Source organism: Faecalibacterium prausnitzii (assembly GCF_003324185.1).
Lineage (GTDB): Bacteria > Bacillota > Clostridia > Oscillospirales > Ruminococcaceae > Faecalibacterium > Faecalibacterium prausnitzii.
This window is the reverse complement of the sequence record NZ_PXUP01000007.1, coordinates 56,866-113,114: the sequence shown is the minus strand read 5'-3', so window position 1 is coordinate 113,114 and position 56,249 is coordinate 56,866. Positions and strand designations below refer to the sequence as shown.

Genomic DNA, 56,249 nt, shown 5'->3' with positions numbered 1-56,249 from the left:
AAAGGAGAAAAAACTCCAGCAAGCCATGTTGGGCATCAAGAACAAGTACGGCAAAAACGCCGTGCTGAAAGCCAGCAGCTACGAGGAAGGTGCCACCATGCGCCAGCGCAATGCGCAGATCGGTGGTCACAGCGCAGGAGGTTCGGATGGAAAACTACAAAAATAGCAAGATCGGACAAGAGACCGCCCAAAAGTACAGGGACATCATAGAGATGGAACGCCCCCAGACCGAAGAATCCCTTCGCAAGCACCCCCGCATGACTTTACAGAACCGGGCAAAGATTTTCTCTCCCTTTGCAGCCTTGCGTGGTTATGATGAGCAACTTGCCGCAGAAAAGCAGCGCACCGAGCGTGTGCCCAAGCGCATTTTGACCGAGGAAGAAATGTCGGCTCTGTCCGATCGGCTGATGCAGGTCACCAAGGGCATGACCATCACAGTGCGGTACTTCAAGGAGGACACTGCCCACCCGGAGGTTCCGGCGGTGGGCAACTACATCACGCTGACCGGAAAAGCAGACCGCATCGACCCGGTGTTCCGCACCTTGCAGGTGGGCGACACCGTGGTGCCCTTTGAAGATCTGGTGGAACTCAGCGGGGAGGGCATCATGGAGATCGACCAATATCTCGGCATCTCAGAGGAATGAAAAAACGCTGGGAGAAATCTCCCAGCGCAAGCAGCCCTAATCACGGTACCGACGTGTGCCAATCCAAAGCGGACCCAGCACCCACAACCAAGGCAGTGAAAACGTTCTCGTCACTTTTAATACCGTAAGCACCAGCGTTAAAGCAAACAAGAGGGTCATTGTAATTATTTCGGAACGGTCAGGTTTCTTCTCCATACGCAGATTACCTCGAAAATCCAGTCACACCTGAGAAATAGTATAAAAATCAAGATGCTTCATCCGGTACGGTAGGTGCTGCGGTAATATCGCGGTAGAAAGTGGCCCATGCAGCTTCCTCATAGGGGCGCACGAAAAAGAAGCCAATGCTCAATGGAATGGTCAGCAGAAGAATCATAGAAATCGCCATAGCCTCTGAACCGGTGAAATATCTGAGAATCAGAAAATACCCAGCACACAGTGGCAACGAACAGAGCAGCTCCCAGCCAATGAAGCTGAGATCCAGACAGAACAGCCGCCCTTTGTTGCCGTCCATGATCCGCCGGGATTCTGTGATTGCTTCATTTGCAGTCAACGAAGGATGCTCTGCCATGATGTAAGGTGTCATCGCATAGCTGTATGTTTTCACGATTCCCGGAATCACCAACAGCAGCGACCAGAGGACGATGTACAGCCCCTGCAGGAATTTCATACAGAAGCCATCCCACAGACGGTCTTTCTGAGAGAACAAATTCGAGAAGGCCGCATCCTTTCCATCTACAAGATTCAGGTTAAAACGAGCATATCCCAGTCGAACTGCACCGCCTAGGATCAGTTGAAGGATCGCCCACAGACCAATGCCGGCAAGCAGAACAGCAAGCAGCAGACCGCCGTTGGGCTGGGCAAACAGTTCAAAATGGATGTCCTTTGCCTGATTGGAATCGGAAACGATACTGTTGGAACTGCTCACAATGGTAGCACCGAGCGCACTGGCGGCAATACCTGTCAGAACAGCAGTTCTCCATTTTCCGCGCAGGGCATCGAGAGCGAGCATACGATAGTCGGCAGATACTTTCATAAAAGAAACCTCCTGTCTGAAAACGGCAAGAATGTGTGAAGATGATGCTACTTTAATTCAGATACGTTTGAAACGCTGAAAAAATTGCAACATGAATAAAAAGAGGCTGTTGCACCGGCTTTTATCCGTGTGCAACAGCCCCTTCTTTATTTCAGCAGCTTGTCCAGTTCGTCATAAATGGACTCAACCTTCGTGCCGACAATGACCTGACAGGCGTTTTTTCCCGGACGGATGATGCCTGTTGCGCCTGCCGCTTTTACAGCCTGCTCATTGACCTGACGGTAGTCCTTGACCTCAAAGCGCAGGCGGGTAGTGCAGTAGCTGGCAGATACTACGTTGTCTTTGCCGCCAAGGGCTTTCAGAATGTCCTGTGCAACCAGTGCGTATTTGTTTGCTTCGGCAGGGTCTACTTTTTTCTCAGCCGCTTTGTTTTTCCCGGAGTGGGGAACAGACAAAAAGGCAACTGCACACACGACCACAACACAAAGGATGACAAGCAATGTTGTTGAATTCATAAAAACGCTCCTTTTACTATCTGATAAGACGCAGCGCGTCCTCATCTGCAAACACTGTCGAATGCTCTTTGTTTACCCTAACACAATATCTCTGTTCTGTCTAGTCCCTTTTCAACTTTACACGGACATTCTTTCTTTCCTTGTGGATCGCCACAAATTGCCACTCCGTCGTAAGTCTCGGATAATGCGTAAGGGAGGAATATGCCGCACGGTTTCTGTTTTCGGCCATATAGTCCCGCAAGGTCACCTTTGAAAACCGAGGGTCGCGTGGTTCTGCTTCCTCAGTGCGTGTGCAAGCCAAACCATCGCACGGTTCTAATTCAATCGGTGCATCTGTCAACCGCGTGTCCATAAGGCAATATTGCTGGTCCTTCTTCTCTGGGTGAAAGCGATAATGAAGGATCACATAATTGGCGGGATACTTGACCGCCCCCGGTTTCTTGAAAGGATGCTCGATCACACCATTTTCAAGCACTGTGACCGTGATCATTTCCGCTTTCTTGGTAAGCGGATTCTGGAACACGATAAGCTGGCCTGCTTCTTCGATTTTCAAAGTCGGCCCCGGCACGGGTTCATCCGGTGCTTCCAGCATCAGGGTCAGTTCCTGATTGTAAAATGACAGAAACTCACTTTTGAAACACATCCGAAAAATGACCCATCCGGTGTTCAGATCAAGTCCGTAGTGCTCCATCAGCTTTTTGGCCTGATAATCTTCCTTTGAGAGAACAGGTGATATTTTGAGCGGATTCCAGATGAAACGTTTGGAGTCCCATTCGTCAATACAGTAATTTTCTGCTAAAAGATGCCCCGTTGGATAAAAACGGAAGGGGTCATGCCGATCCATCAGCAGTCGCTCTAACGGCGAATGATACTCTGCATTCTTGTCCTTTTCGTAGATGGTCAGTCGGTTCTTCAAATGATAAAATGGCAACTTACGCACCACATCTACTACCAATCCGCCCGGAAACGGATAAACTGCCGGAATCAGCCATTCTTCATTTTTCCAACTGAACGAAACGGCCATTTTGACCGCATCGTTACGTTCGATTGATTCCCACACCATAGCAGGAGCAATCATCTGCTGGTAGTTTGTGAAGTGCTCCATAAACCTCTGTCCTCATCTGTTTTTTAACGAAAAAGACGGCTCCGAATAACCGAAGCCGTCTTTTATCAACTGTGGAAATGGAAACTCACTGGACGAATTTCAGTTTTCCAACCATGCGTAATCAAATTCCGTAAAGTCGTGGATGTAATGTGCTGCGCCAAGCTGGATCAAATCTGACCCATCTGCTTTTTCACCGATGGCAACGATCTGACCTACGCCATTTCGTTTTGCCAGAGTGATGGCAGCCACACTATCCTCGATAACCATACATTCCGCGAACGGAACGTTCAGTCGTCTGGCAGCTTCCAAGTGCATTTCGCCTTTATTCGCATAGGTTCCATCGTCGTAGACAACATCTTCTTTCTTCAACCATTTCCCAATAGGGAAGCTGTCGAAGTAAAAGTCAACGTTTGCCTTGATAGAAGCACTTGCCAGAATAAAAGGGATGCCGCGCTCATGCAAGCCTTGCATCAACTTCTCAGCACCTGCTACGAGGTGTAAACTGTCAGGATTTCTCCTGCACATCCTGCGATACAATTCCTCTTTCCGCTCCGAACATTGCTTTCGCTCATCGGCATTGAGCCACGGTGCCATGTTCTGAATGATCGACTCATTACACGGTCCGCAAATCAACTTAGGGTCAAGGGGATTCGGATCTTCAGGATGCAATTCATGATAGATCTCTGACCACGCCTCCATGTGAAAGCGGGTATCAAAGAACATCGTCCCATTAAAATCAAGAAGTACAGCGTGCATTGTAGCTCCCGCTTTGAATTAAGCGAAGATACCAAAGAATGCGCCGACCAGACCGATCACCAGCAGCAGAGCGATGCAGGTAACGGGCTTCCAGTTCTTCTTCTTCATCAGGAAGAACAGGCCGAGGGTCAGAGCCAGAGGAATCAGCTTGGGCAGAACGCCATCCAGAATGCTCTGGATAACGATGGGGCTGTCGCCGTTCTCGATGACGGTAGCAACGGTGGTGCCGCCGTAGTTGGAGGTCAGAGCACCAACGATGAAGACGCCCAGCATGGAAGCGGCACGAGTGAACTCCTTAGCGTTTGCAGTCAGGATGTCGATAGCCTTAGTACCCAGATTGTAAGACCAGTACATCAGGAAGAAGCGGCAAGCAAACTGCACAATGTTGAAGATCAGCAGGAACATGATAGGACCAGCAAGCGATCCGTTTATTGCCATGTTCGATGTGATACCTGCGGTGATAGGAACCAGAGTGAACCAGAAGATTGCGTCGCCGATACCGCCCAGAGGACCCATAGCAGCAACACGCACGGCACGAATGGTTTCGATGTCAGCCTTCTGCTGCTCCAGAGAGAGGATGATGCCCATAACGAAGGTAACGAGGAAGGGGTGAGTATTGAAGAACTCAAGGTTATGCTCCATGGAGAGCTTCAGATCTTCCTTGTTATCGCTGTGGATCTTTTCCAGACCGGGCAGGATGCAGTACAGCCAGCCGGCAGCCTGCATACGCTCGTAGTTGAAAGATGCCTGCAGGTTCAGGGAACGGAACACCATCTTATTCAGCGTAGCCTTATCCAAAGGCTTCGCGGGAGTCAGATTGTTGTAATGAGTTGCATTAGATGCCATCTTCGTCGTCGCCTCCATTCGCAGCAAAACCAGAACCAGCAGCCTGCTTGATAGCAACGCGAGTCTGGTAGTCGTACAGAGCAATTGCAATGCCCACAAATGCGATCAGCAGCAGAGCAGAGCCGGACAGTTCGGGGATGTAGCCGATGATGGTTGCCAGAGCAAAACCAGCAAAGTAGATGCCCCAGAACTCGTTGGACAGCATGATACGCAGCAGGGTTGCGAAACCGACGAAACGCATCATACCACCGGCAGCGCCCAGACCAGCCATGACCCAAGCGTACTTCTCAGCCAAGTTGCTCAGGGTAGTACCCATTGCAGAGCCGCCCAGCATACCGAGGGTGCAGACGATGGCGAACAGCAGGCCCAGAAGAGCCATTGCCAGATAGTTCAGACGGACAATGCCCTTAGTGTCGCCCTTTGCTGCCAGCTGGTCAGCCTTGGACATCATGGGGGACATGAGGGTGAACAGGAAGGTAACCATGTACTGGCCGATCAGAGCGAAGGGAACTGCCAGACCGACAGCAGCGGTGGTATCCAGATGAGAAGAGATTGCGAACACGGTAGCCATGACGCCGCCGATAACTGCGTTAGGAGGCTGTGCGCCGCCAACAGGCATGTTACCGATGGTCATCAGCTGGTAAGTACCGCCAACGATCAGACCGGTGGGAAGATCGCCCAAGATCGCACCGATGACAGCACCGGAAACGATAGGCTGGTACAGGGATTCCAAGAAATCAAACTGGTCGATGGCCACGATAAAGACCCACACAAAGACCAGAATGATCTGAAGTGCACTAAAGCCCATAATAAGTACTCCTTTTCAAGTATTTAGGAGAGCAGCCGTCTGTTTACTTGAACAGCTTGTCGGTGCTTTCCGCATGTTCGGTAGGAACACGACGAATCTCCAGTTCCACACCGAGTTCCTGCAGCCGCTTGAAAGCAGCCACATCGGAATCGTCAACTGCAACGGAACCTGCCACCTGACGCTTACCGTCAGCCATGTGCATATTGCCGATGTTGACTTTCTTGATGGGAACGCCACCCTCCACCAGCTTCACGACATCCTGCGGATTCTCGCAGACGATGAAAATCAGCTGCTTTGCGCTTGCCTTGTGGATGGTGTCGATGGTCTTCTGGATGGTCCAGTAGCGCATAGCTGCGTATGAAGGAGCAGCCATGTTCATCAGGCCCTGACGCAGGCTGTTGCCAGCCACCTCGTCATTTGCGACCAGAATCAGGTTTGCGCCGATTGCGCCGCACCACTGCGTAGCAACCTGTCCGTGAACCAGACGATTGTCGATTCGAGTTAGAACAATGTTCGGCATTTTTTATTCCTCCTTGAAATTTTTTGTCTGAGTTTCCAATTCAGAGCATCTACATTATAGGATAAATTTTAACAAATGTCTTTATATTTTTTAACAAACTGTTTCTAAAAATCGGTTGTTTTCGTGGCTTCTCATTACAATCTTCCAAAACTCGTCGGAAAAAGCTGGTAATATTCAACAAAAAATGTTATACTCAATACAAGTTTGAGAGAAGGAGGATTCTGGATATGCAACGCGAAACTTCCAACGACAGCTTTCTGGAGTACGGTCAAACCTACCACGAACCCATCAGGCTCACGCACCCTGACCTGATCCACCAGCATCTGACCGCCATCACCCGCCGCTATGTATCACAGTTCTATTGTTTTAACTGTGATACCTATATAGAGGTGCAAGACGGCATCGGTGTTTTGCTGGTCTCCCATACGGCAGATGCCGCCGATGTACAAGAGTTTGCCATGAACCGGCTGATTCACATCAAGCCCAATGTCTATTTTGCGGCGGTTTCTACTACACAGAAGCTGGAATTTGAACTGTATGCCGAAAGCAACTATTCTCTCCATGTTACCGATTTCCCTTCCCAGTATGAGTTCCTTGCGGTTCTGCCCCGTATTGAAATGCAGAAGATCCTGGGGTATTATTATAGAATCCGCACCCCGAATTACTGCTTTAAGGGTGAGCAGCATAACTTTTTTGAGTTGACGTATGTAGACGAGGGCGAACTCGAAACTAAGGTGGACGGAACACTGTACCAGCTGAAAGACAAGGAACTGATGATCTACGGTCCCGGTCAGTTCCACACCCAGTATACGGATGACAGCCACAGCGCCTCGTATATGACGGTGCTGTTCGATATGCGCAATCTGACCCCTGTGGAACAGGAGGTCTGGTACGATGCTCTGATCAACCGGGTGTTCCACTATGACCAGAAGATCAACTCCTTAATAAAAGCGTTCGTCCGGGAAAGCACAACCGGCATTCCTTATATGAACAGTCTGATGCTCTGTCTGTTGACTGAGATCATCATCCGGCTGCTGCAGGGAACCTATGCTTCCCCTATGAACCAGTCCAGCAATTCCGTGCACAAGAGTGCAATGGATGAACTGTTTGACCGGATCATCGCCTATATTGATGAAAACATCTACCTTCCTCTGACGATCCCGGAAATCTGCGAACACTTTTCGCTGTCGCGGACGGCGTTGCAGCTGATGTTCAAGAATTCCATCGACCAGTCCCCGAAAAAGTACATCAATGATAAAAAGTTGGAGAGAAGCTGTCAGATGCTGCTGGAAAACCGCTATACCATCAGTGAGATTTCCCTGCGGCTGGGCTACACCTCCATCCATTATTTTTCCAAGTCCTTTAATATGAAGTATCATATGTCGCCCAGTGAGTTTGTAAAGCAGAATCTTCAAAATAAGAAGTGAAAGGAATCCTCTATGAATATTGGAATGGTCGGAACAGGCTCCATTGCCCATACGATGGCAAAGGAGTTTGCACGTCTCACGACAATGCCCGTTGTTGCCGTGTGTTCCCGCAATGCAGACACGGGAGTTGCAATGGCCCATGAGTTTCATATTCCCATTCCCAAGGTCTATACCGAATACGATAAAATGCTTGCGGACTCGGAAGTGGAACTGGTGTATATCGCCACTCCCAACAGCCTGCACTTTGAGCAGGCCAAGGCTGCGCTGCTGGCCGGAAAGCACGTTCTCTGCGAAAAGCCCATCGTCCCCACCTTGGCACAGCTGGATGAACTGCTCGGCCTTGCGGAAGAGCGCCATTTGCACCTGCTGGAGGCTATTACGACCATCGACCATCCGAACTATGGTATGGCAAAGCTGTTTGCAAAGGAGATTGGTGACATCAAGACGGTATCCTGCACCTTCTGCCAGTATTCCAGCCGGTATGATGCCTTTATGAATGGGCAGACTCCCCCTGTGTTCGACCCCGCATACTGCGGCGGAGCCTTGATGGACCTCAATATTTATAACATCTATTTTGTGGTAGGGCTTTTTGGCGACCCGAAAGCCGTCCACTATTACCCGAACCGCCACGCCAACGGCATCGACACCAGCGGCATCCTGATTCTGGAATACCCGAATTTTGTCTGTCAGTGTACGGCTGCAAAAGATAGCTCTGCGCACAACAGTGCCCAGATCATTGGCACCGAGGGCAGCATCCTGATTGAGCCGGGCAGCAACAACTGCCAGAAACTTGTTGTCACCCGGAAGGGAAAAGAACCCTACATCAGTGAAATCTCCGATACGCCTTGGTGGTTTGAAGTTCTTGGCATCTCCAACTTCCTGATTGTTCCGCAGGATGCCGTCAAAGAGCGGCGCATTCGTGCAATGAGATCGGCGGTAGCCGTACTGGAAGCCGCCCGGAAAGATGCCCACCTCGACTTCTAACCGTAAAATACAAATCTTTCACCGTTTTTTACTCTTGATAAATTAGTAACGACTATCTATAATAATGGTGGATGTTTGTATATCCTATCTGCCGTTACGAACAATCGGCTCTTGCAAGGCAGAGTAAATGATAAGAAGGTAAATGTTTCAGGAGGGTAATTATGGCTTTAGTCACTACCAAAGAACTGATGCTTGATGCTCAGAAGAACCATTACGCAATCGGCGCATTCAATGCAGAGAACATGGAGATGGTTCAGGCCATCATCGCTGCTGCAGAGGAACTGCGTGCCCCCGTTATCGTCCAGACCACTCCGGGTACTCTGAAGTATGCTTCTCCGGCCATGTTCCATGCTATGGTCGCAGCTGCCGCTTCCGAGGCTACTGTTCCTGTTGTGATGCACCTTGACCACGGCAGCAGCTACGAGCTGGCTATGAAAGCATTCCGTGCAGGCTACACCTCTGTGATGATCGATGGTTCTCACCATGTTTTCGAGGAAAACATCGAGATCACCAAGGAAGTTGTTCGTGCCTGCCATGCAGCCGGCATCCCTGTGGAAGCTGAGCTGGGCAAGGTCGGCGGCAAGGAAGATGATCTGGACGGCGGCAATGGCAATGGCTACACTGTTCCTTCCGAAGCTGCTGAGTTCGTAGAGCGCACCGGTGTGGATTCTCTGGCTGTTGCTATCGGCACCGCACACGGCGTTTACAAGGGAACCCCGAAGCTGGACATCGACCGCCTGAGCGAGATCCGCAAGGTCGTTTCTGTTCCTCTGGTGCTGCATGGCACCTCCGGTGTCCCGGATGATGCCGTCCGTGAGTGCGTTGCCCGCGGTATGTGCAAGGTGAACTATGCCACCGATCTCCGCATCGCATTCAGCAAGGGTCTGAAAGAATATCTTGCAGGCGATCCCGAAGCATTTGACCCGAAGAAGTACAGCGCAGTTGGTCGTGAGCAGGTCAAGGAGTACGTCATGAGCAAGATCCTTGTTTGTGGCAGCAACGGCAAGGCATAATTTAGTATTCATCCGTCTTAACCCATATAAGACATTCTTCCTTAAGGATTGGAGCCGGTGCTCTTCGGAGCATCGGCTCTAATTCTTTTTTCACTTAAAGACAGAACCCCCGCAGCGGTATGGCAAACCGCTGTGGGGGTTCTATCATGGAAAGAAGAGGTCTTGGATGACTTGTTAAGAATGTAAAAAGACAGGCAGGAGGCCGCGCAGCACTCACTGCCTGTCTTTTTACGCATGGGATAGAGGGTCTCTTGGCAAATGAAGATATTTATGGAAGTCTTGTGTGCGAATGAAGGGAAGGCACACAAGATCAACGCTATTAAAATACCAAAGCAATTATTTTACGATGCTCTGGACGGCATAACGGGAAATAGTAATAACGATCTTCGGTGCAACTTCCACACGGAGAGTATCTTCATCCTCCATGCTTACGATCTTGCCGTAGATGCCACCGGCAAACATAATGCGGGAGCCGACCTTCATGTCCGTATGGACTTCGCCAAGCTCCTTGCGCTTATTGCGCATATTCTTGGCAGAGATCGCATACAGGATGAGACCGATCACGCCCATAATGACTGCCAGCGTAATGCAGGTCCAAATAATTACTTCCCAATTGATCATTGTTTAGATTCCGTCGCTTTCATCAGATTCGGCTTCTTCGGCAGGAGCCTGTAACTCAAAGATTACCATACAATCCTTGCCGGTGTCAACCAGTTCTTCTGCAAGAGCGCGGGGATCATCTTCCATATCCAGCATCGTAACCGCAGTAACGATCATCGGCAGATTCGTGCCGGAAATGACCTCGATCTTCTGATCGGGCCGTGCGTACTTGCACTCAACTGCCGTCTTGAAAGGAGAGCCACCCGGCAGATCGGACAGAACCACGACACCATCGCAGGTGCGGAACTCATCGAATGCGGCGTTGAACTTCTGCGCCAGCTGCTCCGGGGTCATACCCTCTTCAAAGTTGATGTAGCGGACATACTCGTTCTCGCCAGCGATCATCTGAGCGGAAGTGTGGATGCCATCAGCAAAATGGCCGTGGCCGGTAACTACCAAACCGATCATGTTCGTTGCCCTCCTGATTTTTTAATTACTTCAGCGTGTACGGATACAGGGTGACACCCTTGACAACACGGTTCACCTCACCAGTGGGGCAGGGGTTGTCCGGGGTAATGCCCAGAGACAGAGACTTCATCAGAGCGATGGTCTGAGCAAACAGGATGAAGTCCAGACCCAGCAGAACGTTCTCCATGTCCTGACCGATCTTGATCTGGATGGGGTAATCTGCCAGCTCCTCAATGCCTTCGCAATCGTGGTTGTAAACAACGACGATCTTGTTGCCCTTGCGCTGATGTGCCATCTCCTTGACCAGATCCAGCTCATAGCGGCGGCGGTACTCATCGTCGCTCAGATAAGCGATGGTCAGGGTGTTATCGTCAATGATGGACTTGGGACCGTGACGGAAGCCCAGCTCGGAATCGTACATGGTAGCGACCTTGCCGGCAGTCAGCTCCAGAGTCTTCAGTGCAGACTCCTGTGCAACGCCCTTCAGGCCGATGTTGCCCAGATAAACGATACGGTTGTAATCGAACTCGTCCACGATCTTCTGGACTTCACCGAACTGGTCATCGAGGAAGTGCTGACCTGCAACGGCCAGCTTCTCGACCTCGGCAGTGATCTCATCCAGCTTGTCCAGATTCAGTGCCAGATAGGTTGCCAGATACATATTGCTGTAGCTGGAGGTCATGGCGAAGGACTGGTCATGGGTCTCCGGGGTCAGGTTGATAGCGAAGCAGTTCTTGCGGCTTGCAGCCATCTTGGACAGAGTACCCTCGTGGTTGCAGGTCACGAACAGGTGGTACAGGTTCTGGCAGACGACCTCTGCTGCCTCCACGTTGCCCAGAGACTCAGGAGAGTTGCCGGAACGACCAAAGTTCACCAGCAGGGTGGGCTTGGTGCGGGACAGGAAATTCTCCGGGGAGGGAACGATATCGGTGGAAGCGTAGGACTTGACCTTGTAGTTGTACTTGGGGTTCAGAGCCTGGAACAGGGAGTTGCCAACGAACTCGCTGGTGCCTGCGCCGACCAGAACGATGTCGAAGTCATCCTGCTTGACGACCTGATCGATAAAAGCCTGCAGCTCATCCTTGCAGGCAGCCAGCTGTGCACAGGTCTTGCGCCAAGTTGCAGGCTGCTGATAGATCTCATGTGCAGTAAAAGTGGAAGAAGTTTCCTTCATCTTCTCATCAGTCAAATTAAAAATGCTCATGGTTTTCTACCTCCTAATCGGTTGGTATTTATCCGAATCATAGACAGGGCTTACCAAAGCGCACTATCCCTTCCTTCCTGTTATATCACACCCCCCTAGCAGAAAACAAGGGGGTAACTGAAAGCCATAACTTTTTGTTTGAAAAAGACAAACCGAGCCCCTGTTTGCTCTGCCGACCGGGCTGTTTTTGGCTAAGTTTGCCGAAACAAGTAACAAGTCGATTGAAAATTGTAAATATTTTTCCGAAAGTATGCGGTATAATGGCACAAGGGTAATTCACTCGGAAGGAGGACAATTCAGATGATAATTCAAAGTAAAAAAGTATGGATCGCTGATCAGTTTGTGCCTGCTGCCATCGAGGTCAAAGAGGGTAAGATCGTCGGCATTTTCCCCTATGGGACAAAGGATGTAGATGACGATTACGGTGACAAGCGTATCGTCCCCGGCTTTATGGACATCCACTGCCACGGTGCCTATGAGTTTGACACCAACGATGCAAACGAGGAAGGTCTGCGTTACTGGGCAGAGCATATCGTTTCGGAGGGCGTGACCAGCTTTCTGGCTACCACCATCACCCAGAGCGTTGAGGTCCTGACCAATGCCGTTGCCAACGTTGCCCGTGTCATGGAGGGCGGCTACGACGGTGCCGAGATCCTTGGCATCCACTTCGAGGGTCCTTATCTGGACATGAAGTACAAGGGCGCACAGCCGGAGCAGTTCATTGCAAAGCCCAGCGTAGAGCAGTTCAAGCACTATCAGGAAGCCGCACACGGCCATATCCGCTATGTTACGCTGGCTACCGAACAGGACGATAACTTTGAACTGACCCGCTACCTGACTTCGCAGGGTATCGTTGTCAGCATCGGTCACAGTGCTGCCACCTACGAGCAGGCAGTCATGGCTTACGCCAATGGCGCACGCTCCATGACCCATGTCTATAATGGTATGACACCCTTCAACCACCGCGCAAACGGTCTGGTGGGTGCAGCATACCGCATCCGCACCATGTACGGTGAGATCATCTGCGACGGCTGCCATTCCACCCCGGCTGCTCTGAACAACTACTTTATGAGCAAGGGTCCCGACTATTCTATCATGATCTCCGATGCGCTGATGGCAAAGGGCACCCCCGTGGGCAGCAAGTACATCTTCGGCGGCAACGAAATCGTGATCTATCCGGACGGCAGCGCACACCTGACCTCTACCGGTGGTCTGGCTGGCTCTACCCTGAACATCAACAAGGGCTTGAAGATCCTTGTCGAGGATGCAATGGTACCGTTCAACTATGCGCTGAACGCCTGCACCATCAACCCTGCGCGCTGCCTGCATCTGGATGACCGCAAGGGTTCCATTCAGGTGGGCAAGGATGCCGACATTGTGGTGCTGGAGGACAACTACGATGTGCTCCAGACCTATTGCAAGGGTCAGGCAAAGCTGTAAGATCTTGATTCAATAAAAAGGAGAATAGAAATGAAACATCCCCTTCAGGAAATGATGGATAAGCGCCGTGAGGGTATTCGCTGCGGCATCCCCTCTTATTGCAGTGCCAACGAACTGGTAATCGAGATCGCCCTGCGCCGTGCAAAGGAGCGCAACATTCCTGTTCTGATCGAGGCAACTGCCAATCAGGTCAACCAGTTTGGCGGTTACACCGGCATGAAGCCCGCTGATTTCTACCAGATGGTCCTGAAAATGGCAAGCGACATCGGTCTGCCCGAAAACATGATGATTCTGGCAGGCGACCACCTCGGACCTCTGACTTGGCAGAAGCTGCCGGAGTCCAAAGCAATGGAAAACTCCGTGGAACTGGTTTACCAGTATGCACGCGCCGGCTTTACCAAGATCCATCTGGATACCAGCATGAAGGTTGCAGACGACCCGGAAGGTCTGCTCCAGACCGAGGTCATCGCTCGCCGTGGCGCAAAGCTGTACAAGGCTGCTATGAAGGGCTACGAGGAACTGAAAGCTGAGAAGCCCGATGCAATGCGCCCGGTGTTCGTTATCGGCAGTGAAGTGCCCATCCCCGGTGGTGCAACCGAGGCAGAGGATACGCTGGCTGTCACTAAGCCCGAAGCATTCCGTGATACCGTTTCCACCTATCAGCGCGTCTGGACTGAGGAAGGCGTTGGCGAGGGCATGAAGGACGTTATCGCAGTCGTTGTCCAGCCCGGTGTGGAATTTGGCGATGAGCAGGTGTTCGACTACAACCCTGCCGCAGCCGTTGACCTGTGCGCCGCTCTGAAGGAGTTCCCCGACATCTGCTTCGAGGGTCACTCTACCGACTACCAGACCGCAACCGACCTGTACAACATGGTCACTGATGGTATTGCTATCCTGAAGGTCGGTCCTGCTCTGACCTTTGGTCTGCGCGAGGCTCTGTTCTCTCTGAGCATGATGGAGAAGGAACTGGTACCGGAAGAAAAGCGCGCCAACTTTATCGAAACGCTGGATCAGGTCATGCTGGCTTCCCCTGCAAACTGGGAAAAGCACTACCACGGTGACGAAAAGCATCTGGCACAGTGCCGCAAATACAGCTACTCTGACCGTGCCCGCTACTACATCGGTCAGCCGGAAGTCGTTGCAGCCATGAACAAGCTGTTCGACAACCTGCGCGAGTACCCCATCCCCATGAATATGCTGCACCAGTATATGCCCATCAGCTATGCCAAGATCCGTGAAGGTCAGCTGAAGCTCGACCCGCGTGAGCTGGCTATGGACGGCATTGTGCAGTTCATGCTGGACTACGAGAGCGCCGTCTGATCTGCCCTTTTTACACGCTAAAGAAGAAGGAAATGAAGGAGAACCCATGAAACAGTTTACTTATACCATCAAGGACGAACTTGGCGTCCACGCCCGCCCCGCCGGTCTGCTGGTCAAGCTGGCGAAGAAGTATGCCAGCAAGGTCACCATTGAAAAGGATGGCAAGACCTGTGATATGCGCAAGCTGATGGCAGTCATGGGACTTGGCATCAAGCAGGGCGAAACCATCACCGTCACGGTTGAGGGTGAGGATGAGACCGTCGCCGCAGAAGAAATTGCTGCATTCCTGAACGAGAACGTTTGATTGGCTCATCTGATTTGACATCCACGGTAGCAGATTCCTCCTGCTAAAACTGCCCGGAACGATAGGAGAAGGTCGTTCCGGGCAGTTTTTATAGTATTCAGAACATTTTGATGACCCACAGGATCAGGATAATGGCGATTGACACAGCAAGCGTGATCAGGAAGCTGTGGTCTTTCTTTCCGTTTTCCGGTTTGGCAGGTGCCGTGGGCTTCTGCTCTTGTTTCAAAGAGGTGATACCGTCCCCCAGCCGCTTCTTTTTGGGGTTATTGTTGCGGCGGTAGATGCGGTTCAGCGTTCCCATGTAGTGGCTGTAATCCACGGGTGCCGAATCCTGTTGCGAGGTAGTTTCCGGTTTCTTGTTTTCTTCCATAATCGTGGTGTCCTTTCCGTCCGTTCAGCAAGTGCTGTATTTCTTTTATTATAACATATCATCTGCAAAAAATCTTGTTTTTCTATCGGGATTTTAAGAGCGTCCTTTATTATTTTTCTCATGATAGCCGTTTTCGTTCCGCCAATAGACAGCGTTCGTTTTGTATGCTAGACTAGGTGTATCAAAATGTCAGGAAGTAGGTGTTTTATGAACTGTCCAATTTGTCATGCTGAAATGGTTTTGGATTACAAGATCAAGATTGAAAACGGTATGCTCTTTAACTTGGTCACGATCAAAAAGAAAAGCGACCAGAAAAAAATAAAAGCGGCATTCTGTCCTTCCTGCGGTAAGATCGAATTGTACACTGACATTCCTTCCGGTGAAAAAGAATAAACATATCCAGTTTCCGGGATGCTGAAACAATGCTCCCCGGATAGGAGGTAGAGAACCCATGCACTTTACAACTGTTACTGCGAATCCCTGCATTGACCGCACGATTCAGGTGGATTCCGTCAACCTTGGTCATAGCCATCGTGTCCAGAAAACGATCTGCGACTTTTCCGGCAAGGGCATCAATGTTTCGCTGGCACTTACCCAGCTTGGAATGCCGGTCAAAAGCGTCTGCCTGAGCCATTCAGATGGAGAAGCAGCGGATTTCTTCAAGCAAAGAGATATGGATGCAGAGCTTATCCCCGTCCCCGGAAATGTCCGTATCAATATCAAGCTGTTTGAAACATCTACGGGCTGCATGACGGAGTTCAACGAAAAGGGCACTCCTCTACATCCCGAAACTGCCGTGGATGTTATTCGCGCTGTCAAAAATGTTCTGCCCACAACATCGGTGCTGATCCTTGGCGGCAGTGTGCCACCGGGCTTTCCTGACGACTTCTACTATGAACTTGGCAAAAGCGCACAGGAATATGACGTGCCCTTTATTCTGGACGCATCGGGGCCGCTGCTTCTGAACGGAATGGAGGCATCTCCTGTTCTGATTAAACCCAACGAAGAAGAATACTATGCCACCTTCGGCGTTCATCCCAGTGTAACGCAGGAGTTCTGCGCAAGCTATCGTCAAATCCTCATAGAGCACAACATTGCCTACGGCGCAGTTTCTCTTGGCGAAAAGGGTGCGCTGCTGGTCACACCGGAAGCTGCATGGTATTCGGAACCTGTTTCTGTCGATGTAAAAGGCGTTCAGGGTGCGGGCGATTCCATGGTGTCCGGCTTTGCCTATGCGATTGCCGAACAGCACACCCAAGGAGATCAGCTGCTTAAAATGGCAGTTTCCTGTGCACACGCTTCTCTGGAACTGCCCGGCACGCAAATGTGCACCATGGCAGGCGTGGAAAAAAGATTCCCGCTTACCCCTGTTAAGCGGCTTTGCACGTTTTAATTTGAATCAGCTTTCTTGCAGCCACCAGTTTTGTCCTGACCGGTGGCTTTTGTTATATTGAAGGTGCAGGACTTCACGGTATCGGGGCATAGCAGCTATTATAAATCGCATTCGGCATAAAATTACTCTTACTTTATAGCTGTCTGGACTTTACACAAAATTCGGGAAAGACCCGAATGTACTGGTATGGATGCCCCTCACAGCTGTTTCCAGTCGGATACAAAAACACCCCATTTCCTAAACAGTATACCATACTGTCTAACAAATGGGGTGCAGTTCAAAGCCAGTGGGCATTCTCTTATTTGTACCGTATTACAGGCAGCTGCTTTATCTTGCAACCAACCTTTTTGCATTCCAGCGCAAATATCATATCCGGGGTTCGCTCAAAGAAACCTATGTCACGCTTCCAGCTTGTCCCACACTTGCAATGGAATAGCCCCATGAACTGCTGTTTCATCTTGCGCCCGCAGTTTGGGCAGATATGTTTACTTGCCCCCATGTTGCATTACTGGAGTTTTGCAAGGATTTCCTCAGCCGTCATACCGCTGGCCAGCAACTTCTTCAGCACATCTTCTGCTTCGCCTTTCTTTGCTTCTTCTGCTGCCTTTGCTTCGGCGGCAGCTTTTTTGTTTTCGGCTTTGGTAAGCTCCTTGGTGGCGGCTTTCAATTCTGCTTTCTTGGCTTTCAGCTGCATCTTCAGATCATCGAAATTTGCATTCAGTGAAGCAACCTCAGATTCGATTTTCTCTTTCGCAGCGGCCTTTTCTGCAACGACAGCCGCATAATCAACGCTGGCCTTTACAATATGGTCCTTATTCTTGCTCCCCTTGGGTCTTGCCATAATAATTTCCTCCCATACAGTGAAATAATTTGATACTTATAAGTATATTTCCAAATTGTCAGAATTGCAATAGGTAACCTGAGCCGTTTTCAACTGCCAATGCAAAGCTTATCCGGTATGCCCGAAAGTCGTCGCGAATGTACGTCTAAAAGGATTATAATTTTTCTTTTTCTACGGTATAATGAGCGCAAGTTTTACGGCAGAGGAGGCTTTTCGGTGAAAAATGTCTTGGACACGATAACATCTTACCGTGAAGCTCGGCACTGGTCGAATTATGATTTGGCATCTCACGCTGGAATCAAGCCAACTACCATTTCCTCATGGTACAGAAAGGACATCGTCCCTACTATACCAACGCTTCTGAAAATCTGTGATGCATTCGGAATCACATTGACAGAATTTTTCTCAGTGGTTGAATCCGGCGAACGGGAAGCTGTTGTACTTACTCATGAACAGGCAGAAATGCTTGAAAAATGGTCTGCGTTGCGTCCAGAGCAAAAAGAAGCAGTAGTTCATTTGCTGAGTACCATGCCGTAAACAGCCGTATTTCCTTTTTTATCATGGATAGCAATAGGGATTTATCCCTTTTACTATCATGGAGAGTGCATCGTGCATTTTCCATGCTCCGCCCGCCTTGCCATCATCGACAAAGAAAGGACGAAGAAACATGAAAACGAGATTGATTGAGTACGAACCCAGCCCCGGCAGCCAGATTATGGCTCGATACCGACTGTATTCCTGCGCTCTGACCCTGTGGTGTGGCCTGTGGCTGCACTCTTGCATGGTCGGAGGGCTGGCTTATGTACTTTGATTCTTACATCACAGGAAAACGCATCCAGCAGCTGCGCAAAACCAAAGGCTTAACGCAAGAGCAATTTGCCATAAAGCTGAATATCAGCGACCGCCATTTGGGAAAGATCGAGCGAGGGGAAGGCACTGCTTCCATAGATTTGTTGGTAGAAGTAGCCATTTCACTGAACACCACCTTAGATTTTTTGATTCTGGGCGTATTGGACACTCCACGGGAAAGGGAGTTGAATGCGCAGATCAAGAAGCAGAATCAGAATATCCAGAATTTCAAAAGTAAGCTGAACAGCCTTATTGATGAGCTGGATGCATCTGCATAACCACCATAAAGAAGTCGAGAAGCGATTCTCGGCTTCTTTTTTTTTTGCCATTTTTTCTGACGCATCTACGAAAAACCGGAACTGGTAGTTCCGATTTTCGAGAAAAATCCGCTCAAAAAAGTGGCAAAACCGGAACTACCAGTTCCTTAAAAAGACAGTGTTTCTACGATAAACTATTGTCACAGCAAGGGCAACACCCCAGACGGGGAGAAGCCCAAAGCTGGAAGCCGTACCTTGAAAATTGAATATCATTCCCTCGGACAAAACAATGAAACTTCCGTAATTCGCGGCCCGGCCATAAAGAAGGCGGGGTGGCTGAAAAGCCAATGAGAGGAAGGGTGCAGTCCCCCTCACCGAGGTGCATTCCAAATCCAACGGGCGTCGAGGACAAATAGGTTGGAAAAACTTAAAGCAAAACTTCAAAGCCCACCACCGGGATTCTTCTGAATCAAGGCAGTGGGCTTTTTCCATACCGAATATTATTCTAATGACACGGAGGTATTGACTATGAGCCGTACTTTTACCCACAAGACTGACGAATCGACCCTGACCACCCTCTGCCCCCGCTGCCTGAATGCCTTTCGGAACACCCGTGGCATCCGTGTCCGCCGTGCAGACCCCTACCAGCTCACCAAGGAACCCTGCACCTACTGCCAGACCAACTTCGGTTACGACTACTACATCCAGCCCAGCAGCCCGAAATCCACCTACTTTAAGAAGGGACGGTTTGATGATGAATCTGAATGCGCTTAAGATCGACCCGGAGTTTCAGGGCAAGATCCCGCCGCTCACCTTTGAGGAGCTGAACCAGCTTGAAGCTAACATCCTGCGAGATGGCCGTATCATCAACCCTATCATCGTATGGGAAGGGCTGATTGTGGATGGACACAACCGCTTCACCATCGCTAAGAAGCACCCGGAGATCCCTTTTACCACTCATGAGAAAGCGTTTGCAAACCGCTATGAAGCAATTATCTGGATCTGCAAAAACCAGCTAGGGCGACGCAACCTTACCCCGGAACAGAAGAAGTACCTTATCGGTAAGCAGTATGAAGCTGAGAAATGCGCCAACGGCGGTGATAGAAAAAGTCCTGCTGCAAAATCAGGTTACGGAAAGCGTAACCTGATCGGTGCACCCAAAACCTGTTATAAAGTCGCTGCGGAAAGCGGTGTAGGAAGAACGTATGTGATTGAAGCCGAACATTATGCTAAAGGTTTGGACGCTGCCGAAGAAGCTGTTCCCGGCACACGGCAGAAAGTTCTTTCCGGCGAGGTGAAACCAACAGCCGCTGAGATCGCATCCGTTGCCCGTGCACCTCCCGAAGATCGTCCGGCTCTGGTGGCTGAGATCTGCAAGCCGAAGCCCCCAAAACCGCCTACACAAAAGCTGAAAACTCCCCCAGCCGTAGCTGCACCGCTGCCCAATGCCAGTACATCCGAAGAAGAATGCACGGACGAAGAACTGGTTCACACTCCGGCTCCGCAGGAGCAGACTTTTCCACAAAGAGTGAATGAACCGTTGAAAATCGACCGTCAGCAGATTCTTGAAATCGCAAACAGCCGCTATGTACCCAAACGACTTGCCGATGGTACAGCGATGCTTTGCGAAGTATCGGGAGCCGCCAACAGTATGATGCGCCGCTGGGAAAGCGTTTTCCGGGAATATCCCGACATTCTGTCCGATGCAGAGAACCGTGCATCCGTAGGACGAACGATTCAGAAATTGAGAGACTACCTGAAAAATCTGGAAGATAAGATGGAGGAACTGCTATGAAGAATATGAACTGTGTCAGCACCATGCCTGAGATCATGCCCGAAATCACCGATGAAGCAATCATCGAAGCCCTTTTCGCTCAGCGGCCTTACGAAGAAAAGGTCATCAACAGTGCCTTTCTCGAAATCCCTGCGGAATATCAGCGCAAGCTGAACATTCCCAATGTCGAAAAGATGTCGGCAGAGTTCACCGAGCTGATCGCCAACCCGCCCAAGGTCAGCTACCGGGACGGTCACTACTTCGTCTTTGACGGTCAGCATACCATCGTGACCCGTCGGGCGATGAACGGCGGGCAGGATCTTCCGATTATCTGCAAAGTGTACGAGGGACTGACAGAGGAAGAAGAAGCCATGCTGTTTTCCCGGCAGACGGGCGTTTCCACGCCGCTGACCGCTGGCGCAGAGCTGCGCGCCGCTTTGGTGGGCAAAGACCCGGAATCTCTCGCATTTGTGAAAGCCACCGAAAGCACCGGTCTGCAGCTCGGTCTGGACAGCTACCGTGCCCCGTGGAAGATCATCTGCATCCGCACGGCATTCAAGGAGTACAAGACCTACGGCGCAGACCTCTACAAAGAAGCCCTGACCATGCTGGCAAAGGGCTGGGAGGGTGACCCCGATTCCCTCCGCTCCGGCATCCTGCAGGGCATGGTTCGCTTTGTGGCTCTGTATCAGGGCGAGTATGACCCGGAGCGTCTGGTCAAGCGGCTGCACACTGTTCATCCCATGACGTTGGTAAACGACGAGAAATCTCTGAGCGGCACGGTCAGCTACAAATATATGATGCTGATCCTGCGCACCTACAACGGCTCCAGCCGCTCTAGGAGCCTTCCTATCAAGCAGTGAGTTCTCCTATGGAAACAGTTCTAAAACGCCGCAAATGCCGTCCACAGGGCGGCTTTTGCCTACATAAGGAAAAGGGGGATGATTGCTACCGTTTATGTAACAAAGAATTTCGGCTTTCGCCGGGGCGAGATCTACTTTGCAGACCTTGACCCGCACTATGGTTCTGAGCAGGGAGGTAAACGCCCTGTTATTGTGATTCAAAATAATACAGGAAATAAATTTGCGCCGACTGTGATCGTAGCTGCTGTGACCTCAAAAGTCTCCAAGAAGCCAAACCAGCCCACCCATGTTCTCATTGAGAAGAACCCTGCGTTCAGCCGTCCGTCTGTGGTGCTGCTGGAACAGATCTTCACCATTGACAAAGAGCGCATCAACAGTTTTATGGGGATGACCAGTGAGTGGGAGATGGTGCAAATTGAAAAAGCCCTGAAATGCAGTCTGGCTCTGAACGGAGGTCGATAATATCAACAAGAACACTTATTCTCCCCTTTCCCCTGCTGTTCCTCCTGATGTTTTCAGCATTGATGCAACTGCACTAAAGCTGATCTCCATTTTATTTGACAACAACCTGATCTCTGCTGAGGTCTATCATCAGGTCCTTAGCAGATATTCTGCGTAATGTCAAGGATGTCGCTGACACCGGCGACATCCTACCTATTCCCTTCGCAATCTTCTATACTACGGGCAAAGGAGGTACAGCGATATGAACATCACACAAAGAATGTACTTTGGGCAATTCCCATTGGACAAAGACCGTGACCGCCGCATTGTCTTTTACGGTCGTGTTTCCACCCAGCATGAAGCACAGGTCGATGCACTCGGAAATCAGATGCAGTGGTACGACGATCAGCTTCGGTATCATCCCAACTGGCAGGTCATAAACCGCTATATTGATGAGGGCATCACCGGCACCTCTGCCAAAAAGCGTCCTGCGTTTATGCAGATGATTTCCGATGCCAAACGTGGCAAATTCGACCTAATCGTCACCCGTGAGGTCTGCCGCTTTGCCCGCAACACTGTCGATACCCTTCAGCTTACCCGTGAACTCCGCAATTTCGGCGTAGAGGTCTTTTTCGTATCCGACAACATCTGGACGATGGACGGCGATGGCGAACTCCGGCTTTCCATCATGGCAACCATGGCGCAGGAAGAAAGCCGCAAGATTTCAGAGCGTGTTCTTGCCGGGCAGAAGATAAGCCGGCAGAACGGTGTGCTTTACGGCAGCGGCAACATCATCGGCTACGACCGGGATAAGGTCAACCGTACATACGTTATCAACGAGGAACAGGCTGCAACCATACGAATGGTTTTCACGCTCTATTCTCAGGGCTACGGGGAAAAGGCGATCGTCAATGAACTTTCTCGGCTGGGTCGTAAGGATGGGCACGGAAACGTCAGTTGGTCCTGTACAAAAATCAGCCGCATCCTTCGCAACGCAACGTATATGGGCTATATCTGCTACAACAAGTCCAAGGTCAACAACTATCTTGAAAAGAAGCGCATCAACAATCTGGACGAAGCTTCCTTCGTCTATGTAAAAGGCAACTTTGAGCCGATCGTATCAGAAAACCTTTGGCATGAATGTGAGCGCATCCGCAAGTCCCGTATTTCCAGCCTGCGCCTTCCTGATGGAGAAACAAGGCGTAAAGGAGCCAGAACTACCAAGAACCTGTGGGTGTCAAAACTTCGCTGCCGCTGCGGTTCTTCCTACCGCATTTTCAACTGGCGTAAACTGAAGGACGGAACGCCGGTCTTTGGCTACCAGTGCAATATGCGAACCGTCAACCCGACCCGTTCCTTCGTTTTGGAGCACAACATGACCCAGCAGCTCAGTTGTGATGCCATTTCCATCCCGGAGTGGAAGCTGGAACTGATGGCGAAGAAGATCTTTGAAAAGGTCTGGGGCAATCAGAACAAAGCCATCCTTCGAGCCTGTAAGATGATCGAAAGCTGCCAGAACGGAAAAGCTACAGCACGAATGTCCGCTGCGCCGATTCAGAGCAAGATTGAAAAAATCAAAAAACGCAAGCTGAACTACGCTGCCATGCGTGCAGACGGCGAACTGCCAAGAGAGGAATACCAAGCTCTTTGCAAACAGGCAGATGACGAGATTGCCCGCTTGGAGCAGGAGCTGAAAGCCCTCTCCCCTGCGCCCGAACCGCAGACGGTTTCTTCGGACATGAAAGCGATCTACGATTTTCTTTCCCAGAAGGTCGATGTGCACGGTGCCTGTCTTGCGCCGGAACTGATCGAGCAGTTCGTTGAAGTGGTCACCCCCATTGCCGATTACTCCTACCGCTGGAAGCTGAACACCGGCTGCAAGAAGTCCAAAGAGGAGCGCACCGATCTGATGGCTGTATCGGAAAAGCCCATCCTCACCTTCACCATCGACTTTGAAACCGCCAAGCGTTACCGGGAAGCCAACAAGATGCCCCACCAGTTCCGCCGTGCAGCGTGGACCGACCTAACTGTGGAGGTGTATCTGTGATGCTTCTGGAAAGCACCCCCGTGTTAAACGCAATTCACCTCATACATGAGCAAACAAATAAGGCTCACCGCCAAAATTGACGGTGAGCCTTATTTTACGCTCGATTTTTAACGTTAAGTCGTTATAAAAACCTTATGCTCTCGGTTTTTTAATAGCAGCCTGAGCAGCAGCCAGACGGGCGATAGGCACACGGAAGGGAGAGCAGCTGACGTAGTCCAGACCAACGTTGTGGCAGAACTCCACGCTCGTGGGATCGCCGCCGTGCTCGCCGCAGATGCCCAGACCCAGATCGGGGCGGGTCTCGCGGCCATCATGGGCAGCCATCTTGACCAGCTTGCCGACGCCGACCTGATCCAGATGCTGGAACGGATCGCTCTCGTAGATCTTGTTCTCGTAGTATGCGCCCAGGAACTTGGCAGCGTCATCACGGCTGAAGCCGAAGGTCATCTGGGTCAGGTCGTTGGTGCCGAAGCTGAAGAACTCAGCCTCCTTAGCGATCTCGCCGGCAGTCAGGGCTGCGCGGGGGATCTCGATCATGGTACCGACCTGATACTTCATGTCAACGCCGGCAGCAGCGATCAGCTCGTCAGCAACCTTGACGACAACGTCCTTGACGAACTTCAGCTCCTTGACCTCGCCGACCAGCGGGATCATGATGTGCGGGGTGATCACATGGCCGGTCTCAGCAGAGACGTTCAGAGCAGCCTTGATCACAGCACGGGTCTGCATAGCAGCGATCTCGGGGTAGGTAACAGCCAGACGGCAGCCACGGTGACCCATCATGGGGTTGAACTCGTGCAGAGAAGCAACCACGTTCTTCAGGTCTTCGTAGGTCATGCCCATGTCGGCAGCCAGTTCCTTGATGTCCTCGTCCTTGGTGGGCAGGAACTCGTGCAGGGGCGGGTCCAGATAACGGATGGTCATCGGGCGCTCACCCATGATGCGGTACATAGCCTCGAAGTCGCCCTGCTGGAACGGCTCGACCTTGGCCAGAGCAGCCTCGCGCTCTTCCACGGTGCGTGCGCAGATCATCTCGCGGACAGCCTTGATGCGGTCCTCAGCGAAGAACATGTGCTCGGTACGGCACAGGCCGATGCCCTCAGCGCCCAGATCCACTGCCTGCTGTGCGTCACGCGGGTTATCAGCGTTGGTCATGACCAGCAGCTGACGTGCTGCGTCTGCCCAGCCCATGAAGCGGTTGAAGTTCTTGTTGCCGGTAGCGGCCACGGTTGCGACCTGCTCGCCATAGATGTTGCCGGTGGAGCCGTCGATGGAGATCCAGTCGCCCTCGACGAACTTGTGGCCGTTGATCTCGAAGGTCTTTGCCTCCTCATCGATCTTGACCTCGTTGTCGTTGCCGCAGCCGGAAACACAGCAGGTGCCCATACCACGGGCAACAACGGCTGCGTGGCTGGTCATGCCGCCGCGGACGGTCAGGATGCCCTGAGAGACCTGCATGCCCACGATATCCTCGGGGCTGGTCTCCAGACGCACCAGAACGACCTTCTTCATCTTGCCGGACTTGACCATCTCCTCTGCCTCTTCAGCAGTAAAGACGATCTGGCCGCAGGCAGAACCGGGAGAAGCTGCCAGACCCTTGCCGACGACCTCTGCAGCCTTCAGGGCAGCAGCGTCGAACTGGGGATGCAGCAGGGTATCCAGCTGCTTGGGCTCCACGCGCAGGACAGCCTCCTGCTCGGTGATCATGCCCTCGTCCACCAGATCGCAGGCGATCTGCAGAGCAGCCTGTGCAGTACGCTTGCCGTTACGGGTCTGCAGCATATACAGGTGGCCGTCCTCAATGGTGAACTCCATATCCTGCATATCGCGGAAGTAGTTCTCCAGACGGGTAGCGATCTCGACAAACTGATCGTACACCTCAGGCATCTGATCCTTCAGGTGGCTGATGGGAGAAGGAGTGCGCACGCCGGCAACAACGTCCTCGCCCTGTGCATTGATCAGGTACTCGCCCATCAGCTTCTTAGCGCCGGTGGCGGGGTCACGGGTGAAAGCAACGCCGGTGCCGGAACGGTCGCCGGAGTTACCAAAGGCCATCTGCTGCACGTTGACAGCGGTGCCCCACTCGTAGGGGATCTCGTTCATCTTACGGTAGACGTTTGCACGGGGGTTATCCCAGCTGCGGAACACGGCCTTGACAGCCTCGATCAGCTGATCACGGGGATCCTGCGGGAAGGGACGGCCTTCGTTCTCCTCGTAGATCTTCTTGAAGGTGCCGACCAGTTCCTTCAGGTCGTCAGCAGTCAGGTCCACGTCGTTCTTGACGCCCTTGGCTTCCTTCATCTTGTCGATCTCGACCTCGAACAGGCTCTTCGGGACCATCATAACGACGTCGGCGAACATCTGCACAAAGCGGCGGTAGCAGTCGTATGCAAAGCGGGTGTTGCCGGTCTTTTTAGCCAGACCCTCAACAGCCTCGTCGTTCAGGCCCAGGTTCAGGATGGTGTCCATCATACCGGGCATGGACTGACGTGCGCCGGAACGGACGGAGACCAGCAGGGGGTTGGTGTTGTCACCGAACTTCTTGCCGGTGATCTTCTCCAAGCCCTTGAGGTGCTCAAAGATGTCAGCAGTGATTTCGTCATTGATCTGACGGCCGTCTGCGTAATACTGGGTGCAGGCGTCGGTAGTGATGGTGAAGCCCTGCGGCACCGGCATACCGGCTGCGGTCATCTCGGCCAGACCGGCACCCTTGCCGCCCAGCGTGTTCTTCATGGTGACCTTGTCACCGCCGAAAGCTTCATTGCCTTCGCTGAAGTAGTACAGATACTTTTTGCTCATGCGTTGTTTACCTCCCATTCGTGACCGGCGGCATGGCAGCCGCGGTCTCATCGTTTGCCTTGTCTTGAACGTACGATGAACATTGTTTTATGAATGCTAAACTATTATACCAGAAAATCCATTCCTTTCCACCATGCAAAATCCCGAATTTGTCTGTTATTTTTTATGCAAATCCCTTGAAATTTGCTAAGTTTTAAGGTAGTATAGAATGGGAGAAAGTTCGAGAGGTTTTTTGTTTGTACACGCGATTTCTCGTCCTGTTGGATACAACTTTCTATCCCTGTAACTTTTTCATTTTTATTTTGTCGGAACAAAGCTTTCCGCAGCGGAGATGCTGGGCGGACAGGCAACAATTTTCCGGTCGCCTTTTCTGTCTCTCTTCCGCCGCGCGCTTTGGTGGGAAGGGAGATTTTTTTCATGCAGAATTCCATTTCTGAACAGGCCCGCGCCGCAGCTTTGGCACAGCTGGATGCCGCCGAGGCTGCCCGCGAGGACATCCTTGTACAGCACATTGCAAACGGCGTCGTCATCGACAGCCGCACCGTGCAGATCGACCCGGAGGTGGTCATTGCTCCGGGTGCTGTGATCCTTGCGGGCACCATCCTGCGGGGCAAGACGGTCATCGGCGCGGGCTGTGTCATCGGCCCCAACACCCTCATCGAGGACAGCACCGTGGATGAAGGCACCACCGTGAACGCCAGCCAGATCTACGGCAGCCACATCGGCCCCCACAACAACATCGGCCCCTTCACCCATGTGCGGGTGAACACCGTCACCGACTACGGCGTGCATCTGGGCGCCTATGTGGAGACCAAGAACTCCAACTTTGCCCGCGGCAACACTGTGAGCCACCTGACCTACATCGGCGACAGCGATGTGGGCAAGTACTGCAACTTCGGCTGCGGCACCGTCACCTGCAACTACGACGGCAAGGATAAGTTCCGCACCCAGATCGGTGATTACTGCTTTATTGGCTGCAACACCAACCTTGTGGCTCCGGTCAAGGTGGGCGATGGTGCCTACACCGCCGCCGGCAGCACCATCACCAAGGATGTGCCCGCACAGGCGCTGGGCATCGCCCGGGAGCGCCAGACCAATCTGGACGGCTGGGCAGAGCCCAAGATGGAAGCCTACATCGCCAAAAAGCAGAAGCTGGAAAACGAGCAGAGCAAGTAAACCTCTGCCGGAAGGGAGCTGCGTATGAAGTCTGAAAGTTTTCGCAAGCAGGCACTGTGCCTTGTCCTTTTCTTCGCGGCCATTGCCGCCGTGTTCGCCCTGACCCGCCTGCGCAGCGACCCCGCCAAAAAGCAGGCCGAGTTCGTGGTGCAGCAGCTGCTCTCCTGCTCCTCTGCCGTAGAGCAGGCCGTAGAGCAGGCCGTGGATGCCGCCGCGCCCGCCGGCAGTGAACCGGGGCTTGCCGCAGCGGACACCGATGGGCTGTACGCCTTTCTTCAGGCGCAGCTGGGCGATGCCATGACTGCCGACTGCCTTGACAAAGTCATGGCAAACCGCCTGCCCACCCGCATCACCGCGCTGGCAGGGCAGTCCGGCGACAAGCTGGTGCCCGCTGACCTCACCCTGAAAAAGCGCGCCGGGGCAGAAAACTGCTACGACTTTTCCGCCGCCCTGCTGACCGCCACGGACAGCACCGCCGCCGCGCAGGTGTCCGGCACCATCACCATGGTGAAGGAGGACGGCCGCTGGAAGGCCTCTGCCATCACGCTGAACCTGTAATATAATGTTTTTCTGCCCCTGTGCCCTGCGGCATGGGGGCATTTTTTGCTTGTAATGTATATCTTTTTGCGCGCGCGTATGTTATACTTAGATGTTGTATCACACTATTATCAGGAAAAGGTATTATCATATCATGAATGAAAACGATATCTGGCTCATTGCAGGGCTGGGCAACCCCGAAGCAAAGTACGATGGCACCCGCCACAACGCCGGTTTTGCCGCGCTGGACACGCTGGCCGATAAGTGGAACATCTCTGTGGGCAAGACCAAGTTTCAAGGTCTGTGGGGACAGGGCGAGGTGGACGGCCACAAGGTGGTGCTGCTGAAGCCCCTGACCTACATGAACCTCTCCGGCGATTCCATCGCCCCTATGGCGGGCTTTTTCAAGATCCCTGCCGACCATGTGCTGGTGCTGTGCGATGACATCACCCAAGCCCCCGGCAAGCTGCGCATCCGTCCCTCCGGCTCTGCGGGCGGGCATAACGGCCTGAAGAGCATCATTGCCCGGCTGGGCGGGGAGAACTTCCCCCGCATCCGCATCGGCATCGGCGCAAAGCCCCACCCGGACTACGACCTTGCCGCATGGGTGCTGGGCAAGTTCCCGCCGGAGGACGCCAAGGCCATCGCCGACCGCTACCCCGACCTTGAAGCCGCCGCAAAGCTTATCATGGACGGCAAGCTCAGTCTGGCGCAGAGCAAGTATAACGGGTAAACGCCGCGCATTTTCAATGCTCATCCCAGTAGGAAAGGAGGTTTTTCCATGTACGAAGCCTTACTCAAGGCCACACCGGAATATCAGAAGGTCGCCGCAAGCTTTGGCTCGGCAGGGCCGGCGGCGCTGTTCGGTCTGCCGCCCGCAGGCCGGGCGCTGCTGTACGCCGCCCTGCAAAAAGACCTTGGCCGTGTGCTCTGCATCGTGACCCCCGGCGAGGCCGAGGCCACCCACTTTGCGGACGACCTCAAGGCGCTGGGGCTTACCGCTGCGGTGTTCCCGCCCCGGGACTTTATGCTGCGCCCGGTGGAGGGTGCAGGCCGCGAGTACGAGTACCGCCGCCTTTCGGTGCTGGGCGCACTGGCGGGCGGGCGGCTGCAGGCCGTCTGCGTGCCCGCCGAAGCGCTTTTGCAGTACACCGTGCCCCGGGCAGAATTCATCCAGAACACCCTCACCCTGAAGCCCGGCATGGTGTATAACCGCGAAGCGCTGGTAGCGCGGCTGTTTGCCGCCGGGTATGTGCGCCGCAGTCAGGTGGACGGCCCGGGACAGTTCAGCGTGCGCGGCGATATCGTGGATATCTACGCGCCGGATATGCGTCAGCCCGCCCGCGTGGAGTACTGGGACGACGAGATCGACTCCATGTCCTCCTTTGACCTGCTGACCCAGCGGCGGGACGGTGCACTGGAAAAAATCTACCTCTCCCCTGCCCGCGAGGTGCTGTTCGGCAGCACCGCCGAGACCGCCGAGGCGCTGCGCAGCGCCATCAAAAAGGCGCGCGGCAAGCACCGCACCGCGCTGGAAAAGGCCACCGAAGCCGATCTTTCCCAGCTGGATTCCGGCCTGATGCCGGAGGCCATGGATAAATATTACGGCATCCGCTACCCCGCCCCCGCCACGCTGCTGGACCATCTGGACGCGCCGCTGTTCATTCTGGATGAAGTGGGCGGCATCCGGGATGCCCAAAAGGCCACTGAGTTCCGCCGCAGCGAGGAGCTGACCGGACTGCTGGAAGAGGGCGTGCTCTGCCCCGGGCTGGATGTGCTGTACCAGACCATGGACGATCTTGTCATTGCCGCCCAGAACCACAGCACCCTGCTGTGCGAGAATTTCCTGCGCGGGATGAACGAGTTCAAACTGAAAGACCTCATCAACGCCGAGGCCTTTGCCGCCCCCAACTGGAACGGCGACCTTGCCTCCCTGCGGGAGGACTTAGACCCGCTCATCGCCCAAGGCTACGCCGTCACCCTGTTTGCCGGTACGCCCAAGGGCGCAGCCGCCCTGACCCGTGACCTTGCTGACAAGGGCTACGCCGTGAGCATGAGCCGGGATGTGCGCCCCGCCAAGGGCATTTTACAGGTGCTGCCCGGGCATCTGACCGCCGGGTGCACCTTTCCCTTTGCCCACGCGGCAGTGCTTTCCAGCCGCCGTCACGGGCTGGATGAGGAAGCCGCCGCCGAAGCCAAAAAGCGCAAGAAGAACAAAAACGCCCTGTCCAGCCTTTCAGACATCAAGCCCGGGGACTATGTGGTGCACCAGAGCCACGGCATCGGGATGTACGCCGGTATCCAGCGGCTGGAGGTGCAGGGCGCTACCAAGGACTACCTCAAGGTGCAGTATTCCGGCTCGGACGTGCTGTATGTGCCGGTGACCCAGCTGGATCTGCTCAGCCGCTACACCGCCCCCGGCGATGAGGAAAAGGTAAAGCTGGCAAAGCTGGGCGGTGCCGAGTGGCAACGCACCCGCGCCAAGGTAAAAAAGGCCACCGAGGAGATGGCGCAGGAGCTGATCGAGCTTTACGCCCGCCGCCGTCAGGCCACGGGCTACGCCTTCCCGCCGGACGGCGACTGGCAGCGGGACTTTGAGACCCGCTTTGACTACGACGAGACCGACGACCAGCTGCACGCCACCGCCGAGATCAAGCAGGACATGGAAAAGGGTTACCCCATGGATCGTCTGCTCTGCGGCGATGTGGGCGTGGGCAAGACCGAAGTGGCGCTGCGCGCCGCCTTCAAGTGCATCATGGGCGGCAAGCAATGCGCCCTGCTGGCACCCACCACCCTGCTGGCGTGGCAGCACTACAACACCCTGCTCTCCCGCATGGAGGCTTTCCCGGTGAAGATCGGGATGCTGTCCCGCTTCCGCACCGCCAAGCAGCAAAAGGAGACGTTACGCGGCTTACAGGCCGGCAGCGTGGATATCGTGGTGGGCACCCACCGGCTGCTCTCTAAAGACGTGAAGTTCCACGACCTCGGCCTTGTCATCATCGACGAGGAACAGCGCTTTGGCGTGAAGCACAAGGAAAAGCTGAAGGAAAACTTCATCGGGGTGGACATGCTCACCCTGTCGGCCACCCCCATCCCCCGCACATTGAACATGGCAATGAGCGGCATCCGGGATCTTTCCACCATTGAGCAGCCGCCCATCGAGCGGCAGCCGGTGGAGACCTTTGTGCTGGAATACAACGATGTTATTCTGGCCGAAGCCATGAAGAAGGAGCTTGCCCGGGGCGGGCAGGTGTACTACCTGCACAACCGGGTGGACAACATTGAATCCTGCGCCGCCCATGTCAGTCAGATGGTGCCGGGTGCGCGGGTGGGCATCGCCCACGGCAAGATGACCGAAGAAGAGCTGAACCCCGTATGGCAACACCTGCTGAACGGCGAGATCGACATTCTGGTCTGCACCACCCTCATTGAGACCGGCATTGATGTGCGCAACTGCAACACCCTCATCATTGAGGACGCCGACCGCATGGGTCTGGCGCAGCTGTACCAGATCCGCGGGCGGGTGGGGCGCTCCGGCCGCAAGGCCTACGCCTACTTCACCTTCCGCCGGGACAAGACCCTGACCGATATCGCCCAGAAGCGGCTTTCTGCCATCCGGGAGTTCACCGCTTTCGGCTCGGGCTTCCGCATCGCCATGCGGGATCTGCAGATCCGCGGCGCGGGCAGTCTGCTGGGGCACAGCCAGCACGGCCACATGGAAGCCGTGGGCTACGACCTCTACGTTAAAATGCTGGGACAGGCCATTGCCCGAGCGCGGGGCGAGCCCGTCCAGCGGGACAAGAGCGATTGTCTTGTGGACCTGCGGGTGGACGCCTTCATCCCGGAAAAGTATATCCCGGACGGCGCGGGCCGCATCGAGGCCTACAAGCGCATTGCCGCCATCCAGACCCCGGAGGACGCCGCCGATGTGCTGGACGAGCTCATCGACCGCTACGGCGACCCGCCGCCCTCGGTGAGCGATCTGGTCAACGTTTCCCTTGTCCGCGTGCAGGCCGCTGCCGTGGGCGTGTACGAGGTGACTCAGAAGAAGGATACCCTTGTGCTGAATCTGGAAACGCTGGACCTTGCCATGATCCGCGGCCTGCTGCAAGCTTTCAATGGCCGTGTCACCGCCGGGGCGGGCACAAAGCCCTATCTCTCGGTGGTATTACAGCCGGACGAAAAGCCGCTGGAACTGCTGCAAAACATCCTGAAAGCCATGGATGCCATTTTGAACAATAAGGAGCAAAACGCATGAAAAAGAAACTGCTTGCGCTGGTATGCGCACTTGCACTGACCGTCAGCCTTGTGGGCTGTGCACTCTCCACCCCGGACACCGTGGGCAAGATCGGTGATTTTGAGGTGACCAGCGGCCTGTACCTGCTGGCGCAGTACGATGCCTACCAGCAGGCTGCACAGCTGGCGGACTCTGAGCAGGACACCAGCAAGGTGAATTCCTTCCTCAAGGCCACCATCACCACCGATGCCGACACCGGCGAGACCGCCGTGGTAAAGGACTATGTGGCGCAAAAGACCCTTGAGACCTTGCAGACCCTTGCCGCTGTGGATGCCCGCTTTACTGAACTGGGCGGCGAGCTGACCGAGGAACAGAAGTCCGCCGCCGACAGCTACGCCCAGCAGCTGATGGATAACTACGGCGATGCCTACACTGCCAACGGCATCGGGCTGGAGACTTTGAAGCTGTTCCAGCAGCTGCAGTACAAGCAGACCCTGCTGCTGGATCTTGTCTACGGCAAGGACGGCGAGACCCCTGTGGAGGATGGCGAGCTGACCGAGCATCTGGACAGCACCATGTACGAGATCGGCTTTATCACCGTGCCCCTGTACAACACCAGCACCTTCGCCTTTGCCAGCGATGACCAGAAGGCCGAGATGCTCTCCCTTGCCCAGAAGGCTGCGGACAGCTACAACGCCGCCGCCCCGGAGGACGCCTCCAGCCAGCTGACCGCCTTCAACAGCATCGCAAGCAGCGCCCTGACCGATATCTGCGCCGTGCTGGATGCAGAGGTTCCCTCCACCAGCACCCTGCAGACCGACCTGCTGGGCGAGAGCGACCTGACCGATGCCTTTACGCAGGAGGGTGCCGCCGATACCCTGCGCGGCCTTGCCTACGGACAGGCAGCCGCCATCCAGTACACCGGCTACGCCATGATGCTGGCCGTCCGTCTGGATCCGCTGAGTGTTTCCACGCTGGACGCTCTGCGCAGCCAGATTTTGAGCGACATGAAGGGCGAGGAGCTGAACGATGCCCTTGCCGCCTACGGTGCCCAGCTGGACAGCACCCTGAGCAGCTCTGCCATGAGCAAGCTGCCCGCCGCCAAGATCGTGAACGCCAACAGCGCCAACAGCTGATAACAGTATAAAAATCGCAAAATGGGGTCGGGAAAAATCCCGACCCCATTTTTTATTAGGAACTTGAGTGAAGAAAAACCACCAGCTAAGCTGGTGGAATAAAAACGGCTTTAGCCCTAGACAAAGAGAAACCTCTCTGTAGAATAGAGTGTGGGTTTGCCAACCACATTCTAGGAACAGAGAGGTTTATCTTTGAAATGAAAAATAACAAAGACGTAGATAGTTTAAGCCATACGACATGGAGATGTCAATACCATGTAGTGTTTGCACCGAAATATCGGAGAATGGTGATATATGGCCAAATCAAAAAAGATATTGGTCAGATACTTCGCAAACTATGCGAGCAAAAGGATATTGAAATAATTGAAGCAGAAGCCTGCCCGGACCATATCCATATGCTGATAAGTTTTTCGCCGAAGTACAGCATTTCTTACGTTATGGGATATCTCAAGGGAAAGAGCAGCCTCATGATTTTCGACAGACACGCGAATTTAAAGTACAAGTATGGAAATCGGCATTTCTGGGCCAGAGGATATTTTGTGGATACTGTTGGAAAAAACAAGCAGAGAATCCAGGAGTATATCAAGAGACAGCTGGAACAAGACCAGATTGCAGACCAGTTAAGCCTTAAGGAATTCACGGACCCGTTTACGGGTAGCAAGTGAACCAAGGCGTAAATAAAAGGCCCCTTGAGGGGCCTGCCACGAGACAGGAATGCAGTTGGCAGACCCATTCGTGGCCCCTTAAGGGGCTTTGCTAGTATTATGCCCTTCTAGGGCTTACTCAAGCCACCGGCTTAGCCGGTGGTTTTGGCTATAGAACTACAAAGCAGACCCGGCAGGCTCTTTCGGAGCCGGTGCTGGGTCTGCTTTATATGTTAGAAAGTCAGGGAATGCCGCCAAGAAAACAGAGCCTTAGCGTACATCACTTCTCGTTCTCGTAGCTGAGGACAGCGTAGGGGTAGAAGATGTTGGCATCCAGGTAGCCTGCCCAGCGGCCGGGCTTGCGGGTGTAGTAGCCGATGGGAATATCGCCCCGGATGACGCCCTTGACCAGAATGAGCATATGGCGAAGGTACTCCACGCTGAAGGGGTTCAGGTTCTCCCAGTGGCCCGTCAGCAGCTCGTAGTCCACATCCTCGTTCCGCAGCAGCACCTCTGCCATGAAGTGCTCCAGACCCGGCAGATAGGTGTCGGTGGCAGCTTCCATCATGAACAGGTCGCCGGAACCAACGGCGTCACCGGTAAAGATGTAGTCCTTGTAGAAGAACACCACAGAGCCCTTGGTGTGGCCCGGCACGTCCACCACTTCCAGCTCCTCAGAGCCGATGCGGACCGTGTCACCGTCTACGATGTTCACCAGCTTCAGGTCCTCGGCGGTGAGACCGAAGAATTTCTGCATGCTGGAGAGCAGGCCCTCCCGGTCATCGGGGTGGATATAGGTGCGGCGGACCTTGCCGGACTTCAGCAGGGAGGGAATGCCCAGAATGTGGTCACCGTGCTTGTGGGTCAGCAGGATATCCAGCTCTGCGTCAGGGTTGGTCAGCACGTTCTCCCGCAGATAGGCGTAGAGGTCTGCTGCGCCGGAGCCGCCCATGGCGGTGTCGATGACCAGGGCTTCCTTGCCCAGATCCAGCACCCACAGGGTGTCCATGCCAAAGTCCATAACACGGGTGATGTTGTACTTTACCGGGTAGTGGCTGAACATCATGTTGGGGTTCAGCTTGCCATGCTGGGTCCGGGTGAGGGACTGGGTGAACATCCAGTTATAGGGGGTGCCGATGCTGTACACCCGCTCCCAGACCTTGTGGGGCTCCGGCATGGAACCGGCGGTAAAGCCCTCGTACTTCACGCAGGAGCAGCCGGCATCCTTCAGGGCCTGCACAGCCTTGGCGGTCTCAGCCTCGGGCATCTCGGGGTCATCCTTGCAGTGGTAGGCCCAGACAGGGGTGTTCTTGATGGCCTCAAAGGCGCCGGGGACGTTGTACCACTGGGCAGGCACCATGCCGCACATGGGGATGGCAGCAGCAAAGTAGTAGGGGTAGGCCAGGATCATGTTCCAGACACCGGTACCGCCCATGGACATACCCTCGATGTAGATACGGTCCGGGTCGATGCGGTGGGCAGCCACATAGCTGTCGATAGCAGACTTCAAGGCCGTAACGGTGTCCGGGTCGGTCCAGTTCTTGCCGGGGCACTGGGGTGCAAACAGGTAGGTGGGGTTCTTCTGGATCATTTCGTCAGAAATGTAGAAGGTGGCACCGTCGTTGGCGGTAAGCTGGGTGCCGTTGGGGCCCACACCGTCCTCACCGTGGAGGAAAACGATCAGGGGCAGCTTCCCCTTCAGGGCAGGGGCGTAACGGCGAGGGTTGTAGGCATAGTACTCCACCCCGGCAGCACTGCCGGCCTTGAAACGCTTGGCCAGCTCTGCCCGGTCGGGGCTGTCCACCTTGACCAGACAATTCTGGTCGGCGTCCGCTGCAAAGGCAATGCCGCTGGTACCCAGCACACTGGCAACAGCCGCAAAGGCAGCAGTGTTACGCATAAAATCACGTCTGCTCAGTTCCATAGTTTCTTCTCCTTTTGGGGCCAAAAAATAAATACGGATTGTGAATACTGTACGAAACTTCCTCACCATATAAGATGAGAGCTGTCGCTAATATATTAATATATCAAAAAAGTGCTGTCAAGAATGTGTCAAAATCTTTGGAGAAGGCTCTAAGCCAGGCTGTCGGGGTTTGTCAAAAATGACGAAAATCATCCTACCAAAAACCACCGTCCATCCCGGACGGCGGTGCAAAGTACCAGTGGTAATGCGACCACAGCCCGGGGCGTTTGTATACCGGGGTGAGCACGATTTCAAATGGCCTCCGCGTGCGCTCTAGCCATCTTCAGCGGAAAATATATTTTTATATTTGCAATTCTGGAAAATCTGCGGATTTTCCAGAATTGCCTTCTCACGGGAGGGATTGCAACGGCAAACGGCATTTCCTGCAACAGCTCCTTTTGTGAAAATGCGTTTGGAGCGCTCCGCAGAACGCGCCAAAGGCGCTTTATTTTACCACCCTTGCAAACTCTGCGGCAAGGGCGGCGTTCACCGAGCGGACGGCGTTGGCGTCCGGCTTGATGGCAGTGCGGTCGTAGGTAAACAGGCCGTTCACCTCGTCCTCCACGTCGGTCAGCTGGGTGTACACCAGCGCCGAAAGCCCCTTTTGCAGCTGCGGCAGCACTGCGCCCAGCTGCAATTTTTTGTAGCGGGCGGTCAGCTCCTCCCTGCTTTTGGCTGTGCCGTAGCCGTAGGTCTTGCGGGGCGGCTCGTGCCCCGGCATGGGCCATGCAATACCGCCGTACTCGCTCAGCGCCACGGTGCGGGTCTGCGGGCGTACCCGCAGGGGGTAGAAGTAGTTGTGCAGGGAGTACACATCCCCGCCGCCCTGATCGTACCAGCCGCTGGCCTCGTCCACAAGGCGGGTATCGTCCAGCGCGCGGATGGCCTGCACTGCCCCGGCGGCATCGTACTGTCCCCAGCCCTCGTTAAAGGGCACCCAGCAGCCCACGCAGGGGTGGCAGCGCAGCGCCTGTACCGTATCTTCCAGCTCCCGGCGGTATTCTTCCCGGCTTGCCTCGCTGCCCCGGCTCAGCAGCCCCCACAGCGCCGCCTTATCCGGCAGGCGGCGCATAAGCGGCTGCAAAACATTGGTCAGGTAGGTGACGAACCACAGGTTATACTTACTGCCGCCGTTGACCATATCCTGCCAGACCACAAGTCCCAGCTTGTCGCAGTGGTAGTACCAGCGCTGCGGCTCGATCTTTGCGTGCTTGCGCAGCAGGTTGTAGCCCAGCGCCTTTACCTCGCTCAGCTCCCGTTCCACCGCCGCATCCGAGGGCGGGGTGTACAGTCCCTCCGGCCAGTAGCCCTGATCCAGCAGGCCGTTGAGCAGGATAGGCTTATCGTTCAGGCAAAAGCGCAGCACGCCCCTTGCGTCCGGTGCGCAGCTCCACTTGCGCAGAGCAAAGTAGCTGTGCACGGTGTCGAACTGCTCTTCCTCTCCCTGCGTAGTGCCCACGGTCAGGTCGTACAAAAAGGGCGTGTCCGGGCTCCATGGGAAGAAATACTCGTCCGCAATATGCAGCGTCACCTCACCGTCCTGGTCGGCCTCATCACTGCCCCAGTCCTCGGCAATGGTCACGCCCCCGGCGCGCACCACCGCCCACAGGTTCGCCGCGCCGCCGGGTGCAGAGGCATGGGCTTTCACGGTCACGGTGCGGGCATCATAGTCCGGCGTAACGGTGAGAGACTGGATGTAATTTTCCGGCACGCGCTCCAGCCAGACCGTCTGCCAGATGCCGCTCTGCGCCGGGTAGAACATCCCGCCGGGCTGCAAAGTCTGCTTGCCCCGCGCCTGTGTGCCGTGGCCGGTGGGGTCCTGCACCGCCACCCACAGGCTGTTGCGGCCTGTGCCGTTGAGCTGCGCGGTGATATCCAGCGTAAAGGGCCAGTAGCCGCCCCGGTGGCCGCCCACCAGATGGCCGTTCACCTGCACGGCACAGGCGTAGTCCACTGCGCCGAAATGCAGCAGCACCCTGCCGCCCGTCCCGGCGGGCGGCGCAAAATATCGGTGGTAGTGCAGCCACTGCCCGGGCTGCACTGTGCGTCCCACCCCGGAGGCGCGGCACTCCGGCGCGTAGGGCACTAAGATCTCGCCATCCCAGCCCGCCGGGCGCTGTGCCGAGGCGGTGATGGCGTACTGCCACAGGCCGTTCAGGTTCTCGTAGCTGTCCCGGCGCATGGCCGGGCGGGGATATTCCGTCAGAGGGTGCATACACTCACCAGCCTTTTTTCTCGTTTGCTCCATTCTAGCACAGCCCGGGGCATTTGTATACCGTGAAGCGGACGATTTTAAATGGCCGCCGCGTGCGCTTTGGCCATCTTCAGCGGAAAATTATTTTTATATTTGCAATTCTGGAAAATCTGCGGATTTTCCAGAATTGCTTCTTCATGGGAGTAAAAAAGAGCCGCCGCACGGCGGCATGGCTGTGCGGCGGCTTTGTGAGAAGGTGGGAAATTGTTTAGTTCTCGGCCAGATTACCGGTATAAAGCTGGTAATACTTGCCCTTTTTGGCGATCAGCTCGTCGTGGCTGCCGCGCTCGATGATGCGGCCCTGCTCCAGCACCACGATGCAGTCTGCATTGCGGACGGTGGACAGGCGGTGCGCGATGACAAAGCTGGTGCGGCCATACATCAGGCCGTCCATGCCGCGCTGCACCAGCGCCTCGGTGCGGGTATCAATGGAGGAGGTCGCCTCGTCCAGAATCAGCACCGGGGGATCCGCCACGGCTGCGCGGGCAATGGCAAGCAGCTGGCGCTGTCCCTGCGAGAGGTTGGCGCCATCGCCGGTCAGCATGGTGTTGTAGCCCTCCGGCAGGCGCTTGATAAAGCCATCTGCGTTGGCCAGACGGGCGGCGGCGATGCACTCTTCATCGGTGGCCTCCAGCCGTCCGTAGCGGATGTTCTCCATCACCGTGCCGGTGAACAGGTGGGTGTCCTGCAGCACGATGCCCAGCGAGCGGCGCAGGTCGGCCTTTTTGATCTTGTGGATGTTGATGCCGTCATAGCGGATCTTGCCATCCTGAATATCGTAGAAGCGGTTGATCAGGTTGGTAATGGTAGTCTTGCCTGCACCGGTGGAGCCGACAAAGGCGATCTTCTGCCCCGGACGGCCGTACAGGTTGATGTCATGCAGCACCGTCTTTTCCGGCACATAGCCAAAGTCCACGTCCGTAAAGGTGATGTCGCCCGCCAGCTTGTGGTAGGTGGTAGTGCCATCGTGGTGGGGGTGCTTCCACGCCCACAGACCGGTGCGCTCGGCAGTTTCCACCAGCTGGTCGTTGCGGTCGTACTTGGCATTTACCAGCGTCACATAGCCCTCGTCGGTCTCGCTGGGCTCGTCCATCATCTTGAAGATGCGCTCGGCACCGGCCAGTGCCATGATGACGCTGTTGGCCTGCATGGACACCTGACTGATGGGCATATTGAAGCCCTTGTTCAGGCTGAGGAAGGCCACCACGGTGCCAAGGGTCATGCCGCCGACACCGCCCACAGCCATGGCTGCACCAACCAGCGCGCAGATGGCGTAGCTGATGTTGCCCAGCTGGGCGTTGACCGGCATCATAATGTTGGAGAAGGCGTTGGCCTGCTTGGCGCTTTCCTTCAGCTGGTCGTTCAGCGCACGGAAGCCGGCAAGGGTCTGCTGCTCGTGAGTGAACACCTTGACCACCTTCTGGCCTTCCATCATCTCCTCGATGTAGCCGTTCACCTTGCCCAGATCCCGCTGCTGCTGGATGAAGTACTTGGAGGAGCTTTTTGCGATCTGCTTGGAGCAGAACAGCATCAGCGCCACCATGAGCATGGTAACGATGGTCAGCTGCCAGCTGAGCATACACATACTGAAGAACACCGACACGATGGTGATGACGCTGGACACCAGCTGCGGGATGCTCTGGCTGAGCATCTGGCGCAGGGTATCCACATCGTTGGTGTACACGGACATGATATCGCCGTGAGGATGAGTGTCAAAATACCGGATGGGCAGGCTTTCCATGTGGGTGAACAGCTTGGTGCGCAGATTGCGCAGCGTGCCCTGCGTTACGTTGACCATGATGCGGGCGTTGGCCCATGCGGCCAGAATGCCCACAAAGTAGATGCAGCACATCCGCACCAGTGCACCGGCCAGTGGTGCAAAGCTGGGGTTCTGCTGGCGGGTCATGGGGACGATGTAATCGTCCATCAAAGTCTGCAAGAACAGGCTGGCCTGCACATTGGCCAGCGCGCTGACCACGATGCAGACAAGCACAAGGATGCAGTGGGGCAGATAGTTGCGGAACACCTCATCCATAATGCGCTTCAGCAGCTTGCCCGGGTTTTCCACCTTGGGGCGCGGCCCCCGTGCACCCCGCGGGCCGGGGCCATGTACTTCTTTTACTGCCATTACTGCGCACCTCCCTGCTTGTCAAAATCGCCGCCGCCCTGCGTCTGGCTGTTGTAGACCTCCTGATAGATGGCATTGGTCGCCAGCAGCTCTGCGTGGGTGCCCAGACCGTTGATCTGGCCGTTCTCCAGCACCAGAATGCGGTCTGCATCCTGCACCGAGGAGATACGCTGTGCAATGATGATCTTGGTCGTGCCGGGGATCTCCTCCCGGAAGGCCTTGCGGATCTTGGCATCGGTCGCGGTATCCACGGCGCTGGTGGAGTCGTCCAAAATCAGCACTTTGGGCTTGCGCAGCAGGGCGCGGGCGATAGTCAGGCGCTGCTTCTGGCCGCCGGACACGTTGGAGCCGCCCTGCTCGATCCATGTATTGTACTTATCCGGGAAGCGCTGGATGAACTCATCCGCGCAGGCCAGCTTTGCCATGCGGATGCACTCTTCCTCGGTGGCGTTGGCATCGCCCCAGCGCAGGTTATCCAGAATAGTACCGCTGAACAGCACATTCTTCTGCAGCACCATGGAGACCTCGCGGCGCAGAACATCAAGGTTATAATCCCGCACATCCACGCCGCCTACCCGCACGGTGCCGCTCTCGGCATCGTACAGGCGGGGGATCAGCTGCACCAGACTGGACTTTGCGCTGCCGGTGCCGCCGATGATGCCCAGCGTCTCGCCGGGTTGGATGGTAAAGCTGATATCGTTCAGCACCGGCTGGCCGCTGCCGTGCTTATACTTGAAGGTAACGTGGTCAAACTGGATGCTGCCGTCTGCCACCTGCTGCACCGGCTGCTTTGCCGGGGGCAGGTCGGTGTGCTCGTCCAGCACCTCCACGATACGCTTGGCAGAGGCGGCGGACATGGCGATCATGACAAAGGCCGTGCTCAGCATCATCAGTGCCATAAGGATGTTCATGATATAGCCGAACAGGGCGTTCAGCTGGCCGGTGGTAATGGCACCGTGCAGCACATATTTTGCGCCGAACCAGCTCAGCGCGATGTTGCAGCCGTACACCGCCACCAGCATGGCGGGGTTATTGAAGCTCAGGCGGCTTTCCGCGTTGACGAACTGCTTGTACAGGCTCTCGCAGGCAGCGGTGTATTTTTCGTTTTCAAAGCCCTCGCGCACAAAGCTCTTGACCACGCGGATGGCAGAGACATTCTCCTGCACCGAGGCGTTGAGGTTATCGTAGTTCTTGAACACACGGTCAAAGATGTGGAAGGTAGGGATCATGATGGCAGCCAGCACCGCCACCAGAAAGGCCACTGCCACCACGAACACCAGCGACAGCGGGCCGCCGATGACCACAGCCATGAACATTGCAAACACCAGATGCACCGGGGCGCGCACGCACATGCGCAGGATCATCTGGAAGGCGTTCTGCACGTTGGTCACGTCGGTGGTCATGCGGGTAACAAGACCTGCCGTAGAGAATTTGTCGATGTTGGAAAAAGAGTAATGCTGGATGTTTTCATACATGGCATCGCGCAGATTTCCGGCAAAGCCGGTGGATGCCTCGGCGGCATACTTGCCCGCCAGCACGCCCAGCACCAGCGCAATGGCTGCCACCAGAAAGGTAAGCAGTCCGTAGCGGATGATGGCGTTCATATCGCCCTTTTCAATGCCCTGGTCGATGATAAAGGCCATGATGGTGGGCAGCAGCACATCCATAATGGCTTCCAGCGCAGCAAAGAGCGGTGTCTTGATCGAGGCGGCTTTATACTCGCCCAGATGCGACACAAGCTTTTTGATCATCTGAGTTCCCTCCTGTTAATTTTATTTGTTTGGTACAAAACAATTTTATACAAAACAATTTAAATGTCAAGACGTTTCGTAAAATGTTCATAATTGCTAATTTAACAAGTCCTTTTTCGGCGCTTTGACGGAAAAGATCGTTATTTCAGTGCTTCCCGCAGCTTGTTCAGCAGCCGCAGCAGTTCTGCGTTCTCCTCCTCGGTCAGCAGTCCGGCCACATAGTCGTCGGTCTGGTGGAAGGACAGCAGGGTCTTTTCGTGCCGTTGGATGCCCTCCTCGGTCAGCACCAGCTGCTTGAGCCGGGCGTCCTGCGGCACGCTCAGCCGCTGGATGTAGCCCTTGCGCTCCATCAGCTGCAAAATGTTCGTCACCGTGGAGCGGGTGATGGAAAACTCCCGCTCGATGTCCCGCTGGAATACCGGCTCGTCCCGGTGGCGGTAGAGATACTCGATGATCCACCCGTGCATGGGGGTGGTCTGCTCTACCCCGTTGGCGCGGGAAAACTGGTTCAGCCTGCGGAAGATCAGGTTATCCACCCGGTGCAGCTGGGCGGGGATGACCTGCGGCCCTTCCCACGGCGGGTCCAGCTTGCAGGGCTCTTCAATAGGGTGCTGTGTACACATAATGGTTTTCCTCTGTTCAAATTGTTCGATGTAAAACTGTTTGATGCGATACATATATTACCCATCTCCCCGCCCCTTGTCAAGAGGGCGGGGCGCAAAAAAGGCCGCTGCGGAAAATTTTCCGCAGCAGCCTTGATTTTTATGGATACGGGATACGCTTACAGCTTTTTGCCGGTCAGCAGCTCATAGGCCTCCAGATACTTGGCAATGGTCTTGTCAATGACATCCTGCGGCAGGTCGTAGTTGCTGTCGGGGTTGGCCTTCAGCCAGTCGCGGACGAACTGCTTGTCGAAGGAGGGCTGGCTGTGACCCGGCTCGTAGCCCTCCAGCGGCCAGAAGCGGGAGGAGTCCGGGGTCAGCATCTCGTCACCCAGCACCACGTTGCCGTCCTCGTCCAGACCAAACTCGAACTTGGTATCGGCAATGATGATGCCGCGGGACAGTGCATACTCGGCGCACTTCTTGTACAGGGCAATGGTGTAGTCGCGCAGCTTGGTGGCGTACTCCAGACCGTGGCCGGGGAACTGCTTCTCCAGCACGTCGATGCTCTGCTCGTAGGAGATGTTCTCGTCGTGGTCGCCGATCTCTGCCTTGGTGGAGGGGGTGTAGATGGGCTCGGGCAGCTTATCGGACTCCTGCAGGCCCTCGGGCAGCTGGATGCCGCACACCTTGCCGGTCTTTTGGTAGCTTGCCCAGCCGCTGCCGGTAATGTAGCCGCGCACGATGCACTCGATGGGCAGCATGGTCAGCTTGCGGCACATCATGCTGTTGCCGGTGAACTGGGGCTGGCGGAAGAACTCCGGCATATCCTGCACATCCACGCTCAGCATGTGGTTGGGCAGCAGATCGCGGGTGTAATCGAACCAGAACTTGCTCATCTGGGTGAGCACGGTGCCCTTTTTGGTGACCTTGTTTTTCAGGATGACGTCAAACGCAGAAATGCGGTCGGTGGCAACCATGATCAGGCTGTCGCCATTGTCGTAGATCTCGCGGACTTTGCCTTCTTTGATGGGTTTGAACTCAGTCATAATCAAACACTCCATTTTTCCATGTTCTCAGCAGCGCAGCAGCGCAGCGCAGTTCTTACCCTATTATTCTACCATACTGCCGCGCGGTTTAAAAGGAACAGAATAAAAGAAAAACAGGCAAGTTTTGTGTTTTTATCGTGAAAAGTGCGCAAAAAGCAGCAGGAAATTTCGGCGTTTTGACGATAAAAGTCGTACTTTATCCCCAAATACACGCACCTTTGCAAAATGCAGTCATGGACAAGCGCCGCCGGTTGCGGTATCATTATAGTATGAGTATATCTGCGCTCCGCAGGGGCGCAAAAGTAAACAAGGAGGTAAAGAGTATGGGCAAATTTCCCAAGGGCTTTTTGTGGGGCGGCGCTACCGCTGCCAACCAGTGCGAGGGTGCATGGCAGGCAGACGGCAAGGGTCTGGCTACGGTGGATGTGACCCCCTTCGGCCCGGACCGTTTCCCGGTGGCAACGGGCTATATGGAAATGCTGGATTGCGATGACGCACATTTCTACCCCAGCCACGAGGCCATTGACCTGTATCACCATTATAAAGAGGATATCGCCCTGTTTGCAGAGATGGGCTTCAAGTGCTTCCGGCTGTCCATTGCATGGACCCGCATCCTGCCCAACGGCGATGACGCTCAGCCCAACGAGGCAGGACTGGCTTTCTACGACAGCATTTTTGACGAGTGCCATAAGTACGGCATCGAGCCGCTGGTCACCATCTGCCACTTTGACACTCCCATTGCCCTCATCAAAAAATACGGCGGCTGGAAAGACCGCCGCATGGTGGACGCCTACGTCCACTACTGCGAGGTGCTGTTCGACCGCTTCAAAGGCAAGGTGAAGTACTGGCTCACCTTTAATGAAATCAACATGCTGCTGCACCTGTCCTTTACCGGCGCCGGGCTGGTATTCCACCCCGGCGAGAATGTGGAGCAGGTCAAGTATCAGGCTGCCCATCACGAGCTGGTGGCCAGCGCAAAGGCGGTAAAGCTGGCGCACGAAAAAATGCCGGATGCCATGGTGGGCTGTATGCTGGCGGCAGGGCAGTTCTACCCCCGCACCTGCGCCCCGGAGGATGTGCGGGCGGCGCAGGAGGCAGACCGGGACAACTACTTCTTTACCGACGTACAGGTGCGCGGCGCTTACCCCGTGTGGGCTAAAAAGCGGATGGAGCGCGCCGGGGTGCAGCTGCACACACAGTCGGAGGACGACCGCACGCTGCGGGAGGGCACGGTGGATTTTGTATCCTTCAGCTACTATTCCAGCCGCTGCATCACGGTGGATAAGGAGCTGATGGCGGCAGAGAATGCGGAAGGCAACGCCGTGTCGGCATCGGTGAAGAACCCCTACCTGAAAGTCAGCGAGTGGGGCTGGGCCATCGACCCGGTGGGTCTGCGGGTGACCCTGAACACCATCTACGACCGGTACGAAAAGCCCATGTTCATCGTGGAGAACGGTCTGGGTGCGGTGGATACCGTAGAGCCGGACGGCTCCATCCACGACAGCTACCGCATCGACTACCTGCGGGCGCACATTGAGGAGATGGAAAAGGCCGTCAACGAGGATGGTCTGCCGCTGATGGGCTACACCACATGGGGGCCCATCGACCTTGTGAGCGCCTCCACCGGCGAGATGAAAAAGCGGTACGGCTTTATCTATGTGGACAAGGACAACGACGGCAACGGCACCCTTGCCCGCAGCCGGAAGGACAGTTTTTACTGGTATAAAAAGGTCATCGCTTCAGACGGCGAGGACCTGACCTGAGCAAGCGCCCCGGCACTGTTTGCGGTATGGCAGCGCCGGGGCGTAAACGTGTGAGGAAGAACCGATAACGGAGAAAATTTATGACACCACAAATCATTGCACACCGCGGTGCTTCCTATCTTGCACCGGAAAACACCCTGACTGCCTTTAAAAAAGCCATGGAGATTGGCGCGGACGGCGTAGAGATGGACGTACAGCAGACCATTGACGCCGGGCTTGTGATCCACCACGACTATATGATCGATCTGCACACGGATATTTCCGGCAAGATCTACGATATGACCATGGGCGATCTGAAAGAGCTGGATTTTGGCAGCTGGAAGGATGCCATCTATCAGGACGAAAAGATTGCTACCTTACAGGAAGCCATGGAGCTGTGCAAGCAGATGCCGGAATGCACCGTGCATCTGGAACTGAAATCCACCATGGACAACGACCCGGACTTTGTACCCCGGGTGCTGGAAGTGCTGCAGCAGACCGAGATGGTAGAACAGGTGATCCTTGTTTCCTTCAACCACGCGCTGCTGCGGCAGGCAAAGCAGCTGCTGCCCGAACTGCGGGTAGGTGCACTGGTATACGGCGAGCTGGAAAGCATGCTGCTGCCGCCGCCCATCATCTGGAAGGATCTTGGACTGACCAACGGCATAGACGACATGGAAGCCATGGACGCTGCCCTGCCGGAGAGCGCAGCAGACGAGGAAAATTGCAGCTGGATGACCCGCTGGATGAGCGATAAGGTAAGTATGCTGCGGGCAAACTTTCCCGGCGAGAGCCTGAACGAGATCTACAAAAACCTGATGGCGCAACGGGATCTGCCCGCCTACATCCGCAGTCTGGACTTTGTGCCGGAGTGGGTCAGCTGTGAGTACCACACCGCCTACAAAAACGCCGGTTTCATTGACAAACTGCACGAGATGGGCATCAAGGTGTCTTTGTGGACGGTGGACACGGAAGATTCCGTCCGCAGCCTGCTGCGCACCAGCGCCGATGCCTACATCACCAACCGCCCCGACCGTGTGCGGGAGTGGATGGAGAAGGAGCAGGCAGCGACCGCCCCAACAGAAACCGCCACGGCAGAGTCTGCCCCCACTGCTGAAGCAGACGCCGGGACAGCTGCCGCAGAGTAAACCGACCGGAACAGACACAAAAAAAGAGATAGGCTTTCCCGAAAGGGATCGCCTATCTCTTTTTCATTCATTTTATTCTGCTGCGTCGGTCAGCACAAAGGTCAGCTCTGCGGTGACGGCGCACTTGCCGTCCACCCATGCCGAAGCCTTGCCTACGCCCACAGCGCCGTGCTGCTGCACCAGTTCACAGTGCAGAGTGAGCACATCCCCGGGGACGACCTGCCTGCGGAAGCGGGCACTCTTGATGCCGCCGAACAGCGCCAGCTTGCCCTTGTTTTCCGGCAGGCTCAGCGCTGCCACAGCGCCGGTCTGTGCCAGCGCCTCCAGCAGCAGTACGCCGGGCATGACCGGCTGTGCCGGGAAGTGGCCGTTGAAAAATTCCTCGTTGCGGGTGACGCACTTGCGGCCGATGGCCCACTGCCCCGGCTCGTAGTCCAGAATGCGGTCCACGAGGGCAAAGGGGTAGCGGTGGGGCAGGATCTCCGCGATCTGCACGCTGCTCAGGGTGTTGGCGTTTTCACGCACGGTACGGGGTTCTGCCACGGGTCAGCCCTCCCATCTGCGCAGGGCGATGCAGGCGTTGTGACCGCCAAAGCCCAAGCTGTTGCTCAGTGCGTACTGCATCTCCTGCTGCCGCCCGGTGTTGGGCACATAGTCCAGATCACACTCCGGGTCAGGCTGGGCGTAGTGGATGGTGGGCGGTGCAAACTGATCCCGCAGTGCCAGCGCGGTAAACACGGCCTCAATGCCGCCCGCACCGCCCAGCAGATGACCGGTCATGCTCTTGGTGCTGACCACGGTCATCTCCTTGGCGTGTGCGCCGAACACGGCGTGAATGGCAGCAGTCTCGCAGGCATCGTTCATGTGGGTGCCGGTGCCGTGGGCGTTGATATGGTCCACCTGCTCCGGTGCGATATCCGCATCTGCCAAGGTCAGCTTCATGCAGTCGATGGCGCCCACGCCGCCGGGAGCCGGTGCGGTAAAGTGGTAGGCATCGCAGTTGGCACCGTAGCCCACCACCTCGGCGTAGATGTGTGCGCCGCGCGCCTTTGCGTGTTCCAGCTCCTCCAGCACCAGCACACCGCTGCCCTCGCCCATGACAAAGCCGCCGCGGCGGGCATCAAAGGGCAGACTGGCAGCGTCCGGGTCGGTGGCGGTGGAAAGCGCCTTCATGCTGGTAAAGCCGCCGATGCCCAAGGGGCTGATGCAGCTTTCCGCGCCGCCGCAGACCATCACCGGCTCGTAGCCGTCCCGGATGCGGTGGAAGGCGTCGCCTACGGCGTTGGTGCCGCCGGCGCAGGCCGTGACCGGGCAGGTGCACATGCCCTTCAGACCGAAGCGGATGGCCACCTGCGCCGCTGCCATGTTGGCAATGGCCATGGGCACAAAGTAGGGGCTTACCTTCTCCATGCCCTTTTCCTCGCCGCGGGCGTGCTGCTCCTCGATCGTGGGCAGACCGCCGATGCCGCTGGACAGGATGACGCCGATGTCCTTGCCCTCGGCCTCGGTATCAAGGCCGCTGTCTGCAATGGCTTCGGCGGCAGCGCCCAGTGCCAGCAGGGTGAAGCGCGCCATTTTGCGGACTTCCTTTTTGTCCACCACGGTCTCGGGGTCAAAATCCTTTACCTCACCGGCCAGCTTGCACTTGAAGTCGGTGGTATCGAACTGAGTGATAGGGCCGATGCCGCATTTACCGGCACGGGCTGCCGCCCAGCTGTCAGCCACATTGTTGCCCAGCGGGTTCACCGTGCCAAGGCCGGTGATCACAACTCTGCGTTTTTCCATAAGGGTTCTCCTTTACATTGCCATGCCGCCGTCCACACAGAGCACCTGCCCGGTGAGATAGCTGCTTTGTTCTGCGGCAAAAAACGCCACTGCCTGCGCCACATCCTCCGGCTGGCCTGCGCGGCCTGCGGGGATGCCCTGCGTCATGCCGGTGCGCACAGTCTCCGGCAGCACGGCAGTCATGTCGGTGTCGATAAAGCCGGGCGCTACCGCGTTCACGGTCACGTTCCGTGCGGCCAGCTCCCGGGCAAGGCTCTTGGTCAGGCCGATGAGCCCCGCCTTGCTGGCGGCGTAGTTGGTCTGCCCGGCATTGCCCCGCAGCGCCACCACGCTGGAAAGGTTCACGATGCGGCCATAGCGCTGGCGCACCATGCGGCGGGCAGCTTCCTTGCAGCAGAGAAAGGCGCTTTTCAGGTTGGTGTCCAGCACCGCGTCAAAATCCTGCTCGGTCAGGCGCAAAATCAGGTTGTCCCGGGTGATGCCCGCGTTGTTCACCAGCACATCCACCCGGCCAAAGGCCTCGGCGGTAGCATCGAACAGCGCTTTGCAGCCCTCAGCGGTGGATACATCCGCCTGTACGGTCACCGCCTGCACGCCCTCGGCGCGGCAGAGCGCTGCCGTCTGTTCTGCAGGCTCTGCGCCGTGGCAGTAGTTCACCACCACATTGCAGCCCTGCTTTGCCAGTGCCACGCACACTGCGCGGCCAATGCCCCGGCTGCCGCCGGTAACAATGGCGGCGCGGGTCAGCTTTTCTTCACTCATTCTGCATCCTTCCATGCGGTCAGCACCGCATCCAGCTGTTCCGGGGTCTCCACTGCGGTGCAGACCACCCCGGGCAGGGTCTTTTTCACAAAACCGCTCAGGGCATTGCCGGGGCCGACTTCCAGAATGTGGTCCACGCCCAACTCGCCCAGACGGCGCAGGGTATCTTCCATGTAGACGCTGCTCTGCACCTGCTTTACCAGCAGCTGCGGGATGCTGTCGGTCTCAGCCTTTTCATGCCCCAGACAGTTGAACAGCACCGGTGTCTCCATGGTGCCGAAGTTCTCGCCCGCAAAGCGCTGTGCCAGCGCATCCCCTGCGGGAGCCATCAGCTTTGTGTGGAAGGGGCCGCTGACCTTCAGCGGGATGCAGCGGCGGGCACCGGCTTCCTTTGCCAGCGCAGCGGCCTGCTCCACAGCGGCTTTCTCACCGCCGATGACCAGCTGCCCCGGGCAGTTGTAGTTGCAGATCTGCACACAGCCCGTCTCTGCAGCCTGTTCGCAGCAGGCAGACAGTTTTTCTCTGTCCAGCCCCAGCACGGCGGTCATGCCGCAGGCAAGGCCCTTTGCAGCTTCGGCCATGGCCTTGCCCCGGAAGGCGGTCAGCTCGATGGCCTGCTTTGCGGTGAACACCCCGGCTGCCTGCAGCGCGGAGTATTCGCCCAGCGAAAGCCCCGCCAGATAGGCGGGCTTTACGCCCTTTTCGGCCAGCACAGCGGTCACGCCGCAGGCAAAGGCCACCATGCAGGGCTGGGTGTATTCGGTCTGGTTCAAAACGCCGTCCGGGTCCTCAAAGCAGACGCGGTGCAGGTCAAAATCCAGCGCTGCGCTGTCAAAGGCCGCCCGGAAGACGGGAGATGCTTCGTAAAATTCCTTGCCCATGCCGGGGTGCTGCGCACCCTGACCGGCGTAAAGTACGGCAAGCTTCATAAATTCTGCCTCCATTCGGTCACAAGTTCGTCCATCAGCTCGCGCACGGTGCGCATCCGGTCCAGCCTGCCCACGTTTTCGCCGCAGAAGAAGAGCCCTTCCTCCACATTGCCCTTCACCGCCTCGATGAGGGCGTGGGTGATGCAGTAGGGCACGGCGGCGGGGTCGCAGGTCTTGAGACACCGGGCGCAGTGCTTGGGCGGGAAGCGTTTGCCCTCGGCCAGCGCCTGCACCAGCGGGGTGTTCAGGGCGCGGCCGGGCATTCCCACCGGGCTGTGGATGATGCGCACATCCTCCGGCTTTGCCGCCAGCAGCACGTCCTTGTAGGTCTGGGAGGCGTCGCACTCGTAGGTGGGGATAAAGCGGGTGGCAAGCTGCACGCCCGCAGCGCCAAGCTTTGTAAAGTGTGCCATGTCGGCACCGGTGTACACGCCGCCCGCCACGAATACCGGGATGGCGTGGCCGTATTGCTCCTCGTAGGGTTTTACCTCGGCCAGCACCCCGGGCAGAATTTCGTCCAAGGTCTGGCAGCGGTCGGCCAGCAGGTCCTCCTCGGCAAAGCCGAGATGCCCGCCCGCCTTGCAGCCCTCGATGACCACAAAATCGGCGGTGCGGTCAAAGCCCTTTGCCCAGCGGCGCAGGATGAGCTTTGCCGCCCGGGCGCTGGATACGATGGGCGCAATGGCCACCTCTTTGGTGCCCACGATGCCCGGCAGCTCCAGCGGCAGACCCGCGCCGGAGACCACGGCATCCACCCCCGCCGCCACGGCGGTGCGGATGGCGTCGGCATAGTCCCGGGTGGCTACCATGGCGTTGATGGCTACCAGACCCATACCTCCGGCAATGGCCTTGGCTTTTTGGATCTCTGCGGTCAGGGCGCGGTGGTTGGCTGCCGCCGGGTCACGGGCAAAATCCGGCTCCCGGTAACCTGCATCGGCGGTGGAGATGCACCCCATGCCGCCGCAGGCCGCTACCGCACCGGCCAGCCCACCCAGCGAGACGCCCACGCCCATGCCGCCCTGCAAAATGGGTACTTGCAGGGGCTTGCCGCCAAGGGTCAGCATTCGGTGTTCAGCGCGGCGATGCGCTGCCTCCCGCCCTGCCACAGGTCGGCAAGGATGTCCGCCACGGGGCGCACCTCGTGCAGCATTCCGGCCACCTGACCGGCCATCAGGCTGCCGCTTACCGTGTCGCCCTCAAAGACGGCGCGGCGCAGGCTGCCCAGCGTGTATTTTTCCAGTTCCATCTTATCCGCGCCCGCCTTTTCCTGACGGACATACTCCCGGCTCATGCGGTTTTTCAGCACACGCACCGGCGCACCCACGGTGCGTCCGGTGACGATGGTGTCACTGTCCCCGGCTTTGAGCAGCGCGGCCTTGTAGTTGGGGTGAATGGGGCACTCCTCGCTTGCCAGCAGGCAGGTGCCCACCTGCACCCCGCAAGCGCCCAGTGCCAGCGCAGCCGCCAGCTGACGGCCATCGGCAATGCCGCCTGCGGCGATGACCGGCACGCTGACCGCGTCCACCACCTGCGGCACCAGTGCCATGGTGGTCATCTCGCCCACATGGCCACCGCTCTCGGTGCCCTCAGCGATGACGGCGTCAATGCCCAGCGGCTCCAGATGCCGTGCCAGCACGGCAGCAGCCACCACCGGGATCACCTTGACGCCGGCAGCTTTCCACATGGGAACGTACTTTCCCGGGTTGCCTGCGCCGGTGGTGACCACGGCGACCTTTTCCTCCACCACGATCTGGGCAAACTCATCTGCCTGCGGGTGCATGAGCATGATGTTTACGCCAAAGGGCTTGTCGGTCAGCTCCCGGCAGCGGCGGATGTTCTGGCGCAGGGTATCGGCATTCATGCCGCCTGCACCGATGATGCCCAGTGCACCGGCGTTGGAGCAGGCGGCGGCAAACTCGCCGGTGGCAATGTTTGCCATGCCGCCCTGAATGATGGGGTATTTCGTCCCCAGGATCTCGTTTAAAAGTTTCATGGTCTTTATCCTTTATATTCCACGATCATGCCGCCCCATGTCAGACCGCCGCCGAAGCCGATGCAGGCAAGGGTCTGGCCGGGGTGCAGCTGGCCGCTCTCAGCCAGCTCGTTCAGTGCCACCGGGATGCTGGCAGCACTGGTGTTGCCGTGGCGATCCATGTTTTTGTAGAACTTTGCACCGTCGGCGTGCAGCGCCTTGACGCAGTGGTCGATGATGCGGCTGTTGGCCTGATGACAGACCACCCAGTCCAGCCCGTCCAGCGTAAGGCCGGTCTCGTCCAGCACGGTATGCAGGCACTTGGGCAGGGCATCCACCGCAAAGCGGAACACCGCCCTGCCGTCCATACTGATGGGTGCCGAGCCTGCACGGCTGGGGCCGCCGGCATGGATGGCGGCATCGCCCCGGGCACCCAGCGTGATGGCAAAAGGCACGGAGGTGTCGGTCAGTTCAAACACCGCCGCACCGGCACCATCGCCGAACAGCACACAGGTGGAGCGGTCGGCAGGGTCCATCAGGCGGGAGAGCGCCTCGGTGCCGATGACCAGCGCATACCGCCCGCCCAGCGTAGCCAGCAGGCCGCGCGCCACCGCCGTGCCGTACAAAAAACCGGAGCAGGCGGCGTTCACATCCAGTGCGGGGCGGTTTTCCGGCAGTGCCAGCGCCGCCTGCACCTGACAGGCCACGCTTGGGGTGGCGTCCGGCGCGGAAAGGGTGGCGCAGACGCAGCAGGCAATGTCTGCCGGGGCAAGGCCGCTGCGCTGCAGCGCCTGCTTTGCGGCGGCAATGGCCAGTGTGGCGGCGTTTTCGCCCTCGGTGCAGTAGTGCCGGGTGCGGATGCCGGTGCGGGTGGTGATCCACTCGTCGCTGGTATCCACGGTGCGGCTCAGCTCTTCGTTGGTGACCGTGCGGCCGGGCAAAGCCCCGCCGGTGGCGATCAGACGCAAACCCTTCATGCTTTCCTCATTTCTCCGATCTGACGGAATTTCTGGTAGCGCTGCTCGGCCAGCTGACGGCCGTTCATGCGGGCAAGGCTGCGCAGCTGACGCCGCAGTGCCTCGTCCAGATTGCCGAACAGTACCCCGTGGGCGCGCTGTGCGCCGCCCACCGGCTCCGGGATGATCTCCTCCACGATGCCGTCCTTGTACAGATCCTGTGCGGTCAGCTTCATGATCTCGCAGGCTTCGCCGCTGCGGGAGGAATCCTTCCACAGGATGCTGGCAAAGCCCTCGGGGCTCAGCACCGAGTAAACGGCGTTTTCCAGCATCAGGATGCGGTTTGCCACACCCAGCGCCAGCGCGCCGCCGGAGGAGCCCTCGCCGGTGACCACTGCGATCACCGGCACGGTCAGGCCGCTCATCTCCATCAGGTTGCGGGCAATGGCTTCGCCCTGTCCGCGCTCCTCGGCATCCTTGCCGGGGTATGCACCCGGGGTGTCGATAAAGGTGATGATGGGACGGTCAAATTTTTCGGCCTGCTTCATCAGGCGCAGGGCCTTGCGGTAGCCCTCCGGCCCGGGCATACCAAAGTTGCAGCGCAGGTTTTCTTCCAGCGTGCTGCCCTTGCGGTGGCCGATGACCGTGACCGGCTGGCCGTGGAACAGTGCCACACCGCCCAGAATGGCGGCATCTTCCTTGCACTGGCGGTCGCCGCACTGCTCAAAGAAGTCGGTGAACAGTGCATCCACGATCTCATCGATGTGGGGGCGCTCCGGGTGACGGGCCAGAAAGACCCTGTCCTCTGCAGTCAGCGCCCCGCAGCCGGACAGCAAAGCGTCCTCCTGTGCGGAAAGCTCTGCCAGCTCGGCAGCGTGGTTGGTGATATCGGTCATGTTCTCGTCCGCCGGGTCGCCGCGCAAGGCGGCGATCTTTTCATCCAGCGGTGCGAGCTGTTGTAAGATGTCCTTGATCATAAGGCGCTCCCTCCTCAGGCGTGCAGACGCAGCAGCTGCGCCAGTGTTTCGCGCATTTCGGTACGGGGCACTACCTTGTCCACAAAGCCGTGCTCGTACTGGAACTCGCTGCGCTGGAAGCCTGCGGGCAGCTTTTCGCCGATGGTCTGTTCAATGACCCGGGGGCCCGCAAAACCGATCAGCGCCCCGGGCTCTGCCAGCATAATATCGCCAAGGCTGGCAAAACTGGCAGTCACGCCGCCAGTGGTGGGGTGGGTCAGCACGCTGATGTACAGCCCGCCCCGGGCGGAGAACCGCTCGATGGCGGCAGAGGTCTTTGCCATCTGCATCAGGCTGAAAATGCCCTCCTGCATCCGGGCGCCGCCGCTGGCCGAGAAGATGATCAGCGGCAGGTGCTTTGCGGTGGCGTGCTCCACGGCGCGGGTGATCTTTTCGCCCACAGTGGTGCTCATGCTGCCCATAAAGAACCGGCTGTCCAGCACTGCCACCACCACCGGGGTGCCCTCGATGCGCCCCGTGGCGGTGATGACAGCTTCCTTCAGGCCGGTCTTACCGGTCTGTGCTTCCAGCTTTTCCGGGTAACCGGGAAACTGCAGCACATCCTGCGGGGCAAGGTCGGCATCCAATTCCCGGAAGCTGCCCTTGTCCAAAATCAGGTTCAGGCGGTAGTACCCGCCGATGGGCAGGTGCACCCCGCAGTTGGGGCAGACGTACTGCGCCTTGTTCCAGATCTGGCGGGTGGCACGGCGTCCGCACTTTTTGCATTCCACGAACTGCGGGTCGTTCCACACGGCACCCGCATCCCGCCGGGCTTTCAGCTGGAAGGTGCGCTCCCGCATACTGCCCGGCAGCAGGTCTTTAATACTGTTCATCGCGTTTCGCCTCGGTCAGCCTCAGACATGGGCATTGATGTAGTTGAAGATATCGCCCACGGTCTTGAGGTTTGCCAGTTCCTCATCGGGGATGGACACGCCGCAGGCCTCTTCCAGTGCCATGTTCAGCTCCACAGCGTCCAGGCTGTCGGCCTCCAGATCCTCGGTCAGGCTGGCTTCCATGGTCACCTTGTCCTCATCGCAGCTCAGGGTATCGACAACGATCTTCTTCATTTCCTCGAAAGTCATGGTAGTATTCTCCTTTATGTTTACTGTTTGTGTTTAATTATTTACCTAAAAATTATGAGGTATCGAACACGACCATTATAGCCAATTCGTCGGATAAGTCAATGGATTTAGTTAAATATTTTTATCTTTTACACTTTTGTCACAGTTTGCTTCCTTTTTATATAGCCCCCTGCACAGGGCGCAAAAAAGCCGCTGCACAGTGCTTTGTGCAGCGGCTTTTCCCGCAATAATAATATTATTTTCTTATTCCAGCCCGATCTGCTGTGCGTATTCCTCCAGCAGCTCCCGCTCAAGGAAGGGGGTCTTGACGCCCTCGCGGTCGCGGTAGGTCTCGTGCCCCTTGCCGATGACGGCGATCAGATCGCCCTCCTGTGCGTGATCCACTGCGTAGTGCAAAGCGTCCAGACGGTCGGGGATCTCCACGAACTTTGCGTCCGGGTTGCCCTTGTTCATGCCCTCGCGGATATCCGCGATGATGTCCTCCACCTTTTCAAAGCGGTTGTTGTCCTCGGTGAGGATGGAGAAATCCGCCATCTTGGCGCAGATCTCGCCCATGCCATAGCGGCGCAGCTTGGAGCGGTTGCCGCCGCAGCCGAACACCACCACCAGACGGTGGGGCTTGTAGGCGCGCAGGGTGGTGAGCAGGCTCTCGGTGGACACCTCGTTGTGGGCGTAGTCCAACAGGATGGTGAACTTTTTGCTGATGGGCACCAGCTCCACACGTCCCTTCACCACGCACTTGCCCAGACCATCGTGGAT

At 56.1% G+C, this 56,249-nt stretch carries 57 protein-coding genes (2 of these 57 only partly in view); 26 read left to right on the top strand and 31 right to left on the bottom strand.

Annotated elements, in window-relative coordinates:
- Both C7J97_RS06410 and C7J97_RS06405 read left to right on the top strand, forming a co-directional pair.
- Positions 1–166 carry the end of a Y-family DNA polymerase gene (locus C7J97_RS06410; protein WP_113992337.1) on the top strand. 1,340 nt of this gene lie to the left of the window's left edge, so only the last 166 of its 1,506 coding nucleotides appear in the window; the start codon falls outside the window, past its left edge; its stop codon occupies positions 164–166.
- Positions 147–644, top strand: a complete 498-nt coding sequence (locus tag C7J97_RS06405; protein ID WP_113992336.1) for a YolD-like family protein — start codon at positions 147–149, stop codon at positions 642–644. Before C7J97_RS06410 ends, C7J97_RS06405 begins: the two co-directional genes overlap by 20 nt.
- A gap of 244 nt (positions 645–888) precedes the next feature.
- Here the strand turns inward: C7J97_RS06405 and C7J97_RS06400 are convergent, their stop codons facing one another.
- From C7J97_RS06400 to agaV, 7 genes are all read right to left on the bottom strand, one after another.
- The gene (locus tag C7J97_RS06400; protein ID WP_113992335.1) at positions 889–1,677 is read right to left on the bottom strand and encodes a DUF975 family protein; all 789 of its coding nucleotides are present in this window, start codon (positions 1,675–1,677) and stop codon (positions 889–891) included.
- 146 nt (positions 1,678–1,823) lie between these two features.
- Positions 1,824–2,192 carry a PTS sugar transporter subunit IIB gene (locus tag C7J97_RS06395; protein WP_242983450.1) on the bottom strand — a complete coding sequence of 123 codons (369 nt, stop codon included), beginning with the start codon at positions 2,190–2,192 and terminating at the stop codon, positions 1,824–1,826.
- Positions 2,193–2,292: 100 nt separating this feature from the next.
- Positions 2,293–3,297 (bottom strand): hypothetical protein, encoded by a 1,005-nt coding sequence (locus C7J97_RS06390; RefSeq protein WP_113992333.1) that lies wholly within the window; start codon positions 3,295–3,297, stop codon positions 2,293–2,295.
- Positions 3,298–3,396: 99 nt separating this feature from the next.
- Positions 3,397–4,053, bottom strand: a complete 657-nt coding sequence (locus C7J97_RS06385; protein ID WP_113992332.1) for an HAD family hydrolase — start codon at positions 4,051–4,053, stop codon at positions 3,397–3,399.
- A gap of 18 nt (positions 4,054–4,071) precedes the next feature.
- Entirely contained in the window at positions 4,072–4,899 is an 828-nt protein-coding gene (locus C7J97_RS06380) for a PTS system mannose/fructose/sorbose family transporter subunit IID (RefSeq protein WP_113992331.1), read from the bottom strand.
- The gene (locus tag C7J97_RS06375) at positions 4,889–5,707 is read right to left on the bottom strand and encodes a PTS mannose/fructose/sorbose/N-acetylgalactosamine transporter subunit IIC (RefSeq protein WP_113992330.1); all 819 of its coding nucleotides are present in this window, start codon (positions 5,705–5,707) and stop codon (positions 4,889–4,891) included. The genes C7J97_RS06380 and C7J97_RS06375 overlap by 11 nt, the downstream gene beginning before the upstream one ends.
- 43 nt (positions 5,708–5,750) lie before the next feature.
- Positions 5,751–6,227, bottom strand: coding sequence for a PTS N-acetylgalactosamine transporter subunit IIB (agaV, locus tag C7J97_RS06370; protein WP_113992329.1), 477 nt, complete (start codon positions 6,225–6,227; stop codon positions 5,751–5,753).
- A 227-nt stretch (positions 6,228–6,454) separates the two neighbouring features.
- On the opposite strand from agaV, the gene C7J97_RS06365 reads away from it, so the two are divergent.
- The 3 genes from C7J97_RS06365 (at position 6,455) to fba (ending at position 9,651) form a co-directional block, all read left to right on the top strand.
- Positions 6,455–7,654 (top strand): AraC family transcriptional regulator, encoded by a 1,200-nt coding sequence (locus C7J97_RS06365; protein ID WP_113992328.1) that lies wholly within the window; start codon positions 6,455–6,457, stop codon positions 7,652–7,654.
- A 12-nt stretch (positions 7,655–7,666) separates the two neighbouring features.
- Positions 7,667–8,638 (top strand): Gfo/Idh/MocA family protein, encoded by a 972-nt coding sequence (locus C7J97_RS06360; protein WP_113992327.1) that lies wholly within the window; start codon positions 7,667–7,669, stop codon positions 8,636–8,638.
- Positions 8,639–8,799: 161 nt separating this feature from the next.
- A complete protein-coding gene (gene fba / locus C7J97_RS06355; RefSeq protein ID WP_055185995.1) occupies positions 8,800–9,651 on the top strand; it encodes a class II fructose-1,6-bisphosphate aldolase in 852 nt (283 codons plus the stop codon).
- Positions 9,652–9,987: 336 nt separating this feature from the next.
- Here fba and yajC read toward each other — a convergent pair whose 3' ends face one another.
- From yajC to C7J97_RS06340, 3 genes are read right to left on the bottom strand one after another with little or no spacing between them, the layout of a single operon-like run.
- Positions 9,988–10,272 (bottom strand): preprotein translocase subunit YajC, encoded by a 285-nt coding sequence (gene yajC, locus C7J97_RS06350; RefSeq protein ID WP_113992326.1) that lies wholly within the window; start codon positions 10,270–10,272, stop codon positions 9,988–9,990.
- Positions 10,273–10,275: 3 nt separating this feature from the next.
- A complete protein-coding gene (locus tag C7J97_RS06345; protein WP_113992325.1) occupies positions 10,276–10,719 on the bottom strand; it encodes a PTS sugar transporter subunit IIA in 444 nt (147 codons plus the stop codon).
- A 25-nt stretch (positions 10,720–10,744) separates the two neighbouring features.
- The gene (locus C7J97_RS06340; protein WP_055185998.1) at positions 10,745–11,923 is read right to left on the bottom strand and encodes an AgaS family sugar isomerase; all 1,179 of its coding nucleotides are present in this window, start codon (positions 11,921–11,923) and stop codon (positions 10,745–10,747) included.
- A gap of 300 nt (positions 11,924–12,223) precedes the next feature.
- Here C7J97_RS06340 and nagA point away from each other — a divergent pair, with 300 nt between their 5' ends.
- Genes nagA through C7J97_RS06325 form a run of 3 tightly spaced genes read left to right on the top strand, consistent with a single transcriptional unit; the run spans position 12,224 to position 14,987 of the window.
- Positions 12,224–13,363, top strand: coding sequence for an N-acetylglucosamine-6-phosphate deacetylase (gene nagA, locus C7J97_RS06335; RefSeq protein WP_113992324.1), 1,140 nt, complete (start codon positions 12,224–12,226; stop codon positions 13,361–13,363).
- 30 nt (positions 13,364–13,393) lie between these two features.
- Entirely contained in the window at positions 13,394–14,683 is a 1,290-nt protein-coding gene (locus C7J97_RS06330) for a class II D-tagatose-bisphosphate aldolase, non-catalytic subunit (RefSeq protein WP_113992323.1), read from the top strand.
- Positions 14,684–14,729: 46 nt separating this feature from the next.
- On the top strand, positions 14,730–14,987 hold the full coding sequence (locus C7J97_RS06325) for an HPr family phosphocarrier protein (RefSeq protein ID WP_113992322.1): 258 nt from the start codon (positions 14,730–14,732) through the stop codon (positions 14,985–14,987).
- A gap of 97 nt (positions 14,988–15,084) precedes the next feature.
- Here the strand turns inward: C7J97_RS06325 and C7J97_RS06320 are convergent, their stop codons facing one another.
- Positions 15,085–15,357: a hypothetical protein gene (locus C7J97_RS06320; RefSeq protein WP_113992321.1), complete on the bottom strand. Its 273-nt coding sequence runs from the start codon at positions 15,355–15,357 to the stop codon at positions 15,085–15,087.
- Between the two features lie 207 nt (positions 15,358–15,564).
- On the opposite strand from C7J97_RS06320, the gene C7J97_RS06315 reads away from it, so the two are divergent.
- Positions 15,565–15,750, top strand: a complete 186-nt coding sequence (locus C7J97_RS06315) for a hypothetical protein (protein ID WP_113992320.1) — start codon at positions 15,565–15,567, stop codon at positions 15,748–15,750.
- A gap of 58 nt (positions 15,751–15,808) precedes the next feature.
- Positions 15,809–16,750 (top strand): 1-phosphofructokinase family hexose kinase, encoded by a 942-nt coding sequence (locus tag C7J97_RS06310; RefSeq protein ID WP_113992319.1) that lies wholly within the window; start codon positions 15,809–15,811, stop codon positions 16,748–16,750.
- Positions 16,751–17,255: 505 nt separating this feature from the next.
- Here the strand turns inward: C7J97_RS06310 and C7J97_RS06300 are convergent.
- Positions 17,256–17,591, bottom strand: coding sequence for a hypothetical protein (locus tag C7J97_RS06300; protein WP_113992317.1), 336 nt, complete (start codon positions 17,589–17,591; stop codon positions 17,256–17,258).
- Between the two features lie 216 nt (positions 17,592–17,807).
- On the opposite strand from C7J97_RS06300, the gene C7J97_RS06295 reads away from it, so the two are divergent.
- The 7 genes from C7J97_RS06295 (at position 17,808) to C7J97_RS06265 (ending at position 23,822) form a co-directional block, all read left to right on the top strand.
- On the top strand, positions 17,808–18,128 hold the full coding sequence (locus tag C7J97_RS06295; protein ID WP_113992316.1) for a helix-turn-helix domain-containing protein: 321 nt from the start codon (positions 17,808–17,810) through the stop codon (positions 18,126–18,128).
- A 263-nt stretch (positions 18,129–18,391) separates the two neighbouring features.
- The gene (locus C7J97_RS06290; protein ID WP_113992315.1) at positions 18,392–18,718 is read left to right on the top strand and encodes a helix-turn-helix domain-containing protein; all 327 of its coding nucleotides are present in this window, start codon (positions 18,392–18,394) and stop codon (positions 18,716–18,718) included.
- A gap of 507 nt (positions 18,719–19,225) precedes the next feature.
- Positions 19,226–19,471 carry a hypothetical protein gene (locus tag C7J97_RS06285; protein ID WP_015537677.1) on the top strand — a complete coding sequence of 82 codons (246 nt, stop codon included), beginning with the start codon at positions 19,226–19,228 and terminating at the stop codon, positions 19,469–19,471.
- Entirely contained in the window at positions 19,449–20,492 is a 1,044-nt protein-coding gene (locus C7J97_RS06280) for a ParB N-terminal domain-containing protein (protein WP_113992314.1), read from the top strand. Before C7J97_RS06285 ends, C7J97_RS06280 begins: the two co-directional genes overlap by 23 nt.
- Complete coding sequence (locus C7J97_RS06275; protein WP_181823390.1) at positions 20,489–21,334, top strand: DUF6551 family protein; 846 nt, start codon at positions 20,489–20,491, stop codon at positions 21,332–21,334. The genes C7J97_RS06280 and C7J97_RS06275 overlap by 4 nt, the downstream gene beginning before the upstream one ends.
- Positions 21,335–21,412: 78 nt before the next feature.
- The gene (locus C7J97_RS06270; protein WP_113992313.1) at positions 21,413–21,796 is read left to right on the top strand and encodes a type II toxin-antitoxin system PemK/MazF family toxin; all 384 of its coding nucleotides are present in this window, start codon (positions 21,413–21,415) and stop codon (positions 21,794–21,796) included.
- Positions 21,797–22,037: 241 nt separating this feature from the next.
- On the top strand, positions 22,038–23,822 hold the full coding sequence (locus tag C7J97_RS06265; protein WP_113992312.1) for a recombinase family protein: 1,785 nt from the start codon (positions 22,038–22,040) through the stop codon (positions 23,820–23,822).
- Positions 23,823–23,954: 132 nt separating this feature from the next.
- Here C7J97_RS06265 and ppdK read toward each other — a convergent pair whose 3' ends face one another.
- On the bottom strand, positions 23,955–26,621 hold the full coding sequence (gene ppdK, locus C7J97_RS06260; protein ID WP_113992311.1) for a pyruvate, phosphate dikinase: 2,667 nt from the start codon (positions 26,619–26,621) through the stop codon (positions 23,955–23,957).
- A gap of 104 nt (positions 26,622–26,725) precedes the next feature.
- Positions 26,726–27,040 carry a hypothetical protein gene (locus C7J97_RS06255; RefSeq protein WP_015537434.1) on the bottom strand — a complete coding sequence of 105 codons (315 nt, stop codon included), beginning with the start codon at positions 27,038–27,040 and terminating at the stop codon, positions 26,726–26,728.
- Here C7J97_RS06255 and C7J97_RS06250 point away from each other — a divergent pair.
- The 6 genes from C7J97_RS06250 (at position 27,039) to tnpA (ending at position 34,372) form a co-directional block, all read left to right on the top strand.
- Positions 27,039–27,797 carry a UDP-N-acetylglucosamine diphosphorylase gene (locus C7J97_RS06250; protein ID WP_097785533.1) on the top strand — a complete coding sequence of 253 codons (759 nt, stop codon included), beginning with the start codon at positions 27,039–27,041 and terminating at the stop codon, positions 27,795–27,797. The genes C7J97_RS06255 and C7J97_RS06250 overlap by 2 nt on opposite strands.
- A gap of 24 nt (positions 27,798–27,821) precedes the next feature.
- On the top strand, positions 27,822–28,355 hold the full coding sequence (locus tag C7J97_RS06245) for a hypothetical protein (protein WP_113992310.1): 534 nt from the start codon (positions 27,822–27,824) through the stop codon (positions 28,353–28,355).
- 133 nt (positions 28,356–28,488) lie between these two features.
- On the top strand, positions 28,489–29,067 hold the full coding sequence (gene pth, locus C7J97_RS06240; RefSeq protein WP_113992309.1) for an aminoacyl-tRNA hydrolase: 579 nt from the start codon (positions 28,489–28,491) through the stop codon (positions 29,065–29,067).
- Positions 29,068–29,115: 48 nt separating this feature from the next.
- Positions 29,116–32,592 carry a transcription-repair coupling factor gene (mfd, locus tag C7J97_RS06235; protein WP_113992308.1) on the top strand — a complete coding sequence of 1,159 codons (3,477 nt, stop codon included), beginning with the start codon at positions 29,116–29,118 and terminating at the stop codon, positions 32,590–32,592.
- Complete coding sequence (locus C7J97_RS06230) at positions 32,589–33,707, top strand: foldase (RefSeq protein ID WP_113992307.1); 1,119 nt, start codon at positions 32,589–32,591, stop codon at positions 33,705–33,707. Before mfd ends, C7J97_RS06230 begins: the two co-directional genes overlap by 4 nt.
- Positions 33,708–33,904: 197 nt before the next feature.
- Entirely contained in the window at positions 33,905–34,372 is a 468-nt protein-coding gene (tnpA, locus tag C7J97_RS06225; RefSeq protein WP_113992306.1) for an IS200/IS605 family transposase, read from the top strand.
- Positions 34,373–34,631: 259 nt separating this feature from the next.
- Here tnpA and C7J97_RS06220 read toward each other — a convergent pair whose 3' ends face one another.
- Together C7J97_RS06220 and C7J97_RS06215 are read right to left on the bottom strand one after the other, a co-directional pair.
- Positions 34,632–36,275 (bottom strand): MBL fold metallo-hydrolase, encoded by a 1,644-nt coding sequence (locus C7J97_RS06220; RefSeq protein WP_242963145.1) that lies wholly within the window; start codon positions 36,273–36,275, stop codon positions 34,632–34,634.
- 484 nt (positions 36,276–36,759) lie between these two features.
- Positions 36,760–38,529 carry a glycoside hydrolase family 2 protein gene (locus C7J97_RS06215; RefSeq protein ID WP_113992305.1) on the bottom strand — a complete coding sequence of 590 codons (1,770 nt, stop codon included), beginning with the start codon at positions 38,527–38,529 and terminating at the stop codon, positions 36,760–36,762.
- Between the two features lie 62 nt (positions 38,530–38,591).
- On the opposite strand from C7J97_RS06215, the gene C7J97_RS14980 reads away from it, so the two are divergent.
- A complete protein-coding gene (locus tag C7J97_RS14980; protein ID WP_170126641.1) occupies positions 38,592–38,780 on the top strand; it encodes a hypothetical protein in 189 nt (62 codons plus the stop codon).
- Here C7J97_RS14980 and C7J97_RS06210 read toward each other — a convergent pair.
- The 4 genes from C7J97_RS06210 to C7J97_RS06195 all read right to left on the bottom strand — a co-directional run bounded on the left by C7J97_RS06210 (position 38,777) and on the right by C7J97_RS06195 (position 44,098).
- Positions 38,777–40,696 (bottom strand): ABC transporter ATP-binding protein, encoded by a 1,920-nt coding sequence (locus C7J97_RS06210; protein WP_113992304.1) that lies wholly within the window; start codon positions 40,694–40,696, stop codon positions 38,777–38,779. The two genes, C7J97_RS14980 and C7J97_RS06210, sit on opposite strands and share 4 nt — an antisense overlap.
- The gene (locus C7J97_RS06205; protein WP_015537424.1) at positions 40,696–42,447 is read right to left on the bottom strand and encodes an ABC transporter ATP-binding protein; all 1,752 of its coding nucleotides are present in this window, start codon (positions 42,445–42,447) and stop codon (positions 40,696–40,698) included. Before C7J97_RS06205 ends, C7J97_RS06210 begins: the two co-directional genes overlap by 1 nt.
- Before the next feature lie 140 nt (positions 42,448–42,587).
- The gene (locus C7J97_RS06200; RefSeq protein ID WP_113992303.1) at positions 42,588–43,124 is read right to left on the bottom strand and encodes a MarR family winged helix-turn-helix transcriptional regulator; all 537 of its coding nucleotides are present in this window, start codon (positions 43,122–43,124) and stop codon (positions 42,588–42,590) included.
- A gap of 104 nt (positions 43,125–43,228) precedes the next feature.
- Positions 43,229–44,098, bottom strand: a complete 870-nt coding sequence (locus C7J97_RS06195; protein ID WP_015537422.1) for a phosphoribosylaminoimidazolesuccinocarboxamide synthase — start codon at positions 44,096–44,098, stop codon at positions 43,229–43,231.
- Positions 44,099–44,421: 323 nt separating this feature from the next.
- Between C7J97_RS06195 and C7J97_RS06190 the strand changes: the two genes are divergently transcribed.
- Together C7J97_RS06190 and C7J97_RS06185 are read left to right on the top strand one after the other, a co-directional pair.
- Positions 44,422–45,861, top strand: a complete 1,440-nt coding sequence (locus tag C7J97_RS06190) for a 6-phospho-beta-glucosidase (RefSeq protein WP_113992302.1) — start codon at positions 44,422–44,424, stop codon at positions 45,859–45,861.
- 80 nt (positions 45,862–45,941) lie between these two features.
- Positions 45,942–46,988: a glycerophosphodiester phosphodiesterase gene (locus C7J97_RS06185; RefSeq protein WP_113992301.1), complete on the top strand. Its 1,047-nt coding sequence runs from the start codon at positions 45,942–45,944 to the stop codon at positions 46,986–46,988.
- A gap of 72 nt (positions 46,989–47,060) precedes the next feature.
- Here the strand turns inward: C7J97_RS06185 and fabZ are convergent, their stop codons facing one another.
- The 11 genes from fabZ to C7J97_RS06130 form a co-directional block, all read right to left on the bottom strand.
- Entirely contained in the window at positions 47,061–47,531 is a 471-nt protein-coding gene (fabZ, locus tag C7J97_RS06180; protein ID WP_113992300.1) for a 3-hydroxyacyl-ACP dehydratase FabZ, read from the bottom strand.
- A gap of 3 nt (positions 47,532–47,534) precedes the next feature.
- Positions 47,535–48,773: a beta-ketoacyl-ACP synthase II gene (fabF, locus tag C7J97_RS06175; RefSeq protein WP_113992299.1), complete on the bottom strand. Its 1,239-nt coding sequence runs from the start codon at positions 48,771–48,773 to the stop codon at positions 47,535–47,537.
- 12 nt (positions 48,774–48,785) lie between these two features.
- Entirely contained in the window at positions 48,786–49,535 is a 750-nt protein-coding gene (gene fabG / locus C7J97_RS06170) for a 3-oxoacyl-[acyl-carrier-protein] reductase (RefSeq protein ID WP_113992298.1), read from the bottom strand.
- The gene (gene fabD / locus C7J97_RS06165) at positions 49,532–50,464 is read right to left on the bottom strand and encodes an ACP S-malonyltransferase (protein ID WP_113992297.1); all 933 of its coding nucleotides are present in this window, start codon (positions 50,462–50,464) and stop codon (positions 49,532–49,534) included. Before fabD ends, fabG begins: the two co-directional genes overlap by 4 nt.
- Complete coding sequence (locus tag C7J97_RS06160; protein ID WP_112120932.1) at positions 50,461–51,528, bottom strand: NAD(P)H-dependent flavin oxidoreductase; 1,068 nt, start codon at positions 51,526–51,528, stop codon at positions 50,461–50,463. Before C7J97_RS06160 ends, fabD begins: the two co-directional genes overlap by 4 nt.
- Entirely contained in the window at positions 51,522–52,457 is a 936-nt protein-coding gene (locus C7J97_RS06155) for a nitronate monooxygenase (RefSeq protein ID WP_113992296.1), read from the bottom strand. The genes C7J97_RS06160 and C7J97_RS06155 overlap by 7 nt, the downstream gene beginning before the upstream one ends.
- A 5-nt stretch (positions 52,458–52,462) precedes the next feature.
- A complete protein-coding gene (locus tag C7J97_RS06150) occupies positions 52,463–53,413 on the bottom strand; it encodes a beta-ketoacyl-ACP synthase 3 (RefSeq protein WP_113992295.1) in 951 nt (316 codons plus the stop codon).
- Positions 53,410–54,369: an acetyl-CoA carboxylase carboxyltransferase subunit alpha gene (locus C7J97_RS06145; RefSeq protein ID WP_113992294.1), complete on the bottom strand. Its 960-nt coding sequence runs from the start codon at positions 54,367–54,369 to the stop codon at positions 53,410–53,412. Before C7J97_RS06145 ends, C7J97_RS06150 begins: the two co-directional genes overlap by 4 nt.
- 14 nt (positions 54,370–54,383) lie before the next feature.
- Positions 54,384–55,241 carry an acetyl-CoA carboxylase, carboxyltransferase subunit beta gene (gene accD / locus C7J97_RS06140; RefSeq protein ID WP_015537411.1) on the bottom strand — a complete coding sequence of 286 codons (858 nt, stop codon included), beginning with the start codon at positions 55,239–55,241 and terminating at the stop codon, positions 54,384–54,386.
- 21 nt (positions 55,242–55,262) lie between these two features.
- The gene (gene acpP / locus C7J97_RS06135) at positions 55,263–55,490 is read right to left on the bottom strand and encodes an acyl carrier protein (protein WP_015537410.1); all 228 of its coding nucleotides are present in this window, start codon (positions 55,488–55,490) and stop codon (positions 55,263–55,265) included.
- Between the two features lie 243 nt (positions 55,491–55,733).
- Positions 55,734–56,249, bottom strand: partial view of a UDP-N-acetylmuramoyl-L-alanyl-D-glutamate--2,6-diaminopimelate ligase gene (locus C7J97_RS06130; protein WP_113992293.1) — the 3' end only. Its footprint extends 963 nt past the window's final position; only the last 516 of its 1,479 coding nucleotides appear in the window; its start codon lies off the right edge, out of view; its stop codon occupies positions 55,734–55,736.

Coding starts and splice junctions, on each gene's coding strand:
- C7J97_RS06405 (WP_113992336.1), top strand. CDS start 147: ATGGAAAACTACAAAAATAGCAAGATCGGACAAGAGACCGCCCAAAAG.
- C7J97_RS06400 (WP_113992335.1), bottom strand. CDS start 1,677: ATGAAAGTATCTGCCGACTATCGTATGCTCGCTCTCGATGCCCTGCGC.
- C7J97_RS06395 (WP_242983450.1), bottom strand. CDS start 2,192: ATGAATTCAACAACATTGCTTGTCATCCTTTGTGTTGTGGTCGTGTGT.
- C7J97_RS06390 (WP_113992333.1), bottom strand. CDS start 3,297: ATGGAGCACTTCACAAACTACCAGCAGATGATTGCTCCTGCTATGGTG.
- C7J97_RS06385 (WP_113992332.1), bottom strand. CDS start 4,053: ATGCACGCTGTACTTCTTGATTTTAATGGGACGATGTTCTTTGATACC.
- C7J97_RS06380 (WP_113992331.1), bottom strand. CDS start 4,899: ATGGCATCTAATGCAACTCATTACAACAATCTGACTCCCGCGAAGCCT.
- C7J97_RS06375 (WP_113992330.1), bottom strand. CDS start 5,707: ATGGGCTTTAGTGCACTTCAGATCATTCTGGTCTTTGTGTGGGTCTTT.
- agaV (WP_113992329.1), bottom strand. CDS start 6,227: ATGCCGAACATTGTTCTAACTCGAATCGACAATCGTCTGGTTCACGGA.
- C7J97_RS06365 (WP_113992328.1), top strand. CDS start 6,455: ATGCAACGCGAAACTTCCAACGACAGCTTTCTGGAGTACGGTCAAACC.
- C7J97_RS06360 (WP_113992327.1), top strand. CDS start 7,667: ATGAATATTGGAATGGTCGGAACAGGCTCCATTGCCCATACGATGGCA.
- fba (WP_055185995.1), top strand. CDS start 8,800: ATGGCTTTAGTCACTACCAAAGAACTGATGCTTGATGCTCAGAAGAAC.
- yajC (WP_113992326.1), bottom strand. CDS start 10,272: ATGATCAATTGGGAAGTAATTATTTGGACCTGCATTACGCTGGCAGTC.
- C7J97_RS06345 (WP_113992325.1), bottom strand. CDS start 10,719: ATGATCGGTTTGGTAGTTACCGGCCACGGCCATTTTGCTGATGGCATC.
- C7J97_RS06340 (WP_055185998.1), bottom strand. CDS start 11,923: ATGAGCATTTTTAATTTGACTGATGAGAAGATGAAGGAAACTTCTTCC.
- nagA (WP_113992324.1), top strand. CDS start 12,224: ATGATAATTCAAAGTAAAAAAGTATGGATCGCTGATCAGTTTGTGCCT.
- C7J97_RS06330 (WP_113992323.1), top strand. CDS start 13,394: ATGAAACATCCCCTTCAGGAAATGATGGATAAGCGCCGTGAGGGTATT.
- C7J97_RS06325 (WP_113992322.1), top strand. CDS start 14,730: ATGAAACAGTTTACTTATACCATCAAGGACGAACTTGGCGTCCACGCC.
- C7J97_RS06320 (WP_113992321.1), bottom strand. CDS start 15,357: ATGGAAGAAAACAAGAAACCGGAAACTACCTCGCAACAGGATTCGGCA.
- C7J97_RS06315 (WP_113992320.1), top strand. CDS start 15,565: ATGAACTGTCCAATTTGTCATGCTGAAATGGTTTTGGATTACAAGATC.
- C7J97_RS06310 (WP_113992319.1), top strand. CDS start 15,809: ATGCACTTTACAACTGTTACTGCGAATCCCTGCATTGACCGCACGATT.
- C7J97_RS06300 (WP_113992317.1), bottom strand. CDS start 17,591: ATGGCAAGACCCAAGGGGAGCAAGAATAAGGACCATATTGTAAAGGCC.
- C7J97_RS06290 (WP_113992315.1), top strand. CDS start 18,392: ATGTACTTTGATTCTTACATCACAGGAAAACGCATCCAGCAGCTGCGC.
- C7J97_RS06285 (WP_015537677.1), top strand. CDS start 19,226: ATGAGCCGTACTTTTACCCACAAGACTGACGAATCGACCCTGACCACC.
- C7J97_RS06280 (WP_113992314.1), top strand. CDS start 19,449: ATGATGAATCTGAATGCGCTTAAGATCGACCCGGAGTTTCAGGGCAAG.
- C7J97_RS06275 (WP_181823390.1), top strand. CDS start 20,489: ATGAAGAATATGAACTGTGTCAGCACCATGCCTGAGATCATGCCCGAA.
- C7J97_RS06270 (WP_113992313.1), top strand. CDS start 21,413: ATGATTGCTACCGTTTATGTAACAAAGAATTTCGGCTTTCGCCGGGGC.
- C7J97_RS06265 (WP_113992312.1), top strand. CDS start 22,038: ATGAACATCACACAAAGAATGTACTTTGGGCAATTCCCATTGGACAAA.
- ppdK (WP_113992311.1), bottom strand. CDS start 26,621: ATGAGCAAAAAGTATCTGTACTACTTCAGCGAAGGCAATGAAGCTTTC.
- C7J97_RS06250 (WP_097785533.1), top strand. CDS start 27,039: ATGCAGAATTCCATTTCTGAACAGGCCCGCGCCGCAGCTTTGGCACAG.
- C7J97_RS06255 (WP_015537434.1), bottom strand. CDS start 27,040: ATGAAAAAAATCTCCCTTCCCACCAAAGCGCGCGGCGGAAGAGAGACA.
- C7J97_RS06245 (WP_113992310.1), top strand. CDS start 27,822: ATGAAGTCTGAAAGTTTTCGCAAGCAGGCACTGTGCCTTGTCCTTTTC.
- pth (WP_113992309.1), top strand. CDS start 28,489: ATGAATGAAAACGATATCTGGCTCATTGCAGGGCTGGGCAACCCCGAA.
- mfd (WP_113992308.1), top strand. CDS start 29,116: ATGTACGAAGCCTTACTCAAGGCCACACCGGAATATCAGAAGGTCGCC.
- C7J97_RS06230 (WP_113992307.1), top strand. CDS start 32,589: ATGAAAAAGAAACTGCTTGCGCTGGTATGCGCACTTGCACTGACCGTC.
- tnpA (WP_113992306.1), top strand. CDS start 33,905: ATGAAAAATAACAAAGACGTAGATAGTTTAAGCCATACGACATGGAGA.
- C7J97_RS06220 (WP_242963145.1), bottom strand. CDS start 36,275: ATGGAACTGAGCAGACGTGATTTTATGCGTAACACTGCTGCCTTTGCG.
- C7J97_RS06215 (WP_113992305.1), bottom strand. CDS start 38,529: ATGCACCCTCTGACGGAATATCCCCGCCCGGCCATGCGCCGGGACAGC.
- C7J97_RS06210 (WP_113992304.1), bottom strand. CDS start 40,696: ATGGCAGTAAAAGAAGTACATGGCCCCGGCCCGCGGGGTGCACGGGGG.
- C7J97_RS06205 (WP_015537424.1), bottom strand. CDS start 42,447: ATGATCAAAAAGCTTGTGTCGCATCTGGGCGAGTATAAAGCCGCCTCG.
- C7J97_RS06200 (WP_113992303.1), bottom strand. CDS start 43,124: ATGTATCGCATCAAACAGTTTTACATCGAACAATTTGAACAGAGGAAA.
- C7J97_RS06195 (WP_015537422.1), bottom strand. CDS start 44,098: ATGACTGAGTTCAAACCCATCAAAGAAGGCAAAGTCCGCGAGATCTAC.
- C7J97_RS06190 (WP_113992302.1), top strand. CDS start 44,422: ATGGGCAAATTTCCCAAGGGCTTTTTGTGGGGCGGCGCTACCGCTGCC.
- C7J97_RS06185 (WP_113992301.1), top strand. CDS start 45,942: ATGACACCACAAATCATTGCACACCGCGGTGCTTCCTATCTTGCACCG.
- fabF (WP_113992299.1), bottom strand. CDS start 48,773: ATGGAAAAACGCAGAGTTGTGATCACCGGCCTTGGCACGGTGAACCCG.
- fabG (WP_113992298.1), bottom strand. CDS start 49,535: ATGAGTGAAGAAAAGCTGACCCGCGCCGCCATTGTTACCGGCGGCAGC.
- fabD (WP_113992297.1), bottom strand. CDS start 50,464: ATGAAGCTTGCCGTACTTTACGCCGGTCAGGGTGCGCAGCACCCCGGC.
- C7J97_RS06160 (WP_112120932.1), bottom strand. CDS start 51,528: ATGCTGACCCTTGGCGGCAAGCCCCTGCAAGTACCCATTTTGCAGGGC.
- C7J97_RS06155 (WP_113992296.1), bottom strand. CDS start 52,457: ATGAAACTTTTAAACGAGATCCTGGGGACGAAATACCCCATCATTCAG.
- C7J97_RS06150 (WP_113992295.1), bottom strand. CDS start 53,413: ATGAAGGGTTTGCGTCTGATCGCCACCGGCGGGGCTTTGCCCGGCCGC.
- C7J97_RS06145 (WP_113992294.1), bottom strand. CDS start 54,369: ATGATCAAGGACATCTTACAACAGCTCGCACCGCTGGATGAAAAGATC.
- accD (WP_015537411.1), bottom strand. CDS start 55,241: ATGAACAGTATTAAAGACCTGCTGCCGGGCAGTATGCGGGAGCGCACC.
- acpP (WP_015537410.1), bottom strand. CDS start 55,490: ATGACTTTCGAGGAAATGAAGAAGATCGTTGTCGATACCCTGAGCTGC.